Genomic DNA, 56,393 nt, shown 5'->3' on the forward strand with positions numbered 1-56,393 from the left:
GCGCCGGGGAGGGTCATCCAGGCGGGGACGCGGTCGCTGCCGCGCGGGGGGCCGGGGTGGTCAGTCATCTGCAGGATTCTCCGCGCTCTCCTCGTAGTCGTCCCCCACCGAGACGTCGCCGTCGTCGGCGCCCGTCCAGGTGACGTGCAGGTCGCCGAGCGGTTCGAGCTGGTCGAACGTGACCGCCGACTCCCGGAAGAGCTCCAGGACGGCGAGGAAGCGGGCGATGACCTCGAAGGTGCCCTCGCAGTCGGCGACCAGGGCCCTGAAGGTGGCTCTGCGCATGCGGCGCAGCCGCTGGACCAGGATAGCGGCTTGTTCGCGGACGCTGGCGAGTGGTTGGTAGATGTGGCCGACGCTGACCGTGGGCGGCAGCTTCGGGGTGAAGGCCCTGGCGGCGATGCGGGCGAGCTGTTCGGGCCCGATGCCGAGGATGAGCTCCGGCAGCAGGTTGGCGAACTGGGGCTCCAGCGGGACGGTGCGGGGGAAGCGGAGCGCCTCGTCGGCCAGCCGCCCGGCGAAGACCTTGGCCACCTCCTTGTAGGCCCGGTATTGCAGGAGGCGGGCGAACAGCAGGTCGCGGGCCTCCAGCAGGGCCAGGTCCTCCTCGTCCTCGACCTCGCCCGAGGGCAGCAGCCGGGCCGCCTTCAGGTCGAGGAGCGTGGCGGCGACGAGCAGGAAGTGGCTGGTCTGGTCGAGGTCCCACTCGGGGCCCCGGGAGCGGATGTAGGCGATGAACTCGTCGGTCACCTTGGACAGCGAGACCTCGGTGATGTCGAGCTTGTGCTTGGCGATCAGGCCGAGGAGCAGATCGAAGGGTCCTTCGAAGACGTCCAGGTGAACCTGGAATCCCTGCTGCTGCTCGGTCACCTGGCCATTGTCGCAGCCGCGGGCCAGCGCGAGAGCACCTCGCGCGCCAGCTCACGGTAGGCGTTGGCGCCCAGGGACGAGGGGTCGAAGGTGGTGATCGGCTCGCCGGCGACGGTCGCGTCGGGGAAGCGCACCGTGCGGTTGATCACGGTGTGGAACACCTTGTCGCCGAACGCCTCGACGACCCGGGCGAGCACCTCGCGGCCGTGCAGGGTACGTGCGTCGTACATGGTGGCGAGCAGGCCCTCGATCTCGAGGTCCTCGTTGAGCCGCTCCTGCACCTTGGTGATGGTGTCCATGAGCAGGGCGACGCCGCGCAGCGCGAAGAACTCGCACTCCAGCGGCACCATGACGCCCTGGGCGCAGGTGAGCGCGTTGATGGTGAGCAGGCCGAGCGACGGCTGGCAGTCGATGAGGCAGACGTCGTAGTGCGGCAGCAGCGGCTTGATGACGCGGCCGAGCACCTGCTCGCGGGCGACCTCGGTGACGAGCTGGACCTCGGCCGCGGACAGGTCGATGTTGCTGGGCAGCAGGTCGAGGCCCTCGACGCCGGTCTCCAGCAGCACGTCCTCGGCGGTGACGTTGCGCTCCATCAGCAGGTTGTAGACCGTGAGGTCGAGCTGGAGCGGGTTGATGCCGAGGCCGACGGACAGGGCGCCCTGCGGGTCGAAGTCGACGAGCAGCACCTTGAGGCCGTATTCGACGAGGGCGGCGCCGAGGTTGATGGTGGTGGTGGTCTTGCCCACCCCGCCCTTCTGGTTGACCATGGCGACCACGCGGGCCGGGCCGTGGACGTCGCGCGGCGCCGGCTCGGGGAACACCGGCCGGGGGCGCCGGGTCGGGCCCAGGTTCACGCCACTGGAGGGCGCGTTGGTCTTGGTGTCTCCCCAGGGGTTGTCGGGGGTCCCCGGGGCCGAACCGTTGGTCTTCACAGTCACCAGCTCGAACCTCCCTGACGATCCCGAACCGGACCGTCCGGACGGACACTATGGCGTCACCACTTAACGCGGCAAGGCGGCACGCCGATGTGCCGCACGACCCAAAAGACTATAGATCACTGGAGGGCCCGGGGATGCGCTGCCGCGTAGACCTCGCGAAGTTTGTCGACGGTGACCAGTGTGTAGACCTGAGTGGTGGTGACGGAGGCGTGCCCGAGCAGTTCCTGGACGACCCTGACGTCGGCGCCGCCGTCGAGCAGGTGGGTGGCGAAGGAGTGGCGCAGGACGTGCGGGGAGATCCCGGCGAGCCCGGCGCGCACGGCGGCGGCCTGCAGCACCTCCCAGGCGCCCTGGCGGGTCAGCCGGCCGCCGCGGGCGTTGAGGAACACGGCCGGGGTGCCGCGGCCGTGGGCGAGCAGCCCGGGCCTGGCGCGGACCAGGTAGGCGTCGAGGGCGGCGCGGGCGTAGCGGCCCAGGGGGACGATGCGGGTGCGGCCGCCCTTGCCGCGCAGCCGTACCTGCTCGTCCTCCAGGTCGTCGACGGCCAGGCCGACGGCTTCGGAGATGCGGGCGCCGGTGCCGTACAGGACTTCGAGCAGGGCGCGGTTGCGCAGGGTGAGCGGCGCGCCGTCGGGGCCGGAGGCGGCGATGAGGCGTTCGACCTCGTCGACGGCGATGGCCTTGGGCAGGCGGCGGAGCTGGCGCGGCGGCCGTACCTGGTGGGCGGGGTCGTGCGCGGTGACGCCTTCGCGCAGCGCGAAGCGGTGCAGGCCGCGCACGGCGGAGACGGCGCGCGCGGCCGAGCTGGCGACGAGCGCGGGGTGGTCGCCGTCGCCTTCGCGCAGCGCGGCGAGGAAGGCGCGCACGTCGGCCTCCCCCACCTCGTCGAGGCGGAGGCGGCCGCGGGCCTGCAGGTGCTCCAGGTAGCGGCGCAGGTCGCGCCGGTAGGAGGCGAGCGTGTTGGCAGCCAGGCCCCGCTCCACCGCCAGATGGGCGAGGTAGCTGGAGAGCACCGCCTCCACGGATGGTCCTTCCGGTCAGGTCTCGGGTGCGTCGGCGGGGCGCAACAGGCCGAACCCCTCGACCGAAGCCGCGTATGCGGCGAGGATACCGGCCACGGCCGGGGAATTGTGGATCATTCCCATCAGCGCCCTCTCGACGGCGTCGGCCAGCGGCACCCATTCGACCGGCATGCCGATCTCCTCGTGGCGGTGCACGAAGCCGTTCTCGGCGTCGGGGATCTTGGTCAGGTCGCGGGCCAGGAAGACGCGGATGCGCTCGTCGGACATGCCGGGCGAGGTGTAGAGGTCGACCAGGGTGTGCCAGGTGGCGGCCCGGTAGCCGGCCTCCTCGGCGAGCTCGCGGGCGGCCCCTTCGACCAGCGGTTCGCCTTCGACGTCGCGGATCCCGGCGGGCAGTTCCCAGAGCAGGTGGCGGGTGGGGTGGCGGTACTGGCGGATGAGCAGCACGCGCTCGCGCTCGTCGAGGGCGAGGACCGCGACCGCGCCCGGGTGGACGACGTAGTCGCGGTCGGCGCTCTCGTCACCGGGCATCCGCACGGTGTCGGTGACGACCTCGATGACGTGTCCCGAGAAGCGCTTGCGCGAATCGAGAACGTCCCAACGCTCGGGCGTGTCTTCTATCCTCACTTGACCACCTTCGCGGTCACGCGGCTGTCGGCGTAGGCGAGTGCGGCGTTGATGAGGCCCTTGAACATCGGGTTGGCCCGCGTCGGCCGGGAGCGGAACTCGGGGTGCGCCTGGGTGCCGATGAAGAACGGGTGCGTGTCGGCGGGCAGCTCGGTGTACTCGACCAGGCGGCCGTCGGGTGACAGCCCGGAGAAGACCAGGCCGACGCTCTCCAGCTTGTCGCGGTAGGCGTTGTTGACCTCGTAGCGGTGGCGGTGGCGCTCGTCGGCCTTGGCCTTGCCGCCGTAGAGCTGGCGGGCCAGGGTGGCCTCGCCGAGCTTGGCGGTGTAGCTGCCCAGGCGCATGGTGCCGCCCATGTCGCGCTCGCCGGCGACGACGTCCTCCTGGTCGGCCATGGTGGAGATGACGGGGTGCTTGGTGTCGGGGTCGAACTCGGCGGAGTTGGCGTCGGCGATGCCGGCCATGTTGCGGGCGGCCTCGATGACCATGCCCTGCATGCCGAGGCAGATGCCGAGCAGCGGGACCTTGTTCTCGCGGGCGTGGCGGATGGCGCCGATCTTGCCCTCGATGCCGCGCACGCCGAACCCGCCGGGGATCAGCACGCCGTCGGCGCCGTCGAGCTCGCGCGCGGCGCCCTCGGGGGTCTCGCAGTCGTCGCTCTTGACCCAGCGGATGTTGACGCGGGCGTCGCAGGCGAAACCGCCCGCGCGCAGCGCCTCGGTGACCGACAGGTAGGCGTCGGGCAGGTCGATGTACTTGCCGACGAGGGCGATCGTGACCTCCTTGGCCGGGCGGTGCACGCGGCGCAGGAGCTGCTCCCACTCCTTCCAGTCGACGTCGCGGAACGGCAGGCCGAGCCGGCGCACCACGTAGGCGTCCAGGCCCTCGGAGTGCAGCACCTTGGGGATGTCGTAGATGGAGGCGGCGTCGACGGCGCTGACGACGGCGTCCTCGTCGACGTCGCACATGAGGCTGATCTTGCGCTTGATCGCGGTCTGCACGGGCCGGTCGGAGCGCAGCACGATCGCGTCGGGCTGGATGCCGATGCTGCGCAGCGCGGCGACGCTGTGCTGGGTCGGCTTGGTCTTGAGCTCGCCGGACGGGCCGATGTAGGGCAGCAGCGACACGTGCAGGAAGAACACGTTGTCGCGCCCCACCTCGTGCCGGATCTGCCGGACGGCCTCCAGGAACGGCAGCGACTCGATGTCGCCGACGGTGCCGCCCACCTCGGTGATGACCACGTCCACGTCGGGGCCGGCCATGCCCCGGATGCGGTCCTTGATCTCGTTGGTGATGTGCGGGATGACCTGGACGGTGTCGCCCAGGTATTCGCCGCGCCGCTCCTTGGCGATGACGTTGGAGTAGACCTGGCCGGTGGTCACGTTGGCCGAGCCGTGCAGGTCGGTGTCGAGGAAGCGCTCGTAGTGGCCGACGTCCAGGTCGGTCTCGGCGCCGTCGTCGGTGACGAAGACCTCGCCGTGCTGGAACGGGTTCATCGTGCCGGGGTCGACGTTGAGGTACGGGTCGAGCTTCTGCATGGTGACCCGGAGCCCGCGCCCCTTGAGAAGGCGGCCGAGGCTGGACGCCGTGAGCCCCTTGCCGAGACTGGAGGCGACACCGCCGGTGACGAACAGATGCTTGGTTTGCGATGCGCTGCGCAAGGAGGCTCCCGTGGCTCGAGGTGTGGCGATGTGTCCACGGGCTCTCAGGATATCAAACAACGCCCCCGACATGCCCTAACAGGATGACCTAGCGGTAACTTTGATCCCTATGTCACTTGTACGGCGGGCGTTCGGCACGCTGATCCACCGGGCCTACGCCGCGATCCGCGACGCCGGGGCCATCACGCCGCAGACGCCCGCGGGTCATCGATTCCGCCGGCTGGGCGACGGGGCGAAGATCGCCTTCCCACCGGCCGCGATCTTCGGCGAACGCTGGATCGAGATCGGCGACCACACGCTGATCGGCGAGCGGGTGTCGATCTCCTGCGGCATGTGGCCGGGCGTGGAGCTGGGCTCCGGCTCGATCCTGCGGATCGGCGGGGGCTGCTCGATCGGCAGGGGCACGCACATCGTGGCCCACCAGTCGATCGACATCGGCGACGACGTCTTCACCGGCCCGTACGTGTACGTCACGGACCAGAATCACGTGTACGACGACCCGGACATCCCGATCGGCAGGCAGTGGCCGCGCAACAGCCCGGTCTCGATCGGCTCCGGCTCGTGGCTGGGCGCGGGGGCGATCATCCTGCCGGGCACCCGGCTGGGCCGCCAGTGCGTGGTGGCGGGCGGCGCGGTGGTGCGCGGCGAGTTCCCGGACCACAGCGTGGTGGCGGGCGTGCCTGCCAGGCTGGTGCGGCGTTACGACCCCGAGCACGGATGGCACGATCCAGGCGTGGCACTGGCGATCGACTGACTCTGGACCGAACATACTTCTGGCGGTTAGCGTCGGGGCATGCGGACCGGCATCTCCCAGCGTCTGGGCATCGAGTTCCCGCTGTTCGCCTTCAGTCACTGCCGTGACGTGGTGGCCGCGGTCACCAACGCGGGCGGGTTCGGCGTGCTGGGCGCGATCGCGTACACGCCCGAGCAGCTCGACGCCGAGCTCACCTGGATCGACCGGCGGGTGGGCGGCCGGCCGTACGGGGTGGACGTGCTCGTCCCCGGCCGCGTCGACGCGGCGGCGCTGGAGGGCGGCGTGGCGCGGGCGATCCCGGACCGGCACCGCGACTACGTCCTGCACCTGCTGGCCAAGTACGGCGTGCCCGGCCATCCCCCGGCGAGCGGCGGGGCGGACGAGTTCGGCAGGCGGGTGACGGCGGCGGGCGCGGCGGGACTGGCCGACGTGGCGCTCAAGCACCCGATCGGGCTGATCGCCAGCGCGCTCGGGCCGCCCCCGCCGGAACTGGTGGACCGCGCGCGGGAGGCGGGCGTGCCGGTGGCGGCGCTGGTCGGCACCGTGGAGCACGCGCGCAGGCAGGTGGCGGCGGGCGCGGACATCGTCGTCGCGCAGGGCACGGAGGCGGGCGGGCACACCGGCGAGATCTCCACGATGGTGCTGGTGCCGCAGGTGGTGGACGCGGTGGCGCCGGTCCCGGTGCTCGCGGCGGGCGGCATCGCCTCGGGACGCCAGATGGCGGCGGCCATGGCTCTGGGCGCGCAGGGCGTGTGGTGCGGCTCGGTCTGGCTGACGACCGAGGAGGCCGAGACGTCGCCCGCGGTCAAGCGCAAGCTGCTGGCCGCCTCGTCGCTCGACACGGTCCGCTCGCGCTCGCGCACCGGCAAGCCCGCCCGGCAGCTGCGCTCGGCGTGGACCGACGAGTGGGACTCCGGCCAGGAGAGCCCCGGGCCGCTCGCGATGCCGCTGCAGATGCTGGTGGCCGAGCGGGCGATGGCGCGCATCGGCGCGGCGGCCGAACGCGGCGAGCCCGGCGCCGTCGAGCTGGCCACCTACTTCGTTGGTCAGGTCGTCGGCCAGCTCGACCGGGTGCAGCCGGCCCGCGAGGTGGTCTACGGGATGGTGTACGAGTTCGCCGAGGCGGTGGAGCGGCTGTCCAGGCTCTCCCGGTGACCGGCTACGATGCCCGAATGGTCGGGAATCCTCCCGAGCTGGAACGCGGCACCGGGGTTCCCGCGCACGTGCAGATCGAGCGCTGGCTGCTCGACTCGATCTCCAGCGGCGACATGGAACCGGGCGACCGGCTGCCCGGCGAGCGTGAGCTGGCGGGGCGGCTCGGCGTGAGCCGGATGACGCTGCGCCAGGCGCTGGCCACGCTGGAGCGCGACGGGGTGCTGGTCAGGATGCCGGGCCGGGCGGGCGGGGCGTTCGTGGCCGAGCCGCGCGCCGACCGTGACCTGACGGGGCTGGCCGGGTTCACCGAGCAGATGCGGCGCGCCCACCTGCGCGCCGGCGCGCGCATCCTGACGGCGGCCACCGTGCCCGCGCCCGCCGCCGTGGCCGCCGCGCTGGAGGTCGCCCCCGGCTCCGCGGTGCACGAGGTCGCGCGGGTCCGCTCGGCCGGGCGGTCGCCGGTGGCGCTCGAACGCTCCTTCTTCCCCGCGCTGCCGGGCTTCCTCGCGCACGACCTGTCGGGGTCGCTGTACGCGCTGCTGGCCGACGGGTACGGCCTGGCGCCCCGCACCGCGGTGGAGCATCTGGACCCGGTCATCGCCGGCCCCGCCGAGGCGGCCGAGCTGGGCGTCGGGCCGGGAGCGCCGCTGATGCGCGTCGAGCGGACCGCCTACGCCGCCGACGGCACCCCGGTGGAGCACGCCCACGACCTGTTCCGGCCCGACCGGGTGCGGATCACGGTGCGCAGCGGCGTCACGTGACCACCGTGGCGGGCACCCAGGCGCCCTCCACCTCGACCTCGACATCCATGCCGCCGCCCTTGTCCAGGTAGGCGTAGGCGATCGACTGCCCGTCGGTGTGGCCGTAGCCGCCGGAGGTCACCCGGGCCACGACCCGGCCGTCGAGGCGGACCGGCTCGTTGCCGAGCGCCACCGCGAGCGGATCGGCGAGCACCAGGCGGCGCAGCCGGCGCGCCGGGTCGGGATCGAGCGCGTCGCGGCCCAGGAACTCCTTGTCGAGCTTGACGGCGAACCCCAGCCCGGCCTCGTACGGCGTGGTCTCGGGCCCGATGTCGGCCCCCCACACCCGGTAGCCCTTCTCCAGCCGCAGGCTGTCGATGGCCCGGTAGCCGCCGGCCACCAGCCCGTACGGCTCGCCGGCCCGCCACAGCGCCTGCCACAGGCCCAGGCCGTACTCGGTGGAGCAGTAGAGCTCCCAGCCGAACTCGCCGACGAACGTCACCCGCAGCGCCAGCACCGGCACGTCGCCCACGGTCAGCTCGCGCGCGGTCATGAACGGGAAGTCCAGGGCGTCGGGCGTGAGCGTGGCGAGGATGTCGCGGGCGCGCGGCCCCCACAGGGCGAAGCAGGCGTGGCGGCCGGTCACGTCGGCCAGGCGGACGTCGGCGCCGCGCAGCCGGGCCTGCTTGCGCAGCCAGCCGAGGTCGTGGGAGCCGAACGCGGTGCCGGTGACGACGAGGAACTCCCGCTCGCCGCGCCGGGTGACGGTGAAGTCGCACTCGATCCCGCCGCGCCGGTTGAGCGCCTGCGTGTAGGTGACGTCCCCCACCCGGCGGGCGACGCGGTTGGCGCACACCCATTCCAGCAGGGACGCGGCGTCCGGCCCGGTGACCTCGATCTTGGCGAACGAGCTCTCGTCGAACAGCCCGGCCGTGGTGCGGGTGGCGCGGTGCTCGGCGGCGACGGCGGGCGACCAGTTGCGCCCCGCCCAGCCGCGCGGCCTTGCGCCGTCACCGGCCGGCTCGTTGGCCGTGTAGTAGTTGACCCGCTCCCAGCCGGCCTTCTCGCCGAAGACCGCGCCGTGCGCGGCGTGCCAGCCGTAGGCGGGGGACGTGCGCAGCGGGCGGCCCGCCGAGCGCTCGTCGCCGGGGTATCGGATGTCGTAGTAGGTCTCGTAGTTCTCCACCGCGCGGGCCAGCGTGTAGGACGGGGATCGGTAGTGGGCGCCGAAGCGGCGGATGTCCATGTGCCAGACGTCCATGCCGGGCTCGCCCTCGACGATCCACTCGGCCATGATCCTGCCGATGCCGCCGGCGCCGGCGATGCCGTGGGCGCAGAAGCCGGCCGCCACGTAGAAGCCGCCGACCTCGGTCTCCCCCAGGCAGAACTCGTTGTCCGGGGTGAACGCCTCCGGGCCGTTGATGAGCTTGCGGATGCCGACGTCGGCCATCGCGGGCACGCGGATCCGGGAGTTCTCGGAGATCTCCTCGAACCTCGGCCAGTCCTCCGGCAGCAGCCGCCCGTTGAAGTCGGCCGGGATCGCGTCGTAGGACGACTCCCCCGCCGTCCACGGCGCGCAGGTCCGCTCGTAGCCGCCCATGACCAGGCCGCTGACCTCCTGCCGGTAGTAGACGAGCAGGTCGGGGTCGCGCAACGTGGGCAGCCCGGCGTGCTCGTGGAAGCCGTCGGTGACCACGTACTGGTGCGACATCGGCACGATCGGGACCCGCACGCCGGCCATCCGGCCGATCTCGGCGGCGAACATGCCGCCGCAGTTGACGACCACCTCGCAGTCGATGTCGCCCTGGTCGGTGCGCACCCGCGTCACGCGGCCGCGCTCGACGTCCAGGCCGAGGACCCGGGTGCGGGTGAGGACGCGCGCGCCGCCCTCCCTGGCCCCTGCCGTCAGCGCGTAGCACAGCCGTGACGGGTCGATCTGGCCGTCGGTGGGCAGGTAGGCGGCGCCGACGACGCCCTCGGGGTTCATCAGCGGGAACAGCTCGGCCGCCTCGGCGACGGAGATCTCCTCCAGCGGCAGGCCGAACGTGCGGGCCCAGCCGATCTGGCGGCGGATCTCGGCCATCCGCTCCGGGGTGGAGGCGAGCTTGATGCCGCCGCACTCCGTCCAGCCCGCGTCGAGGGTGCGGTAGAGCTCGACGGAGTACTGGTTCATCCGGGTCAGCGTCGGGTCGGCGCGGAGCTGGCCGACCAGGCCCGCCGAGTGGAAGGTCGAGCCGCTGGTGAGCTCGTCGCGCTCCAGCAGGACGACGTCCCGCTCGCCGAGCCTGGTCAGGTGGTAGGCGACGGAGGCGCCGCCCACGCCGCCCCCGATGATCACGATGCGCGCCGAGTCGCTCATGCCCGCGAGGCTAACCGGCGGGGGCCTAAAAGGTCTAGACCGTTTAGCGGGGCGGAGCTAGCATCGACCATGGCCGTGCTCGAGGTACTCGACCGCATCCCCCTGCTGACCGGTGTGCCGCGCTCCGTGGAGGAGCTGCCCGGCGGGCTGACCAACCGCAACTACAAGGTGACCACCCCGGGCGGGGCGTACGTGGTGCGGGTGTGGGCCAGCGACGGGGCGCTGCTGGCCATCGACCGCGACGCCGAGCACGCCTCGTCGATCGCAGCCGCGCGGGCCGGGGTGGGCGCCCCGGTGCACGCCTACCTGCCGGACGAGGGGGTGCTGGTCGTGGGGTTCATCCCGGGGCGGACGTTCACCGCGGCCGACGTGCGCGACCCGGCCAACCTGCCGCGGGTGGCCGAGGCGTGCCGGCGGCTGCACTCCGGGCCGCGGTTCGTCCGCGACTTCGACATGTTCGACGTGCAGCGGCGTTACCTGGAGATCGTGCGGGAGCGGGGGTTCCGGCTGCCGGATCGGTATCTGGAGTTCATGCCCGTCGTTGAGCAACTCCGGAAATGTCTGGAAATTAGGGCAGAAGGCACCGTTCCGTGTAACAACGACCTGCTGGCCGGGAACATCATCGACGACGGCCGGCGGCTGTGGCTCATCGACTACGAGTACGCCGGCAACAACGACGCCTGCTTCGAGCTGGGCAACGTGTGGAGCGAGTCGGACCTGTCGCTGGAGCAGCTCGAAGAGCTCGTCACCGCCTACTACGGCCGCCGCCTGCGCAACCGGATCGCCCGCGCGCGGCTGCTCGGCCTGATGGCCAGATACGGCTGGACGCTGTGGGCCTCCATCCAGGACGGCGCCAACGACACGATCGACTTCGACTTCTGGGCCTGGGGCATGGACAAGTACGAGCGGGCCGTGGCCGAGTTCACCGGCGACGGGCTGGGGCGCCTCATGGACGAGGCGGCCCGGGCAGACTAGGGGCATGCTCGCCGCACTGACCGGGCTCGGCCTGTCCACCGCCGCCGGGCTCAACGCCTACATCCCGCTGCTGGTCGTGGGTGTCCTGGCCAACCTGACCGACAGGGTGCGGCTGCCCGACGGTTACGCGTGGCTGTCCAACTGGGGCGTCCTGGCGATCATCGCGGTGCTGCTGGCCGCGGAGATGGTGCTGGACAAGGTGCCGGCCGTCGACACGGTCAACGACCTGATCCAGACCGTCGTACGGCCCGCGTCGGGCGGCGTGGTGTTCAGCGCCACCAGCGCGGCGGCCGAGCTCGACCACTCCACCTGGATGAGCGCGAACCCGTGGGCGTCCTGGCTGCTCGGCATCGTGATGGCGCTGGCCGTGCACGCGCTCAAGACGGCGGCCAGGCCGGTGGTCAACGCGGGCACGGCCGGGGCCGCGGCGCCGGTGGTGAGCGTCGCCGAGGACACGGGTTCGCTCGGCATGAGCCTGGTCGCGATCTTCCTGCCGCTCCTGGTGATCGTCATGCTGGCGGTGTTCGCGCTGGCGGCCTGGTGGACCGTCGGCAGGGTGCGCCGTTTCCGCGCCAGGCGCGCCCGCCCGCCCGGCTAGGGCCCCGCGGGGCCGAGCGCCTCGGCGGTGGCGCGCAGCCAGGCCAGCTCGGCCCGGCTGGTGGCGTGCGCGATGGTGAGCAGCCCCTGGCGGAACGGGTCGCCGAACTCCTGCGCGCCCATCGGCCTGCCGCCCTCGTCGTAGAAGAAGCTCGTCGGCTCCTCCAGAAAGGCCAGGCGCCGGCGCAGCACCGCCGCCTGCGCGCCCGGGTCGCCGAGGTGACGCAGGAAGGCCAGCAGCACGAACCACCGGTTCTCGTCGCTGATGTCGAGCTCCTCCGGCTCCCGCAGCCGCCGCTCCAGCTCGGCGCGCCCGTCGTCCGTCAGATAGAGCGTCCGGCGGGGGGCGGCCCCGGCCCCGGGCTCGTCCTTCCTGGTGAGCCAGCCGGCGGCGGCCATCCGTTTGATCGCCGGATAGAGCGTGCCGTCGGCCACCGGCCGCACGTGCCCCATCAGCGCCGCCACCCGGCCGCGCAGGTCGTAGCCGTGCAGCGGCCGGTCTCTGAGGAATCCGAGTATCGCGAGCTCCAGCACGGGTCCAACAATACCTCGGAGTCGATGTATATTGCTATCGATACATCCAAGGAGAGAGCCGTGAATGCCATGCACGACGCGATCGTTCACCCGGGAGGCGCCCGCATGCGCTGGGTCGAGACGCCCGGCGCGGAGCCGGCCCGCGTCTACCTTCACGGCCTCGGCGCCGCCTCGGCCCCCTACTACGCGGCGGCCGTGGCCCACCCGCTGCTGGCGGGCCGCCGTTCGCTGCTGGTCGACCTGCTCGGCTTCGGCATCAGCGACCGCCCGGACGACTTCCCGTACACGCTGGAGGCGCACGCCGACGCGGTGGCCCTGGCGCTGCGCCGGGCGGAGGTGTCGGGCGCGGAGGTGATCGCGCACAGCATGGGCGGCGCGGTCGCCATCGTGCTGGCCGCCCGCCATCCCGGCCTGGTCTCCGGCCTGGTGCTGGTCGACGCCAACCTCGACCCGTACCCGCCGCCGGGCGGCACCGGCATCATCGGCTTCACCGAGGAGGAGTTCGTCGCGGGCGGCTGGGAGCGGGTCCGCGACCGGGTCGGCCCGCACTGGTGGGCCACGATGCGCCTGTCGGACCTGCGCGCCCTGCACCGCTCGGCGGCCGGCCTGGCGAAGGGCAGCACGCCCGGCATGCGCGCCCTGCTCGTCGGCCTGCCGGTCCCGCGCGTCTTCCTGCACCCGCCGGGCGGGGCCCCGCCCGGGGGGGCCGAGCTGCGCGCCGCCGGGGTGCGTGTCGCCGAGGTCCCGCGTACGGGGCACAACATCATGCTCGACAACCCGCGGGCCTTCGCCGAGGCGGTCGCGGCGTTCCCGGATCACCCGCCGGGCTGACCTGTCGTCCCCCGCCGGGCGGATCCGCCGGCGCCCGCCGCTCCCGTACCGTCCGATGGCGTGCGGACCCGTCGTGGCCCCCGCCCGCGCCCGCACACCCGGTGCCCGCCGGCGCACCCGCGCCGCCGGGCACCGGTCACTCCGTGGGCGTGCGGGGCAGGAGCGCGGCCTCCCCGGCCGTCCAGCCGCCGTCCACGCTGAGCTCGGCCCCGCTGATGTACGAGGCCGCGTCCGACAGCAGGAACGCGATCGCCTCCGCCACCTCCTCCGGCTCGCCCCACCGCCCGGCGGCCGCCAGCGGGAAGTGTCCCTCGCCCGACACCGCGCCGAACGGCATCGTCATCGGCGTCACGATCATCCCGGGATGTACGGAGTTGACCCGCACCCGCGACGCCCCGAACTCCATCGCCGCGATCTTCGTGAGCCCGCGCACGCCCCACTTGGACGCGCCGTACCCGCCCGTGCCCGGCAGCGCGGTCAGCCCGGCCACGGACGACAGGGGTGACGACGCCGGCGTTGTTGACCAGCCCGTCGATCCGGCCGTGCTCGCCGAGGACGTCCGACACGACCGACCCCCACGCCTCCGGCTCGGTCACGTCGTGCCGCAGGAACCGCCCGCCGACCTCCTTGGCGGTCGCCGTGCCCTCCTCCGCCAGCACGTCGGTGACCACGACCCGGGCCCCGGCGGCGGCGCAGCGGCGGGCGGTGGCCGCGCCCATCCCCCGGGCCCCGCCCGTGATGATCACTACTTTGCCGTCCAGCATGCTCGTACCGAATCACGCTCGGGCGAGGTGATCAAGGGCGGCGGGAACCCGCGGCGTCGGCCCGCGCGTTGGTCCGTTCGTCAGGCACGGCTATTCTCAAGGCGAGAACTCAACAGGAGGTGGCCACGATCAGCGAAATCGTCCTCATCGTGCTGGTGATCCTGGCGTTCCTCCTGCTGCTGACCGGGGTCGGCGTCTACCTCCTGGTCAAGCTGGGCAGGAAGGCCGCCACCAAGGCCAAGCAGGCCACGACCCGGCTCACCACGCACGTCAACGCGATGGGCACCGGCGACGCCGCCGAGGTCGAGCGCCTCCGCCTCGACCTGCGCCGCGAGATGTCGCTCACCCGCCAGGCCGTCGAGCAGGCGCAACGCCAGGGCTGGGGCCTGGGCGACCTGCCCCGCCTGCTGGCCGACCTGACCGCGCAGGCCGACGTGCACGACGGGCAGCTCGGCATGTACGCCCAGCAGCGCCGCGTCTCGCCGTACGTCGACCACGCCACGCTCGACCGGCTGCGCCAGCATCAGGCCAAGCTGACGGCCATGTACGCCCGCATCCGCGCCGACCTGCTCAGCGACCAGGTGCACCACTCGGCCACGGGCATCGCCGACCTCGACAGCCGCACCGACCTGGAGATCGAGTCGCGCCGCCCCGCCCCCGACCCCCTCGACGAGATCGACGAGCTCTACCGCAAGACCATGCACGAACGCCGCGACCCCTCCTGACCCGGCTACGGTTCGTGGCATAATCGCGCCAGAGGGTCACCGTCCCAGGGGGCGAATCGATGAGCTCAGCCTTTCCGGAGTGGTTCTTTCCCGGCCCTCCCGGCGGCTGGACCGCCGACATGCTCGATCGTCTTCCCCCCGACGCGCCCAGGCACGTCGAGCTGATCGATGGGTCCCTCATCATGATGGTGCCCCAGACGATGTTCCACATGCTCGCGCTCAGACTGTTCGAACGGGAGCTCGTGCCTCCGGAGCACCTGGTCGTCGTCCGCGAGATGACCGTCACCCTGGGTTTGCGGCAGCGTCCCGAGCCGGACATTCTCCTGGTGAAGGAGACAGCGGCCAGGCGCATCGGCCTGACCAGTTTCAAGCCCGAGGACGTTCACCTGGTCGTCGAGGTGGTCTCGGAGGAAACTCGCGACAGGGATCGCACCACAAAACCCAGCAGGTATTCGACCGCGGGCATCAAGCACTTCTGGCGTGTTGAGCTGGAAGACGAGCGACCCGTCGTCTACACGTTCGAGCTCGAGCCCGCCATCAGGGCCTACGTGCCCACCGGGATTCATCGAGGTCGCCTGTGCACCGACATCGGGTTCCCGGTCGACCTCGGCCTCGACCTCGACAAGGTCAGACGCTGAGGTCACCGCCGTCCCATTCGCGGTAGATGTGGGCGGCGAGCTGCTCGGCGGTGGCGCCCTTGTTGAGCAGGGCGCGGGTGGCCTGGGCCTGGGCGGTCGTGGGCAGGTGACCGTCGAGCAGGAGCGGCAGTGACAGCCGCCGCCCCAGCACCTCCCGCGCGGAGACCCAGCCCGGCCTGCGCAGCACCGACACGTTGACCCGCAGCGCGTGCTCGTTGCCGGGCGGGACGCCGGGCCGGTCGATCTCGACGGCGACGTAGCGGAACCCGTTGGCCAGGTTGCATCCGGCGCACCGGGCCGGCCCGCGGCTGAGCTTGCCGCCGCACTCGCCGCAGGTCAGCCGGTCGTAGGCGGCGTCGACCACCCGCCACGGGTGCCGGTCGGGCTCGTCGATCACCATCTCGGCGACGACCCGCTCGTCCTCGGCGGTGAGGCGGCCGAACCTTCGGGCGACGAACTCCCGCCAGCCGGACTCGACGATCTCGTCCACGATCCCGGCACACCGGCCGCATCCGGGCGCCCCGGCCGGCTCGAAGTGGCCACAGGGTCCGCATCGCCGCATCCCTCCACAGTACAAACGCCCGCTGCCCGGCTTCAGCCGGTTTTCCGGGGCGCGGCGTCCTTCCCCCGGGCCGCGCCGGGCAGAAGACTGAGGGGATGATTCACGGACTGCATCTCCTGTTCCACAGCCGGGACCCGGAGGCGGACCGGGCGTTCCTGCGCGACGTGCTCGGCTGGCCGTACGTGGAGGACCCGGCGTCGGGGGCCGGGTGGCTCATCTTCCGGACGCCGCCCGCCGAGCTGGGCGTGCACCCGGCCGGCGGCGAGCCGGTGGTGTCGCTGCACCTGATGTGCGACGACATCGGCGCGACCGTCGCCCGGCTCGCCGCCGAGGGCGTCGCCACCGGCCCGGTCACGGACGAGGGCTACGGCCTGGCGACGACGCTCACCCTGCCCAGCGGCGCCCCCATCGGCCTCTACGAGCCACGCCACGCCAGCCCGCTCGCCTGACGAGGTTCATGCGGGGGCCGGGAACCGTACAACACTCCTTGACCGGGAGATACACCCTCGCGTTCCGGGCAGTCGTCCCCGCATGAACGGGGAGACCAAGCGCAACACGATCATCGGCGCCACCCTGGCGAGCGCCGCACTGCTGACCGGCACGGGCTGCGGCCCCGCCGCGCCGGACGCGACGGGAGCGGCCCAGGCGGCCGGGGCGCCGGCAGCCGAGCCGACGGACCCGGAGGCCCCGCCCACCGACCCTGAAGGCCCGCCCACCGACTCCGAGATGTCGCCCACGGAGCCTGAGGCCTCGCCCCCGGACGCGACGCCTTCCCCCACCGACGGCAGCCCGTCGCCCGGCGCCACCCAGGGCGGCATCGCCGATCTCAAGAAGGCCGGCGACGCGGCTCTCGCCGCGGTCCCGAACTCCACGCTCATCTCCATCGAGAGCGAGGAAGACGGCAAGATCTGGGAGGTGCAGGTCGTCGACGGCCAGGGCGCCGAGCAGCAGATGGACATCGACGCCACCACCGGCCAGGTGGTGAACGGCCCCACGGCGGAGGAGTCGGACGCCGAGGACAAGGCCAAGCACCTCGAACGCGTCAAGGCCGCCAAGCTCAGCTACGCCCAGGCCGCCGACAAGATCGCCGCCTCCGTCCCGGAGGGGCGCATCACCGAGCTGAACCTCGACAGCAGCAAGGACAAGACCGTCTGGGAGTCGGACGTCGTCACTCCCGACGGCACCAAGCACGAGGTCACCGTCGACGCGGCCTCCGGCGAGGTGACCAAGAGCGGCTCCACCAGCTGACCGGCTCCACCAGCTGACCTCCGGGCTCGGAGAGGGCGAGCCACGCGAAGGGCCCGTGCCTGCGGAGACTCCGCAGGCACGGGCCCTGGCGATCCGTGATCAGCCAGGAGGTGGCCTCATCCCTGGCCGCCGCCGAAGCTGATCTCGTTGCCTTCCGCGTCGCGGTAGATGACCTTCGTCACGCCGCCCTCGAACGTCTCGCGCCCGGCGGGCTCGATGCCGCGCCGGGCGATCCCGGCGACCCGGTCGTCCAGGTCGTCGACGAACGACAGCACCAGGGCGTTCCCCGCCCGTGCGGGGTCCTGCACGATGTAGACGTAGCGGTTGGCGGCCACCTCCCACACCGCCTCGATGTCGTTCGGCAGGAACGACGGCGGCCCGCCGAAGACCTTCTCGTACCACGGCAGCGCCGTGGCGTAGTCGGTGACGGGTATGCCGGCGAAAAGGTCCAGCGTCATGTCGTCCTCCGCACGTGGTCGAGGTGCCCGGGTCAGCTGATGCCTGCCTCACGCATGTCGCGCAGTTCGCGCTTGAGCTCCTTGATCTCGTCGCGCAGCCGGGCCGCCACCTCGAACTGCAGGTCGGCCGCCGCCTGGTGCATCTGCTCGGTGAGGGACTCGATCAGCGACTCCATCTGCGCCCGGGGCAGCTCGCCGGCGATGGCCTTGGCGTGCTGGCCGGCCTTGGCGGCGGCGAATCCGGGGACCGGCGCCTTGCCGCGGGACTGGTTGCGCCCGCCGCCCATGAGCTGCTGGGTGTCGGCGTCCTCCCGCTGCAGCGAGTCGAGGATGTCGGCGATCTTCTTGCGCAGCGGCTGCGGGTCGATGCCGTTGGCCTGGTTGTAGGCGACCTGCTTGGCCCGGCGCCGGTTGGTCTCGTCGATGGCCCGCTCCATCGACGGCGTCACCTTGTCGGCGTACATGTGCACCTGGCCGGAGACGTTTCGGGCGGCGCGGCCGATGGTCTGGATGAGCGACGTCTCCGAGCGCAGGAAGCCTTCCTTGTCGGCGTCGAGGATGGCCACCAGCGACACCTCGGGCAGGTCGAGGCCCTCGCGCAGCAGGTTGATGCCGACGAGCACGTCGTACTCGCCGACCCGCAGCTCGCGCAGCAGCTCGATGCGGCGCAGCGTGTCGACCTCGCTGTGCAGGTAGCGGACCCGGATGCCGAGCTCCAGCAGGTAGTCGGTGAGGTCTTCGGCCATCTTCTTGGTGAGCGTGGTGACCAGGACCCGCTCGTCGCGGTCGGCGCGCTCGCGGATCTCGTGCACCAGGTCGTCGATCTGGCCCTTGGTCGGCTTGACGACGACCTCGGGGTCGACCAGGCCGGTGGGCCGGATGACCTGCTCGACGACGTCGCCCTTGACCCGGCCGAGCTCATAGGAGCCCGGGGTGGCCGACAGGTAGACGGTCTGGCCGATCCGCTCCAGGAACTCCTCCCACTTCAGCGGCCGGTTGTCCATGGCGGACGGCAGCCGGAAGCCGTGGTCGACGAGCGTGCGCTTGCGGGAGGCGTCGCCTTCGTACATGGCGCCGATCTGCGGCACGGTCTGGTGGGACTCGTCGAGCACGAGGACGAAGTCTTCGGGGAAGTAGTCGAGCAGCGTGTTGGGGGCGCTGCCGGCGGGCCGGCCGTCCATGTGGCGGGAGTAGTTCTCGATGCCGGAGCAGGTGCCGATCTGGCGCATCATCTCGATGTCGTACGTGGTGCGCATGCGCAGCCGCTGGGCCTCCAGCAGCTTGCCCTGGCGCTCCAGCTCCGCCAGCCGCTCGGTGAGCTCGGCCTCGATCCCGGCGACGGCGGTGGCCATGCGCTCCTCACCGGCGACGTAGTGGGAGGCGGGGAAGATGTAGAGCTCTTCGTCCTCGGTGATGACCTCGCCGGTCAGCGGGTGCATGGTGGACAGCTTCTCGATCTCGTCGCCGAACATCTCGATGCGCACGGCGAGCTCTTCGTACTTGGGGATGATCTCGATCGTGTCGCCGCGCACCCGGAACGTGCCTCGGGTGAAGGCCAGGTCGTTGCGGGTGTACTGCATGTCGACGAGGCGGCGCAGCAGCTGGTCGCGGTCGACGTCCATGCCGACGCGCAGCCGGGCCATGCGGTCGACGTATTCCTGCGGGGTGCCCAGGCCGTAGATGCACGAGACGGAGGCGACGACGATGGTGTCGCGGCGGGTGAGCAGCGAGTTGGTGGCCGAGTGGCGCAGCCGCTCGACCTCGTCGTTGATCGAGGAGTCTTTCTCGATGTAGGTGTCGCTCTGCGGGACGTACGCCTCGGGCTGGTAGTAGTCGTAGTAGGAGACGAAGTATTCGACCGCGTTGTTGGGCAGCATCTCGCGCAGCTCGTTGGCGAACTGGGCGGCGAGGGTCTTGTTGGGCTGCATGACCAGCGCGGGGCGCTGCAGCCGCTCGATGAGCCACGCGATGGTGGCGGTCTTGCCGGTGCCGGTGGCGCCCAGCAGCACGTTGTCCTTGGCGCCGGCCTTGACGCGGCGCTCCAGCTCGGCGATGGCCGTCGGCTGGTCGCCCGAGGGGGTCATCTCGGTGACGACCTCGAACGGCGCCACCTTCCGCTGCAAATCTGTGACCGGTCGCATGCTGCCCACTGTAGGTGGCCCGACCGACAGAATCGGTCAGGCCGTCCGCTCACCGATGCGGGGGAAGGGCACGGTGGAGAAGACCACCTCCACCGGCACCTCGAAGTATTCGGCTATCCGCAGCGCCAGGTAGAGGCTGGGACTGTATTCGCCACGCTCCAGATAGCCGACGGTCTGGTAATGGACTCCCAGGGCGTCGGCGAGCTGCCTGCGGCTGACACCCCGCTCGGCGCGCAGCAGGGCGATGCGGTTGTAGACGGTCTCGCTCATCGTCGCCCATCTTCTCAGCCGATCCGCTGCAGTGCCCGGTCGCGCCGCGCCTGCATCAGCGAGCCCGATTCGCGGCGGGCCATCCGGCGCAGGATCGGCGGCGCGAGCACGAGCCCGGCCACGGTCCAGGCCAGCAGCACGCCGAACGTCGGCAGCGGGCGCCACGAGCCGCCCAGCTCGGCCGCGACCGCCGCGTCGGGCAGCAGCGCCGAGCGCATGCCGAGCCCGAGCCAGTAGATCGGGAACGCCTGGGCCACGCCCTGCAGCCAGCCCGCGAGCGCGGTGATCGGGTAGAAGATGCCGGAGATGGAGGTGAGCCCGCCGAAGACGAGCATCGACAGCCCGGCGGCGGTCTGCGGGTTGGTGGCCAGCGAGCCGATGACGGCGCCCCACGGCAGGGTGGCGGCCAGCCCGAGCAGCGCCACCCAGAACACGGTGAGCCAGCCGCCCGCTCCGGCGGCGCGGAGTTCGGGCACCAGGATCAGCCCGGCGGCGACCACGACCACGAGGCTGCCGAGCGCGCCGAGCGAGACGGACGTCACGCGGCCCACCAGGTAGCCGAGCATGCCGTGCGGCAGCGCCTTGGCCCGCAGCAGCGTGCCGTCCTCCCGTTCGACGGCGAGGGAGCCGACGACGCCCATGAGACTGTTGAAGGCCACGCCGAGGCCAAGGATCCCGGGCATCGTGGCCGCCGCGAGCGACAGGTCGGTGCCGGGGATCCGCGCGTCGCGCTGGAAGTAGATCACGGCGATGAACGCGAACGTGGTGACGAGCGTGAAGCCGATCTCCTGTGGGTTGGCGAGGGCGTGCCTGAACTCGATCCAGCCTCTGGACAGCCCGAGCCGGGCGGCGTGCACGGCGGGGTTCATCCTTCTTCCTTCCTGACGATGGCCATGTAGGTGTCCTCCAGCGTCGCGCGCCGTACCTCCAGGTCGCCGATCTGATCGCCGTGCTGCTGGAACAGGCCGCGCACGAAGGCGGTGGCGTCGTCGGTGGCGTGCACGAAGTGCTCGCCGGCGCGGCTCCAGCGGACCTGGGCGTCGCGGGAGACCTCGCGCGAGAGCTTGTCCGCGCTGCCGTCGGCGACGATCCTGCCGCCGGCCAGGATGAGGATGCGGTCGGCGAGCTTCTCGGCCTCGTCCAGGTCGTGCGTGGTGAGCAGGATGGTGGTGTCGTCCAGGTCGGACAGCCGGTGCACGAGGTCGTGGAAGTCGCGGCGGGCCTGCGGGTCGAAGCCGGCGGTCGGCTCGTCGAGGAAAAGCACCTCGGGGCGGCCGACGATGCCGATGGCGACGTCGAGGCGGCGGCGCTGGCCGCCGGAGAGCCGGTTGACCCGCCGCCCGGCATGCTCGGTCAGGCCGACGGCCTCGATGAGCTCGCCGGTGCTCGTCGGGCGGCGCCGGTCAGGGGTGGAGTAGGGCGCGTAGTAGCGGCCCAGGTGGTCCAGCAGGTCGTGCACGGTCCAGCGGCCGTGGTCGCGCCACGACTGCAGGACGACGCCGAGGCGGGCCCGCCACCGCTCGTCGCCCTTGACGGGCTCGGCGCCGAGCACCCGGACGTGACCGGCGGACGGGGCGCGGAAGCCTTCGAGGATCTCGACCGTGGTGGTCTTGCCCGCGCCGTTGGGGCCGAGCAGGGCGATCACCTCGCCGGGGGCCACGGTGAAGTCGACGCCGCGCAGCACCTCCTGGGGCCCGTAGCTCATGCACAGGCCCCGGGCCTCGATGACCGAGGCCGCGTTCATCACAGTGATGTCTCCATCCAGTGTCGTAGCGGTGCCCATGACCCCCTCCATGTAGTAGACATACTACATTGATAGCACACGTACTATTGATCGCAATACTTCTATGACATTCGATTGCAAGCGATCTTTAAGTCGCACCCGATACGGTCGAATCCGCCTGTAGCGGAAGAGGAAGGTGCGATGTCACGACCCAGAGAGGCCTTGATCCAGGCAGGCCAGGGCGTAGCCCAAGCGGTCGCCCAAGGCGGAAACGTACGTCAGGCCATGAGCCAGGCCGTGGGGCAGGTCGCCCAGCAGGCGGGCCAGCTCGGCGGGCAGGGGCAGGGCTTCGCGCTGAACCCGCACGACTTCGCCGCCGCCCGTGACGGCGGCGTGTCGATCGGCACGCAGATCGAGGCGCGCACCGCCTCGCTCAACGAGGCCGGCGAGATCGTCAACCGCAGCTTCGCCGAGAACGGCATGCACGTCATCTCCCCCGTGGTGATCCCCAAGGGCAACACCGCCAAGGTGATCGTGCCGCTGGGCATCCTGATCGTGCTCGGCCTGATCGGCGCGCTCGGCAACGTCATCCCCAACACCGAGCTGTTCTTCGGCCCCCACTACTGGGTCGTGCTGGTGCTGGCGGCCGTGTTCCTGTGGTGGCGGCGCAGCGTGGTCATGGTGCCCGAGGGCTGCAAGGCCCTGATCACCAAGTTCGGCAAGCTCGTGCACATCGCCGACCCGGGCCGGGTGACGCTGCTCAACCCGTGGAAGCGGGTCAGCTACATCGTCAACACGACCCGCGAATACCCCTTCAACGCACCGATCAGCGAGGCCCCGACCCAGCAGGGCGTCAAGGCCAGCGTCGACCTGTTCCTCCAGTTCAGGATCGAGAACCCGGCCGAGTTCATCTTCGTGCTCGGCTCGGTGAGCGGCTTCCAGTCCAAGCTGCAGAACGCCATCAGCGAGGTCACCCGCTCCCTGATCTACGCCCAGCGCGCCGAGGACATCTACGACCTGGTGGGCGAGAGCACGGTCGGCATGCTCGACAACCTCAACCAGCAGTTCCTGCCCGCCGTACGCCTCACCGACGTGAACATCACGCACGCCGAGCCGTCCAGCCAGGAATACCGCATGGACCTGGCCGCCCCCGAGATGGTCCGGGTGGCCAAGGAGGCCTACACCTACGAGTACGAGCTCCAGCTCCGCAAGGAGCAGAACGAGGGCGACCTGATCAAGGAGCTGGCCGGGCTGCAGGAGACGCTCAGCGCCATCCAGGCCGAGATCGCCGGCTACCAGGCCCGCATGGACACCGCGCTGGAGCGGGCCACCCACCAGGCGACCGCGCAGGCCAGGCAGCGCCTGGTCGAGGCCGAGTCCTCGGCCAAGGCCAACTCGGCGCTGCTGGAGGCGCAGGCGCTCGACATCAGGGCGCTCAGCGCGGCCGAGGCCCCGGAGATCCTCGACTACCGCTTCCAGCAGGACCTGCTGGACAAGCTGGAGTCGGTGTCGGCCCGGCTGCCGCAGGTCGTGCACGTGGGCGAGCAGAGTGACATCGACTTCCTGGAGCTGGCCCAGCAGCTCGTCGGCAGCAAGGCCGCGGTGCTGTTCACGCCCGAGGACATGGCCGCCATCCGGTCGCGCCTGTCCGAGATCGGCAGGCGCGTCTCGGGCCGCGAGGCGGAGATCGGCGCCCTGCTCAAGAAGGTCGAGAACGAGGTCACCGAGGCGCCTGACCCGGACCTGGCCGTCCTGGGCACCCCCGAGGGCCGCCACCATTCCGTCCCGCAGAGCATCGAGGGTGAGGTCCGATGAGCCGCGAGTTCTCGAAGATCAAGGAGTCCCTGGCCTCCTGGTCGGAGATCCGCCAGCTGCTGCGCGGCGGCGAGCAGGGCCAGCTCGTGCCCGTCGTGATCCCCAAGGACCGCCGCGGGTTCTCCTGGATGGCCCTGGTGTTCATCGCGATCTACTTCGCCGGGATGGCGGTGCTGACCGACTGGACCGTCATGGCCGCGCTGGCCTCGCTGTTCTTCCTGGTCGTCGCGCTGCTCACGGTGTGGCGCAGGGCGATCATCGAGATCGAGGAGGGCACCACCGGGGTGCGCAGCCACTGGGGCGCGATCATCGGCACGCTGCCCCCTGGCCGCCACTACCTGTGGCTGCCGTGGGACCGCGTCGACGCGGTCGTCGACACCTCCACCGAGATCCCGTACTCGGCGCCGATCGTGGCCTGCCCGACGGCCGAGAACGTGCCGCTGAAGTCGATCGAATTCTTCCTGAAGTTCCGCATCGTCGACCCGGTGGCGTTCGTCCGCACGATCGGCGCCGGCAACTTCGACCTGGTGCTGTCCAGCGCCGTCCAGGACGCGATCCGGCAGCGCAGCCGCAGGGTCAACACCGAGCGGGCCTACGACCTGCGCGGCTCCGACGTCGGCGACATGCAGGACGCGCTCAACCGCCAGCTCGGCCGCTACGGGGTGCGCGTCACCGGCGCCAACATCCCCGACGTGCAGCTGCCCGACCAGTACCAGCAGCACCTGTCCACCCGCGAGAAGGTCGCCAAGGAGCTGTCGGCCTACGAGCGCGAATGGGAGCTGACCCGCAAGCGCCGCATCGACACGCTGCTGATGGAGATCGAGCGTTCCAAGAAGACCCGCGACGCCCGCGTGGTCGAGGTCAAGGCCGCCCACAACAAGGCGCGCAAGGACGTGGCGCGCATGCTGGAGGAGCAGGAGACCGAGGCGCAGCGGGTGCGCTGGGAGATCGAGGCGCGCGGGCGCGCCGAGCTGACGTCCGCCGAGAACGAGGCCAAGGCGCTGCGCCGGCTGGCCGAGTCCTACCGCGACAACCGGGCCGTGCTGCAGTACGAGCTGGCTCGCAAGCGCCTCGACGTGGGCGCCAAACTGGCGGAGAACGCCCCGCAGCCGCTCGTGGTCCGCACGCAGCAGGGCGGCGGCGACTCCGCGCTGTCCACCCTGCTGCTGGCCCAGCTGCTTCCCCGCTTCTCGGCCAACGGCAAGGATCAGGCGCCGACCCCTTAAGGAGGACCCATGGTGTTCCGCAAGCTGATGGCCGCGTTCGGCGCGGGCGTCGAAGTAGACACGGTGCTGACCAACGCGACCGTGCGCCCCGGCGAGCCGCTGCGCGGGGTGGTCAACTTCCGGGGCGGCGGCTCCGACTACAAGGTGGAGGGCATCTACCTCGACCTGACCGCCGTGGTCGAGGTCGAGTCGGGCGACAACGAGTACAAGACGACCTACAGCTTCCTGCGCCAGCAGGTGGCGGGGACGTTCCAGCTCGCGGCCCGGGCCGAGCACGGCCAGCCGTTCGAGATCCCGATGCCGTGGGAGACGCCGATCAGCGCGATCTCCGGGCACGCGCTGCCCGGCATGCGGCTCGGCGTGCGCACCGAGCTCGCGCTGGCCGGGGCGCTGGACAAGGGCGACCTCGACCCGCTGTTCGTCACGCCGCTGCCGGCGCAGGAGCACGTCATCGGCGCCCTGGACCGGCTCGGCTTCCAGTTCAAGAAGGCCGACCTGGAGCGTGGCACGCTGTACGGCTCGACGCTGCCGTTCTTCCAGGAGATCGAGTACTACGCGGGCGGCCAGTGGCGGCGCCACTTCAACGAGCTGGAGCTGACGTTCATCGCCGGGGCGCGGCAGATGGAGGTCATCCTGGAGGCCGACCAGCGCGGCGGTTTCCTGACCTCCAGCCACGACTCCTACAACCGCTTCACCGTCCGCTACGACGACCCGCCGGGCAGCGTCGACCAGGCGCTCCAGCGCGGCCTGGAGCAGATGGCGCGGCGGCGCGGCTGGTTCTAGACGGCTCCGGATCGGGAGGGCGGCCCGCGCGCCGCCCTCCCGACTTTTCCGGAGAGGGTACGCATTCCGCGCTTTTCCGTGCTGGCAGGGATCTGACGCGCTCGTTACCATGACCCCGGGACTGACTGATCGTCGGATGCGGGGCGAGCGATGGCACGGTTCATGGGGGCATTGCGGCGGATCGCCCCATGGGCGGCCCAGAACGCCGACGTGGCGATCGCGCTCGGCCTGGCGATCGTGGTGGGCGTGCTGGGCATCATGCCCGACGACATCCTCGGCCAGATGTTCGGCGCCGACGGCACCGAGGTGCAGGCGCAGCTCGTCAACGCCGCGACCCTGGTGATCCTGGCGCTGGTGGCGACCGCGCTGCTGCGCGACCGGGCGCGGCAGGCGCCGGTCGAGGAGACCATCACCTCCGGCGCGCTGGCCCAGCTCCCGCTCCGGCTGGAGCGGCTGGAGCAGATCGAGACGTTGGTCCAGGGCACCCGCAAGGCTCTCGACGCCCTGCAGCTCGTCCGGGTGCTCGGCAGCGCCCAGGAGATCGCCCAGGCGCACGCCGAGGCGCGCCGCGACGCCAGCCGGTGGAGCTTCAAGGGCGGCACCGGCACCTACCTGCGCGCCGTCACGCTGCCCGTGTGCGTGGCCGCCGCCCGCCGCGACAAACGCCACCTCACCGTCCGGGTGGAGATCATCGACCCGACCGACCCCGTGGTGTGCGAGGCGTACGCCCACTACCGCCGATCGCTGTCCGACCTGCCCGACGGCACCGGCGAGACGTGGACCACCGACCGGGCCAGGAAGGAGTCCTACGCGACGATCCTGGCCGCGTTCTGGCACCGGCAGCGCTACGGGCTGCTGGACATCGGGGTGGGCCTGTCGTCCACGATGACGACGTTCCGCTGGGACCTGTCCAGCAGCCGCCTCATCATGACGGTCGAGGACCCGAACATGGCGATGACGGCGCTGGCCGACACCTTCTACTACGAGAACGGCGACACCGAGCTGCGCCTGAGCTTCGAGCAGGCCCGCCGGGTGCCGCTGGAGGCGTACAAGCGGGTGCCGCTCAGCGACGAGCCCACCATCGAGGAGGTCCAGGACCTGTTCGAGCGGATCGGGATGCCGCTCCCCAAGGCCTACAACGGCCGCGACGTGGTCGACATCGCGCGCAAGGCGCTGCGCGCCGTCGACCCGTACGGCGAGCCGGTGCGTGAGCACGGGTCATGAGCTACGTCGGCGTCTATGAGCAGCTCGTCCGCGGACGGGCCAGGGCCTGGGCGCTGGAGGCGATCTCCGGCGACGTCCGGGCCGTACGGCATCCGCTCGGTTTCGTCTGCCTGCCGCTGGAGCGAGACGGCGGCGAGGGGGTATGCATCCATCTGTGGTCAGATTCGCTCGCACCCGCGAGCAGCACCACCTCGCAGATCCACTGCCACAGCTGGGACCTGGTCAGCCATGTGCTCTACGGCCAGGTGCGCAACGTGCACGCGGTGGTCGACGACGCGGGGCCGGACGCGACGCACCGCGTGTTCGAGGTGGTCAGCGCCGCCGACGGCGACCGCATCTCGCCCACTCCGCGCACCGTGCGGCACCGTACCGGGCTGGTGGAGTCGTTCGGGCCCGGCGACACCTACACGCTGCCGGCCGGGCGCTTCCACAGCAGCGTGGTGCCGGAGGGCGGCGAGGCCGCCACGGTCGCGCTCGGGCGGGGCCGCCCGGGCAGCCGGGACCTGTCGCTCGGCCCGCTCGGCGCGGGCGACCACCACGTGTCGAGGCAGCCGCTCGACGACCGGGAGACGGCGCTCGCCGTACGCCTGATTGCCGCCCGCCTGAGCTGAGGGGTGCCGATGGACCTGGACCGCGCGCGAACGCTGGCCGTCGAGGCGGCCGAGGCCGCCGGGCGGCTGCTGCTGGACGGCGCCGGCGGCGCGGTCGGCGTCCGGGCCAAGGGCGGCTCCGGCGACGTGGTGACCGACCTCGACCTGGCGTCGGAGAAGCTGCTGCTGGAGCGGATCCTCACCGCCTATCCGTCACACGCGGTCATCGCCGAGGAGTCGGGCCTGCTCGGCGTCACGGGCAGCGAGTGGACATGGCTGATCGACCCGCTCGACGGCACCAACAACGTGGCCATCGGCCTGCCGGCCTACGTGGTCGGGGTGGCGCTGTGCCACGGCGGGCAGCCGGCGCTCGGGGTGGTGCACGACCCGGTGACGGCCCGCACGTGGTCGGCGGTGCGCGGCGGCGGCGCGCTGGACTCCTCGGGCGCGCCTCTGCGTGTCCCGCACCGGCCCGCGCCGCACGGGCCGCTCCTGGCTTGGACCCAGGGGTATGCTGTGACCAGGCAGGACGCTTCCGCACGGGCGCTGCGGACGAGGCTGGAGCTGGCCTCCAGGCGGGTGCTGCAGCTGTGGGCGCCGCTGCTGACGTGGGCGATGCTGGCCCGCGGCGACATCGACGCGATCGTCGGCTACCGGGCCGAGCTGATCGACCTTCCGGCGGGCGCGCTGATCGCGCGGGAGGCGGGGGCCGAGATCCGGGCGCTGGACGGCGGGCCGTTCGAGGAGAGCCTCGACGGCGCGGCCGATCGCAGCTTCGTGGCGGCCCACCCGAAGGCCATGCCGGGGCTGCTGTCGCTGCTTGCGTAAAAATCTTGAAACTTCAGGCGCGGAATGTCGATAACTTTCCGCGCCTTCCGGCGTCTCACTAACAGGTGCTCGTTCCGGCGGCACCGGTGGAAAGGAGAACCACCATGTCGACCATGCCGACCACGCTGACCGAACTGACCGTGACGGAGCTCGCGCAGGTGCTCTTCGCCTCCGCCGTGCAGCCCTCCGACACCGCGTCCGGCGCCGTGTCCGCGCCGGAGATCCGGGCGGCGATCGACCGGCGGCTGTGCGCCTGTGGCGGGCAGGCCGGGTGCGCCGCCTATGTGGCCCAGGAGGCGGGCGACCATCCCGAGGTTTTCGTCACCCGCATGCGCTGGGCGCTGCAAGCCGTGGCGGGCGCCTACACGAGTCCTCTGGCGGCGGCATGAGCGGCGAGCGCGAGCGCAGGGAGTGGGCGCATCCGTGGTTCGCGGCCGTCGTCGGCCCCCGGCCGTCGGAGGAGCGGCCGGCCGAGGAGGACGAGCGCCGCGTCAGGCGCCGCCCTTCCCGGGTCACGACGGTCCGCCGCCGCCCTGCTTGACGGCGCCCTACTTGACGGCGCCCTACTTGAGCAGGAACTTGCACAGGCCCTTGCCGGTGACGACCCGCTCGCCGTCGACGGTGATGCGGCAGGGCGCGGGCCTGAACTGGCCGTTGTCGTCGCGCACGGAGCCGGACACGATGGAGACCAGCCGGCCCACCTCCTGCTCGGCATCGGTCAGCTCGATCTTGGCGGTCTTCGACCAGGGCAGGGTGGCCCCGGTCTCGATGCCGCTCTCGTCGGCGTTGTAGGTGATCGGCTGGACGGCCTCGCCCTTGCCCAGCACCTCCAGCTTGACCTTCCGCACGGCCTTGCGCGCGGCCTTCCCCGAGGTCTCCGCGCTCCGCGGGGTCCCGGCCGCCGAACCGGTGGAGGAGGGCGCCGACGCCGCCGAGCCGGAGGCTCCGCAGCCGCCCAGCGCCGCCGCCGCGAGCACGGCAAGACCGAAACATCTGATCAGAGGTGATTTGGCCATGGCCACAATTGTCCCCGAGATCATCCGGTCCCCGGACCTCAGCCGAAGGCCACCAGCGCCCAGGTGGTCGCCAGCAGCCCGGTGACGGCCAGGCCGGCGCCGGTCAGCAGGAAGCGGCCCATGGGCACCCGGACGTCGTGGCGGCGGCAGGACTCGAACCAGAGCAGCGTCGCCAGCGACGCCCACGGCGTGATGACCGTGCCCACGTTGGTGCCGACGAGCAGGGCGAACAGCTGCCCGCGATCGCCCGCCGGGATGACCTCCTCCAGCGCCTTGTAGGCGGGCAGGTTGTTGATCACGTTGGACAGCCCGGCGCCGACGGCCGCCGTGCGGTACGGGTCGCGCTCGTCGCCGAGCATCCAGTGCATCAGGTCGGCCAGGCCGTAGCGGCTGAGCGTGGGCACCACCAGGAACAGCCCGGTCACGAAGATCAGGAGCTGCCACGGCACGAGCCCCCAGGTCAGCCGCTTGCGGTCGCGCACCAGGAACGCCACCACGACGATGAGCCCCGCCGCCGTGGCCGCCGCCCACACCGCCACCCCGGCCAGCAGCGCGACGATGAACAGCACGCAGGCCACCGAGGCGGCGCCGAACAGCGCCCGGTCGGCGACCGGCTCCAGCAGCGGCGGCGTGTAGCGCAGGTCGCGCCGCCGCCCCCGCCGCCAGAAGAACGCCCACAGGAACGCCATCGTGACCAGGATCGCGACCGCCTGCGGCGCCCACATGTGCGCCGCGAACTCCAGCGAGCTCAGCTCGATGCGGTGCATGGCCAGCAGGTTCGTCAGGTTGGACACCGGGAACAGCAGGCTGGCGGTGTTGGCGAACCAGATCGTGGTCATGGCCAGCGGCAGGGCCGCGATGCGGGCCTTGGGGGCCAGGGCCAGCATCACCGGCGTGAGCAAAACGGCAGTCGTATCGAGATTCAGAAATATCGTAATAAATGACGCGAAGGCCGTACAAAGAAGGAAAAGGGCAACGTAGTTGCCCCGCCCGAACACCGCCATCCTGGCCGCGATCACGTCGAAGACCTGAGCCTCTTTGGTGAGCTCGGCCAGCACGATGATGCCCACCAGGAACACCAGCAGCGGCCCGATCTCGGCCAGGCTCGCCCTGGCCTCGGCCAGGGGCAACAGCCCGGTGGCCACGAAGACCAGGCCGAGCGCGAGCAGCCCGATCCTGATCAGGTCGAGCACGCCAAAACGCCGCAACACCCGACGATGATCGCACACGTGCTGGGAAACTCCGATCCCCCGTTGGATACTGGGGAGATGGCACGTGACGGCAGGCCGACCCAGATCTTCGTCAGCTACTCCCCGGCCGACACGGCCTGGGCGACCTGGATCGCCTGGGAGCTGGAAGCGGCCGGCTACCGCACGATGATCCAGGCGTGGGACTTCGTGCCCGGCACCAACTTCATCGACTTCATGGACCGCGGCGTCAGCGAGGCGCAACTGGTCGTGGCGGTGCTCTCGCGCAACTACCTGAGCTCGCGCTACGGGCGCCTGGAGTGGCAGGCTGCCCTGCGCGCCGACCCGGACAACCCGTCCAACAAGCTCGTCACGATCCGGCTGGAGGACGTGCAGCTCGACGGGCTGCTGTCCACGATCACCTGGGTCGACCTGCTGGGCGTCACCGACCCGGGGCAGGCCAGGGCGGCGCTGCTGGGCCGGGTCGGCGAGGCGCTGGCGGGCCGGGCCAAGCCGGAGACGGCGCCCGCGTTCCCGACCGCCGGCGGGCCGCCCGTCGCGGTGCCGACGCTGCCGCCGCCCGGCGAGCGGGCCCGAGCCAGGCGCGCGCCGGTGTCCGCGCCGAAGTTCCCGCCGGCCACCGGGCCGCAGACGCGCCGCGAGTCGCTCACCGTGCTGCACATCGCCGGGCCGCGGTTCGGGCGGGCGCTGCCCGAGCCGGGCGAGCCGTTCACGCCGGAAGACCTGCAGGCGCGCATCTGGGCGGATCTGACCGCCATGTACGACCGGGGCATGCCTCGGCCGGATCTCATGGTGGTCAGCGGCGACCTGACCGAGTCGGGCAGCCTCGGCCAGTTCGGCCAGGCGACCCGGTTCGTCACCGACTTACGGCTGCTCATCGGGCTGGAGCCGCACCGGCTGGTGATCGTGCCCGGGCCGCGCGACGTCACCAAGGCCGCGGCGAGCGCGTACTTCCTGACGTGCGAGGCCGACGACGTCAGCCCGCAGCCCCCGTACTGGCCCAAGTGGCGGCATTTCGCCGGCCTGTTCGGTGAGGTCTACCAGGGGCTGGACGACCGGGTGTTCGACGGCGGGCAGCCGTGGACCCTGTTCGAGGTGCCCGATCTGAAGATGGTCGTGGCCGGGCTCAACTCCACGATGGCCATGAGCCACCTGGAGCGCGACGCGTACGCGATGATCGGCGAGGCGCAGGCGGCCTGGTTCGCCGAGCGGCTGCGGCCTTACGAGGATCGGGCGTGGCTGCGGCTGGGCGTGATCGGTCATCCGCCGGCCGCGCTGCACGACGCCCCGGCCTTCGACCGGCTCCTGGCCCACCGGCTCAACCTGCTCTTCCACGGCCCCGGGCAGGCCGGCGACGGCGCCGTCGCCGCGCCGCGCTCCGGCCGCCACCACGTCGTCGAGATCACCCCCGGCGAGACGCGCGTCTGGCTGCCCGACGGCGGCGCGCCGGAACGTTCCCGCCGCACCTGGCGGGCCGCCCGCGCCACCTTCACCGGCGAGACGCCGGACGCCCCGCCGCCGGCCCTCGCCCCGAGCTCGGGCGAGCGTGAGCCGAGCCCCGTCGACCTGCTGCTGGACCGCATCACCGAGGTGTGCGAGGCCCGGCACGAGCGGGCCCGCATCCGCCGCCTGCCCGGTCACCTGGTGGTCACCCACCCGGAGGACGGGTTCGTCCGCCAGCTCATGATCGGCGCGCACGTCGGCGAGCTGACCCCCGCCGACGCCGCCGACTTCGTCCGGCGCGCGCACGCGGCGGAGCTGGCCGCCGAGCTCGTCTACCAGGGTCCGCCGCCGGCCCGCGCGCTGCGCGACGACCTCATGCGCCGGGGCGTGCGGCTGCGCAGCTTCACCGAGTTCCAGGGGCTGCTCGACCTGTCCGGCTACGTCAGCGAGCAGACCGCCAGGCTCGCCGGCGACCGCCGCTACCCGCCCGGCCTGTACGTCCCGCAGCGCTACCGGGAGCTGGACCGGCAGGGACAGCACGTCAAGGAGGGGCTCACCGACGAGCTGATGCGGCTGCTGGCCGCCGACCACGGCCGGTTCCTGCTGCTGCTCGGCGACTTCGGCCACGGCAAGACGTTCGCGCTGCGCGAGCTGGCCCGGCGCATCCCGGCGGAGCTGCCGCACCTGACGCCGATCTTCATCGAGCTGCGCGCCCTGGACAAGGCGCACTCCGTCGACGGGCTGGTGGCCGCCCACCTGGCCAACCACGGCGAGGAGTTCATCGACCTCAAGGCGTTCCGCTACCTGCTGCGGCAGGGCCGGATCGTGCTGCTGTTCGACGGGTTCGACGAGCTCGTCACCCGGCTCACCTACGACCGCGCCGCCGACCACCTGGCGACGCTGCTGGCCGCCGCCGAGGACAAGGCCAAGATCGTGGTCGCCAGCCGCACCCAGCACTTCAAGTCGCACAGCCAGGTGCTGACCTCGCTCGGCGAGATGGTCGGCGTGCTGCCGCAGCGGCGGGTGCTCGGCGTCGAGGACTTCACCCACGACCAGATCCGCTCCTACCTGGCCAACCGCTTCGACGACGGCGACGAGGCCGGCGCCCGCATGTCGCTCATGGAGGGCATCAAGGACCTGCTGGCGCTGGCGCAGAACCCGCGGATGCTGAGCTTCATCGCCGACCTCGACAGCGACCGGCTCCGCATGGTGGCCGGCGCCCGGCACACGATCAGCCCGGCGCTGCTGTACGAGGAGATCCTGCAGTCGTGGCTGGCCTTCGAGGAGCGCCGGGCGAAGGTGCCCGGCTCGGCCGCCTCGCTCACCAGGGACGAGCTGTGGCGGGCGGTGACGGCGCTGGCGCTGCGGCTGTGGGACTCCGGCGAGTCGCTGCTGGGCCTGGACGAGCTGACGGAGATCGCCGAGACGCTGGCCGACCTGGCCAGCGGCCAGCTCACGGTCGCGCACACCGCGCACGCGGTGGGGTCGGGCAGCCTGCTGGTGCGCACCGAGGAGGGCATGTTCGGGTTCATCCACGCCTCGGTGATGGAGTGGCTGATCGCCCGGCACGTCGCGGCCACGCTGGACTCGCCGGTCGCGCTGTCGCGCGGTCCGCTGTCGGCGCTGAGCATCGAGTTCCTGTGCGATCTGGCCGACGTGCGCGCGCTGCGCGCCTGGGTGGCCGACCCGCCCGCCGACGACGTGGCCCGCGCCAACGCGGTCAAGATCGCGGCGCGGCTGCGCACCCCGGCCAAGGCCGACCTGCGCGGCGCCAACCTCAAGGGCGAGGACCTGTCGGCGCGGGACCTGCAGGAGGTCGACCTGACCGGCGCCGACCTGAGCGGCGCCACGCTGGCGGGCACCAACCTGTCCAGGGCCGTGCTGCGCGACGCCAAGCTGGTGGGCGCCAGGCTCGACAAGGCCGTGCTGGCCGGCGCCGACCTGCGCGGCGCCGACCTGTCGGGGGCGCGCCTGGCCCGCTCCGACCTGAGCGACGCCGCGGTCGAGGGCGCCCGCTGGCACCGGGCCGCGCTCATCAACGTGACCGGCACGCTGCCCCACCTGCCGGGCGCCGCCGTGGCGCCGGGCCAACCGGTGGAGATCCAGCTCGCCCCGGCCGCGATCGGCGTGCCGTACGGCTACCACTTCCAGACCAGCCGGCTGCCCGAGCCGATCGCCTACAGCCCCGACGGCTCCACGCTGGCCATCGGCAACGAGGACGGCGACGTGCTGCTGTGCGCCGGCGGGCTGCCGGTGCGCACCCTGCACGGACACGGCGGCCGCGTCTACGCGGTCTCGTTCGCCGGTGACGTGCTGGCGACCGGCGCGAGCGACGGCACCGTGCGGATCTGGGACTCCCTCACCGGCGAGCCGCTGCGCGAACTGGCCGGCGACCCCGACGGCGTCTGGCCGCTACGGCTCGACCCCGCGGGTGAGCTGGTCGCGGCGGGCGGCGGTGACGGTGTGGTGCGCATCTGGAAGACGGCCACCGGAGAGCTGGTGCACGAGCTGGCCGGGCACCGGGCGCCCGTCTACACGGCCTCGTTCGGCGGCTCGGCGCTGGTGACCGGCGACTCGGCGGGCGTCGTACGGGTGTGGAACCAGACCACCGGCGAGCTGACCCGCACCCTCGGCGGCCACCGCGGCGCGGTCTTCCGTGCCGTGCACAGCCCCGACGGCACGCTGCTGGCCACCGGCGACGAGGCGGGCACGCTGCGGGTGTGGGAGACGGGCACCTGGGCGTCGCGGGCGGTGCTCACCGGGCACCGCGGCAGCATCTACTGCGTGACGTTCGCCCCCGACGGGTCGTTGCTGGCCACCGGCGACACCTCCGGCGACGTGCGGCTGTGGGACCCGGCGGGCGAGTTCCGCGGCCTGCACACCACCCACGCCGCCGCCGTCTACCAGGTGGCGTTCTCGCCCGACGGCCACACGCTGGCCACCGGCGACTCCGGCGGCGTGGTGCGCCTGCAGCCGGTCGGCTCGCCGCACCGGGTGGAGCTGACCGGGCACCGGAGCTCGGTGTGGCCGTTCGCCTGGCGGCCCGACGGCGAGCAGCTCGCCACCAGCAGCAACGACGGCACCATGCGGCTGTGGGACCCGGTGTCCGGGCAGTGCCAGCGGGTGCTGCGCGGCCACGGCAGGCGGATCACCTCGGTGCGGTTCAGCGCCGACGGCTCGATGCTGGCCACCAGCGGCAACGACGGCGTCGTGCGGGTGTGGGAGCCGCGTGCCGGGCGGCTGCTGCGGGAGGTGCCCGGGCGCGCCGACCGGCTCATCTCGGCGCTGTTCTCACCGGCCGGGCCGGTGCTGGCCGCCTCCAGCAACGACGGCGGCGTGCACTTCTGGAACGCCGCCACCGGCGACTACGAACGCGAGCTGAACGTCGAGACCGACCACGTGTGGGCCGAGGCGTTCAGCCCCGACGGCAACATGCTGGCCACGGCCAACGACGACGACAGCGTGCGGATCTGGTGGCGTTCGACCGGCCGCCTGGTCACCAACCTCGGCGACCACCGCGGCCGGGTGCGCTCGATCGCCTTCAGCCCCGACGGCCGCTACGTCGCCACCGGCTGCGACGACCGGCTCGTACGGCTGTGGCACGTGGAGTCGGGCGGCCGGGTGGCGACCCTCGAAGGGCACACCGACCGGGTCTACTCGGTGGCGTTCTCGCCCTCGGGCCGTCACCTGGCGAGCGGTGGCAACGACGGCATGGCCAAGCTGTGGGAGCTGCGCCCCGGTCAGCCCTGGCAGCCCGCCCTGCGGCACACGCTGCGGGCGAGCGCGGGGCGGCTGTGGAGCGTCGGCTTCGACGCCTCCGGCGACCGGATCGCGACCGGTGGCGACGACCGCGCCGTGCGCGTCTGGGACTCCGCCACCGGGCAGCTGGTGCACACGCTGCGGGGGCACTCCAGGCGCGTCTGGTCGGTCGCCTACAGCCCCGTCTCCGGCCTGCTGGCCAGTGCGGGCGACGACGGGGTGGTCATCCTCTGGGAGGGCGCTGAGCGCCACGCGACGCTGCTGGGGCTGCCGGAGGGGTGGGCGGCGCTGGCGCCCGACGGCCGTTACAAGGTGCACGGGGAGACGGCGGGGCAGTTCTGGCACGTGATCGGGATGTCGCGGTTCGAGCTGGGCGAGCTGGACCCGCACCTGCCGGGCGTCCGTCAGGTGCCCCTCGACGCGTCCTTCTGATCCCCGCGCTGATCCCCGTGCTGATCCCCGTGCTGATCCCCGTGCTGATCCCCGCGCTGATCCCGTGCTGATCCCCGCGGCCGGCTGAGCCGGGATCCCCGGTGACGCTGCCCGGCCCGGTGACGGTGCCCGACATGGGCCCGCCGAGCAGCCGGGCGCTCGGCAGCTCGGCGCGCAGCCGCCCGTCCGGCCCTCGGCCGGCCTATCCAGGGCGCCGGCGTACGCACCTGCTCACCGGCTGACGCCGGTCAGGCGCGGGCGGCCCGGCGGACGAGGTCGTCCCAGACGCCGGCGACGCGCGACTCCAGCTCGGCCAGGCCGGCCTCGTTGGGGATCACGACGTCGGCCACGGCCAGGCGGTCGTCGCGGGAGGCCTGGGCGGCGATGCGGGCCCTGGCATCGTGCTCGGCCATGCCACGGTGCTCGGCGAGGCGGGCGACGCGGACGTCGTCGGCCGCGTCGACGACGATGACGACGTCGTACATGGGGGCAAGCTTGTTCTCCGCCAGCAGCGGCACGTCGTAGACGACGATCGCGTCGTCGTCGGCCGCGCTCTGCAGGGCGGCGACCCGCTCCCCCACCAGCGGGTGGACGATGGCGTTGAGCGAGGCGAGCCTGTCGGGGTCGGCGAACACGATGCCGCCGAGCTTCTCCCGGTCGAGCGAGCCGTCGGCCCGCAGCACCTCCTCGCCGAACGCCGCCACCACCCGGGCCAGGCCGGGCGTGCCCGGCTCGACCACCTCGCGGGCGATCCGGTCGGCGTCGATGACCACGGCGCCCCTGGCCGCCAGCCGCCTGGCCACCTCGCTCTTGCCCGACCCGATGCCACCGGTGAGTCCGATCTTCAGCACGCCCGAAGCCTACCCGCGCCGCAGATGGATGAGGGTCAGGTGGTCGTCCATCCGCTCGCGGTGCGTCTCGCGGTAGCCCAGGCGCCGGTAGAGGCGCAGGTTGGACTCCGACAGATGGCCCGTGAACAGGTCGAACGCCTCGGCCTGCGGCACCTGCTCGTGCAGCGCGGTCAGCAGCGCGGTGCCCACTCCCCTGCCCTGGCAGTCGGGCGCGACCACGAGCCGCCCCACCAGGCAGGTGGTGCCGGCGGGCGTGCCGCGCACCGCGCCGACGACGCGGCCGGCCTCGACGGCCTTGAGCACGACGCCCGCCTCGATGGCCTTGCGGACCTGCTCGACGGACTCCACGAGCGGCGGGATGTAGGGGTCGCCGTAGAGCTGGGCCTCGCTCACGTAGGCGGCCCGCTGGAGGGTGAGGATCTCGCCCGCGTCCGCGCCCGCCGCCCGCTGGATGTCCATTCGAGCACCCTACTTCAGCAGGCCGCCGAAGAACGTACGGAGATCGGCCGCCAGGTCGCCGGGGACTGCCATGGCGACCATGTGGCTGGGGCTGTGGCGGCCTCCCCAGTGCACCACGGTGTTGCGGCGGCCGGCGATCCGCCTGAAGACGGCGGGGCCGCCGTGCGACACGCCGGTGGGCACGGCCGCCTGGTCGACGGGCAGACCGGCGGCGCCCTCGTAGTAGGTCCACGACGAGGAGCCACCGGTGCCGGTCAGCCAGTAGAGGGAGGCGGTGGTGAGCACCAGGTCGCGCGGGATCGGCTCGGCGGGCGTCCCGCCGGGCCAGCCGTCGAACTCCTTGAACCGCTCGACCAGGTAGGCGAGCTGGGCGACGGGCGAGTCGGCGAAGCCGTGCGCGAGCGTCTGGGGGCGGGCGGCCAGGTAGGGGCCGTAGCCGCTGCCCTGCCCCATCCAGGCGGTGGCGGCCTCCAGCTCGGCCCGTTCCTCCTCGGTGGCGCCGGTGAGCTCGTCGGGATCGCCGGTGGGGATGCCGAGGCCGGCGGTGATGTGCGCGCCGATCACGTGCTCGCCGTCGAGCGCGGCGAGCTGGGGCGTGACCAGGGCGCCGGCGTCGTTGCCGTGCGCGCCGTAGCGCTCGTAGCCGAGCCTGCCCATCAGCTCGGCCCAGGCGCGCGCCACCCGGGCGACGGACCAGGGCCGCTCGTCGGCGGGCTCGGGGAACGGCGAGAAGCCGAAGCCGGGCAGCGAGGGCGCCACCACGTGGAAGGCCACCGCCGGGTCGAGGCCGTGCGCCCGCGGGTCGGCGAGCGGGCCGGCCAGGTCCAGGAACTCGGCCACGGAGCTGGGCCAGCTGTGGGTGAGGATCAGCGGCGTCGCGCCCGGCTCGGGCGAGCGCACGTGCAGGAAGTGCACCCGCTGCCCGTCGATCTCGGTCGTGTACTGCGGGAACGCGTTGAGCCTGGCCTCCTGCGCCCGCCAGTCGAACCCGTCGGCCCAGTACGCGGCCAGCTCCCGCAGGTAGTCCACCGGCACCCCGCGCCGCCACCCGCCTCCGGGGAGCTGCCGCGCCCACCGGGTGCGGCGCAGGCGGTCACGGAGGTCGTCGAGGTCGGTCTGCGGAACATCGATACGGAAGGGCGTGATGTCGTTCATGTGCACCACGATGTCCCCCCATGCGGAAAGGTTCGTTCCGCATGACGAAAGGCCCCGTACGGAGATCCGTACGGGGCCTTTCTTCAGCGATCAGCTAGCTCAGCTCTGGCCGCCCGCGAGCTTCTCGCGCAGAGCCGCGAGAGCCTCGTCGGAGGCGAGAGCGCCGGCCGCCGGAGCGGACGAGGAGCTGCTCGACTGGGGCTGCGACTCACCGGTGTAGGTCGAAGGAGCGGCCTCGCCGGCCTCGGCCTCAGCCTTGCGGGCCTCTTCGATCTGCTTGCGGTGGGCCTCGTAGCGCGTCTGGGCCTCGGCGTACTGCCGCTCCCACTCCTCACGCTGCTTGTCGAAGCCCTCGAGCCACTCCCCGGTCTCCGGGTCGAAGCCCTCGGGGTAGATGTAGTTGCCCTGGTCGTCGTAGGTCGCCGCCATGCCGTAGAGCGTCGGGTCGAACTCGACCTCGGTGCCCACGCCTTCGTTGGCCTGCTTGAGCGACAGGCTGATGCGGCGACGGTCGAGGTCGATGTCGATGATCTTCACGAAGATCTCGTCGCCGACCTGGACGACCTGCTCCGGGATCTCCACGTGGCGCTCGGCCAGCTCGGAGATGTGGACCAGGCCCTCGATGCCCTCCTCGACCCGGACGAACGCGCCGAACGGCACCAGCTTGGTGACGCGGCCCGGCACGACCTGGCCGATCTGGTGGGTGCGGGCGAACTGCTGCCACGGGTCTTCCTGGGTGGCCTTGAGCGACAGGGAGACGCGCTCGCGCTCCATGTCGACGTCGAGGACCTCGACCGTGACCTCCTGGCCGACCTCGACAACCTCGGAGGGGTGGTCGATGTGCTTCCAGGACAGCTCCGACACGTGGACCAGACCGTCGACGCCACCCAGGTCCACGAAGGCACCGAAGTTGACGATCGAGGACACGACGCCCTTGCGGACCTGGCCCTTCTGGAGGGTGTTGAGGAAGGTCTGGCGGACCTCGGACTGCGTCTGCTCAAGCCAGGCGCGGCGCGACAGGACCACGTTGTTGCGGTTCTTGTCGAGCTCGATGATCTTCGCCTCGAGCTCACGGCCGACGTACGGCTGCAGATCGCGGACACGGCGCATCTCGACCAGGGAGGCCGGGAGGAAGCCACGGAGGCCGATGTCGAGGATGAGACCACCCTTGACGACCTCGATGACGGTGCCGGTGACGATGCCGTCCTCGTCCTTGATCTTCTCGATCGTGCCCCAGGCGCGCTCGTACTGAGCACGCTTCTTGGACAGGATCAGGCGGCCCTCCTTGTCCTCCTTCTGGAGAACCAGGGCTTCGACGTGCTCGCCGACCTCCACGACGTCAGCAGGGTCGACATCGTGCTTGATCGAAAGCTCGCGCGAGGGGATGACACCCTCGGTCTTGTAGCCGATGTCGAGAAGAACCTCGTCTCGATCGACCTTGACGACGGTGCCCTCGACGATGTCGCCGTCGTTGAAGTACTTGATGGTCTCGTCGATCGCGGCGAGGAAGGCTTCCTCGGACCCGATGTCGTTGACCGCTACCTGCGGGGTGCTCGAGGTGGCCTCAGTGCTGGACGTCATGTGTGGAATTGCTCCGAACGCGGACAGATGTCGATGTGGCGATGCGCGGCAGGCCCTCTTCCGCATCAAGCCGAGGAGTTACGACATCGACGTGACCGAGCGCGAGCCCGCTCCGTCTGAGGCGCGCGCGAGCCCACAGCGCAGCGATCAGCATATGAGACCAACGCCACGGGGTCAATCCAACCGCCGTATCCACCGCGACTAGTAAGCGTTGACCTGGGGTCTGCGCTTTGCCTCGATGTTACCCCGAAGCCGGCGGGGGACGGAGACGCGCTCCGGGTCGCCGTCGGACACGTATCGCTTGCCGGGGTGCTTGTCCAGCCATTCGAGCCAGTACTGCGAGCACCACTTGCGGCACTCGCCCTTCTTTCCGTTGCTCTGGATCCGCTGGATCGCGCCCCGGTCGAAGTCTTTCGCGTACGGCGAAACCGACGGCTCGGCGCCGGCCAGGAACACCCCGTCGAAGTCGTACCGGGTGCCGTTCCAGGAGCCCTGGCGGGCCGCCTTCTTCGCACGCGGCATCGACCCGTAGGGCAGCGCCATGGTCGTGACGGGGTCTGCGCCCAGCCTGGCGAGCATCCGGTCGAGCCTGGCGATCTGCTTGCGCACGTTCTTCACGGGAAGCGAGCGCAGGTCGGGGTGGGACCAGGTGTGGTTGGCCACCTCGAACCCGTTGCCGGTCAGCCAGCGCACGGCCGCCGCCTGCTCCCGTTCGGTGCGCAGCCCGAACGGCGTGTGGTTGACCCAGAACGTGGCCACCGGCCGGAACCCCGGATGGCGCCCGGCCACGTCGAGCAGGATGCCCACGGCGGTGTCCCGCGCCGGTCCGCCCCCGGCGTCGAACGCGAAGTGGCTGGGATGGCCGTCGTCGAAGGTGAGCACGACGGGGAACTTCCCGGCGGGCACCCGGATGTCGCCGGCGGCGAACTCCTTGGCGCTGATCGGCACGTACCCCTTCCTGGCCAGCTTCTCCAGCTCCTGCCTGAACTGGGCGGGCGTGCGGTCGATCGAGGAGCGCCGCTTGGCGACCAGCCGGTGGTACATCAGCACCGGCACCAGCCCGAGCTCGTTGGCCTTGACCTGCCTGGCGAACTCCGGGGTCGCCACGACGCCCGGCGGCTGGGCCGCCTCCTCGACCGCCGGGCCGGTCGGCTGCGGTGTGGAGCGTTCCGCCGCCCGGGCGGGCGGGGCCGCCACGGGCCGGTCGGAAGCGGGCAGCAGCCACAGCCCGACGATCGCCGTGACCACCACCAGGACGTTCGCCGCGCCGATGATCCGCGTAAGGGACTGCACAAAACTCCCGTGCCACTCGGGGAAAACTTCCCTCAGCGTAATCCAAAGGATCACGAAAAAAGTGGCATGCCCCGACATACCGGGCCGAAACCCCGCTCAGTGGCCGGCGTCCTCCCACGTCCTGCCGACGCCGACGGAGACCTCCAGCGGGACCCGCAGCCGGTAGGCGGCGTTCATCTGGTCGCGCACCAGCTGCCGCAGCGTCTCCAGCTCGCCCGGCGCGACCTCGAACACGAGCTCGTCGTGGACCTGCAGGAGCATCCGCGAGCCCAGCCCCTCCTCCGCGAGCGCCTGGCGGACGTGCAGCATCGCGACCTTGATGATGTCGGCGGCCGAGCCCTGGATGGGGGCGTTGAGCGCCATCCGCTCGGCCATCTCCCGCCGCTGGCGGTTGTCGCTGGTCAGGTCAGGCAGGTAGCGGCGGCGGCCCATCATGGTCTCGGTGTAGCCGTTGGTGCGCGCCTGGCGGACGATGTCGTGCAGGAAGTCGCGCACGCCGCCGAACTCCTGGAAGTATTCCTCCTTCAGCGCCCGCGCCTCGGCCACCGGGATGTTGAGCTGGCCCGCCAGGCCGAAGTCGGACAGGCCGTAGGCCAGCCCGTAGTTCATCGCCTTGATGCGGGCCCGCAGCTCGCCGTCGATCTGCTCCGGCGGCAGGTCGAACACCCGCGCCGCGGTCGCCTGGTGGAAGTCGTGGCCCGACTCGAACGCGGCGATCAGCGACTCGTCGCCCGACAGGTGCGCCATGATGCGCAGCTCGATCTGGCTGTAGTCGGCGGTCAGCAGCGTCTCGTAGCCCTCCCCCACGACGAAGCCCTGCCGGATGCGGCGGCCCTCGGCGGTGCGGATCGGGATGTTCTGCAGGTTGGGCTTCTCCGAGGAGAGCCGGCCGGTGGCGGCGATGATCTGGTTGAAGGTGGTGTGGATACGGCGGTCGTCGCCGATCTCCTTGATCAGGCCCTCGACCGTGGTGCGCAGCTTGGTCTGGTCGCGGTGCCGCAGCATGATCGTCGGCAGCTCGTGCTCGGACTGGGTGGCCAGCCAGGCGAGCTGGTCGGCGTCGGTGCTGTAGCCGGTCTTGATCTTCTTGGTCTTGGGCAGGCCGAGCTTGACGAACAGCACCTCCTGCAGCTGCTTGGGCGAGCCGAGGTTGAACTGCTCGCCGACCGACCGGTGCGCCTCCTCGACCGCGTGCTTGACGGCGGCGCCGAACTCGGCCTCCAGACCGGCGAAGTATTCGCTGTCGACGGCGATGCCGGCGCGCTCCATCTCGGCCAGCACGGTGAGCAGCGGCAGCTCCACGTCACTCAGCAGCTGGGTGCCGCCGCGCCCGGCCAGGAAGCCCTCCAGCGCCTCGGCCAGCTCACGCACCGCGTGCGCGCGCAGCGCCAGATCCTTGGCCGGGGCGTCGTCGTCGTCGCCGAACAGGGCGGCCTGGCCGTCGGACTCCTCCTCGGCCCGCAGGTCGCGGTTGAGGTAGCGGCGGGCGAGGTCTTCGAGCGCGAACGTGCGCTGCCCCGGCATCGCCAGGTAGGCCGCCAGCGCGGTGTCGCAGGACAGCCCGCGCAGCTCCATGCCCTGCGCCCACAGCGCCAGGATGGGGCCCTTGGCGTCGTGCACGGCCTTGGGCCTGGCCGGGTCGGCCAGGTAGGCGCGCAGGGCCGCCTCGTCGGCCTCGGTCAGCTTGACCGGGTCGATGTGCGCGGCGGTGCCGTCGGGCGAGGCGATGGCGATGGCGTCGACGCGGCCGGTGCCGCTGCCGTAGACGCCCTTGAACGCGACGCCGGCGCGGCCCTCGGGCAACGCCGCCAGCCAGCCGGCCACCCGGTCGGGGCCGAGGATCACGGTCTCGACCTCGAAGCCCTGGTCGGGCTCCTGCTCGCCGGTGCCGAGGGTCTTGAAGACGCGCTCGCGCAGCTCGCCGCGGATCTGCAGGGTGTCGAAGAGCTTGTTGACCTCCTCGCGCTCCCAGGCGCCCTGCTTGAGGTCGGTCAGCTCGGCCTCCAGCGGGACGTCGCGCAGCAGCTCGGTGAGCCGGCGGTTCATCAGCACCTGGGCGACGTGCTCGCGCAGCTTGTCGCCGACCTTGCCCTTGACCTCGTCGACCCGGTCGACGAGCGCGGTCAGCGAGCCGAACTCGCGCACCCACTTGGCCGCGGTCTTCTCGCCCACGCCGGGGATGCTGAGCAGGTTGTCGCTCGGGTCGCCGCGCAGCGCCGCGAAGTCGGGATACTGCACGGGGGTGAGGCCGTACTTCTCCTGGACGGCGTCGGGGGTGAACCTCGTCATGTCGCTGATGCCGCGGCGGGTCATGAGCACGGTGACGTCCTCGTTGACGAGCTGCAGCGCGTCGCGGTCGCCGGTCACGATGAGCACGCTCATGCCCTCGGCGCCGGCGCGGGTGGCCAGCGTGGCGATCAGGTCGTCGGCCTCGAAGCCGGCCTTGGACAGGCGCGGGATGCGCAGGGTGTCGAGCAGCTCGAAGATGAGCTGCATCTGGCCGCGGAAGTCTTCGGGCGTCTCGCTGCGGTTGGCCTTGTAATCGGAGTATTCCTCGTGCCGGAACGTCGGCTCCGATCGGTCGAAGGCCACCGCCACGTGCGAGGGCTGCTCGTCGCGCAGGATGTTGGTCAGCATCGAGGTGAACCCGTAGACCGCCTCGGTGTGCTGACCGTCGGTGGTCATCAGGTTGGCGTCTTTCAGCGCGTAGAACGCACGATAAGCCAGGGAATGCCCGTCAAGCAGCAGCAGGCAGGGTCGGCTGGGGGTCACTTCACTCTTCGGCACACAGGCAGCCTAGTCTCCAACTGCGACAGAAAACCCGAGCTCGAAAGACTGGAGGCGTCCCCTTGACGCAGATCGACCCGGCCTCCTTCACCGCGGTCCACCAGGGCACGCTGGCCGATCGGATGGGCATCGAATTCCTGGAGGCGACCGCCGAGCGCGTGGTCGGCCGGATGCCGGTGGCGGGCAACACCCAGCCGTACGGCCTGCTGCACGGCGGCGCGTCGGTGGTGCTGGCCGAGACGCTCGGCTCGACGGCGGCCGCCATCCACGCCGGTCCCGGCAGGATCGCCATGGGCATCGAGATCAACGCCACCCATCACCGCTCGGCGACCTCGGGCTTCGTGACGGGCGTGGCCACCCGGCTGCACGGCGGCCGCACGCTGGCGAGCTACGACATCGAGATCACCGACGAGCAGGGGCGGCGCGTGTGCACCTCCCGTCTCACCTGCATGCTGCGCGACGCCTGATCGCACCAGCCCCTTTGCGCACAGGCCCCCGGGCTCGCTACGGTTGTCCCAGCGGGGCCCGCGGGGAGGCCGAGTAGACAACGGGTGAGGCCGGGGAAGCCTCATACGGCACCAAAGGCCTCCCCCGGGCTCGTTTTCACGTTCCGCTTCGCATCGTTAGCGTTTCGTTAGTCACCCGCGCCAGGCGTCACCGCTCATTTAGCCCCTGACCTGCCGCGTTGTTTGCTCACACAAGTGACACACACATGTCACTAATTGGTGACGAACCATACTGAACCGGGCGTACCCGGAATAGGCTCCCGCCACAGCATCCCAGTCGTGCCTGCGATGCCCGCGTGTCGAGATGGAGGGGCACAACCCCGCCTTGACCTATCTGAGGGAGCACCATTGCGCAGAGCCGTGATCGCGTTCACGGCCTTCCTGGGTGGACTCATTCTCTTGCTCGCCGCTCCGGCCCATGCGGCCGATCCGGAACAGAGCCTGAGGGGAACACTCCAACACCAAGGCCAGCCAGTGAACGGCGTGAAAATCGTCGTGACCACCGAGAGCGGACAACCCGTTCAGGAGGTCACCAGTGACGCCAAAGGCACATGGGAAGTGCCGGTCGAGAAGGCCGGAAAGTACAAGGTCACGCTGGATGTCAGCACCCTCCCGCCGAACCTGCAGGTCCGGGGCGGCAGCAACACCCGCACCCCGACCGTGTACGAGGGCAACCCGGCGAGCGTGCTGTTCGCCCTGCAGCCCAAGACCGCCGCGGGAGCGGAGCCCGAGCAGAGCGGGGGCGGCGGCAGCGCCTTCTGGGAACGGGCCGCCCAGCTCACCTTCGAGGGCCTGAACCTGGGGCTGATCATCGCGCTCGCCGCGCTCGGCCTGTCCCTCATCTACGGCACCACCGGCCTGACCAACTTCGCCCACGGTGAGCTGGTCACGCTCGGCGCACTGCTGGCCTACGCCTTCAACACCGGCATAGGGCTGCACCTCATCCCCGCCGCGCTGATCGCGGTCATCCTCGCCGGCGGGCTCGGCTACGCGCAGGACAGGTTCTTCTGGGGCCAGCTGCGCCGCCGCGGCACCGGCATCATCGCCGCGATGATCGTCTCGATCGGTGTGGCGATCTTCCTGCGTTACCTGTTCCTCATCCTGTTCGGCGGCCAGAGCGAGGCGTTCGCCCAGTACAACGCCCAGCCCGGCATCCAGGTCGGTCCCATCTCGGCCGCCCCCAAGAACTTCGTCGCCATGGGCATCGAGCTGCTGGTCCTCATCGTCGTCGGCGTCGCCCTGCTGCGCACCCGCACCGGCAAGGCCGCTCGCGCCGTGGCCGACAACCCCGCCCCCGCCGCCTCATCGGGCATCAACGTCGACCGGGTCATCCGCATCATCTGGACCGTGGGCGGCGCCATCGCCGCGCTGGCCGGCATCATGCTCGGCCTGTCGCAGAACCTGAAGTTCACGATGGGCCAGGACATCCTGCTGCTCATCTTCGCCGGCGTCACGCTCGGCGGGCTCGGCACCGCCTTCGGCGCCCTGGTCGGCTCGATCATCGTCGGCCTGTTCATCCAGGTCTCGACGCTGTGGGTGCCGCCGGAGCTCAAGAGCGTCGGCGCGCTGGCCGTGCTCATCATCGTGCTCCTCTTCCGGCCGCAGGGCATCCTGGGCCGCCGCGAGCGGATCGGCTGACGGGGGGAACCATGGACTGGATCACGATCATCTCCACCACCGTCAAGGCCGCCATCGGCGTCGAGACGGTCTGGTACGCGCTCGCCGCCATCGGCATCAACATCCACTTCGGCTACACCGGCCTGCTCAACTTCGGGCAGTCGGCGTTCCTGGCGGTCGCCGGCTACGGCCTGGCGGTCACCGTCACCGTGCTCGGCCTGCCCTTCTGGATCGGCATCGGGGTGGGCCTGCTGGCCGCCGTGCTGCTGGCCGTCGTGCTGGGCATCCCGACCCTGCGGCTGCGCGCCGACTATCTGGCCATCGTCACCATCGCGGCGGCCGAGATCGTCCGGCTGGTGTTCCGCTCGGTGGCGTTCAAGGACGTCTTCGGCGGCTCCGACGGCCGTCGCGGCTTCTCCGACGGCTTCTACGCGCTCAACCCCTTCCCCGAGGGGGAGTACGGGTTCGGCTGGCTCCTGTTCGGCGAGCGGACGCTGTGGGTCCTCGTCGTCGGCTGGATCCTGGTCGGCATCTCCTGCGCCATCGTCTTCCTGCTCATGAAGAGCCCCTGGGGCCGTGTGCTCAAGGCGATCCGCGAGGACGAGGACGCCGTGCGCAGCCTCGGCAAGAACGTCTTCTCCTACAAGATGCAGTCGCTCATCCTGGGCGGCGTCATCGGCTGCCTCGGCGGCTTCATCTACGGGCTCGCCTACGCCTCGGTCCAGCCGGACATCTTCGGCACCGAGACCACCTTCTTCGCCTACACGATCGTCATCCTCGGCGGCGCCGCGCGCGTGTTCGGCCCCGTCGTCGGCTCGGCGATCTTCTGGGTGCTGCTGGTGCTGGTCAACGGCGTGCTCAGCGGGGCGGTCGAGTCGGGGATCATCACCTTCATGGACTCCACCCAGGTCGGCCCGTTCCGCTTCCTCCTCGTGGGGCTGGGACTCATCCTCTTGCTCGTCTTCCGGCCACAGGGCATCTTCGGTGACAAGAGGGAGATAGCAATCGATGCACGCTGAATCCGCCATCGACCGCAAGGCCGCCGCCCTGGCCGCCTTCAAGGACCTGGACCGCGAACCCGGAGTGCCCAAGCCGGACCCGATCCTCGTCGTGGACAACGTGGTGCGCCGCTTCGGCGGCCTGACCGCCGTCGACGTCGGGCACGTCGAGGTGCAGCGCGGCTCCATCACCGCGCTGATCGGCCCCAACGGCGCCGGCAAGACCACCTTCTTCAACCAGCTGACCGGCTTCGACACCGCCGACTCCGGGCAGTGGACGTTCAACGGCCGCAGCATGAACGGCGTGCCCGCCCACAAGGTGGCGCGGGCCGGGATGGTGCGGACCTTCCAGCTCACCAAGGCGCTGTCGAAGCTCACGGTGCTGGAGAACATGCGCCTGGGCGCGCAGAAGCAGCTCGGCGAGAACTTCTGGCGCGCGCTGGTGCCCGCCGTCTGGCGCGGCCAGGAGGGTGAGATCACCGACCGGGCCGAGGAACTGCTGGCCCGCTTCAAGCTCGACGCCAAGCGCGACGACTTCGCCGGCTCGCTGTCCGGCGGCCAGCGCAAGCTGCTGGAGATGGCCCGCGCGCTCATGGTCCAGCCGGAACTGGTCATGCTCGACGAGCCGATGGCCGGCGTCAACCCGGCACTCACCCAGTCGCTGCTCGGCCACGTCAAGGACCTGCGCGAGCAGGGCATGACGGTGCTGTTCGTCGAGCACGACATGGACATGGTGCGCGACATCAGCGACTGGGTCATCGTCATGGCCCAGGGCGCCGTCATCGCCGAGGGCCCGCCCGGCACGATCATGTCGGACGAGCGCGTCATCGACGCCTACCTGGGCGCCCACCATGACGCCCCGCTCTCCGAGAGCGATCTCGCCGAGCAGCTCCATGAGGCCGAGGTGGCGCTCGAAGCCGAGTTCGAAGAGGAGACGAAGAAGTGAACGCCGTCCCCGAGTCCGCGTCGGCCGTCACCGACCGCGGCGCGCACCTGGCCGGCGCCGAGAACGCCGTCCTGCGCTGCGACGAGCTGATCGCCGGCTACCTGCCGGGCGTCAACATCCTCAACGGCTCCGACCTGTACGTGGGCGACGGCGAGCTGATCGGCATCATCGGCCCCAACGGCGCCGGCAAGTCGACCCTGCTCAAGGCCATGTTCGGGCTGGTCAACATCCGCAGCGGCACGGTCACGCTGAAGGGTGAGAACATCACGAACATGAAGGCGCACCAGCTGGTCTCGCGCGGCGTCGGGTACGTCCCGCAGACCAACAACGTCTTCCCCAGCCTCACCATCGAGGAGAACCTCGAGATGGGCGCCTTCCAGGTGCCCGGCAAGTTCAAGGAGCGCTTCGAGTTCGTCGCCGAGCTGTTCCCGGCGCTCAAGGAGCGGCGCAAGCAGCGCGCCGGCTCCCTGTCGGGCGGCGAGCGGCAGATGGTGGCGATGGCCAGGGCGCTCATGACCGAGCCGTCGGTGCTGCTGCTGGACGAGCCGTCGGCCGGTCTGTCGCCCAAGCTGCAGGACCTGGTGTTCATCCAGGCCCAGCAGATCAACAAGGCGGGCGTGACCGTGATCATGGTGGAGCAGAACGCCCGGCGCTGCCTGCAGATCTGCCATCGCGGCTACGTGCTCGACCAGGGCCGCAACGCCTACACCGGCACCGGCAGGGAGCTCGCGGGCGACCCGAAGGTCATCGAGCTCTATCTGGGCACGCTCGCCAAGGCCTGACGCGTCCGGACGAGGAAGGGGCTCCCCCGGGGCCCCTTCGTTGTTTTCAACGGGTGCTGTTTTGTCTTCAATGGGTGCTGTGAAACGTCTCGCGGCTTCGGCACTCCTCTTCCTCCTGATCGCCGCCTGCGGCTCCTCCCCCGCCCCCGGCACGTACAGCACCGGAGGCGACCCCGGCGACGACCCCTGCGCGCGCGTGGTCTCCGCCATCGGCTACGCGGGCCTGCTGCTCGAACCCGAGGGCCGCGAGGACGCCCAGGACTTCGAGGACGCCGTCATCGGCCGGCTGGCCGAGGTGCACGGCATCACCCGCCAGTTCGGCCCCCGCCTGCCGGACTCACTCGCTGCGGCGGTCCGTACGGTCGAGTCCACGACCGCGGATTTGTCGAAGGCGCAGGTGCCGCGCGAGCGGCAGGTGGCGTTGCTCAAGCGGTACCGCACGGCGGCCGGGCAGATCGAGGCCGGCTGCCGCTGAGCACGCCGAAGGGCCCGGTCTCAGGGGGGAAGACCGGGCCCTTCTCGTCGTGCGGGGATCAGCCCTCGATGTTGCCCGTGCGGTACTCCAGCGCCTTCACGGGGTACTTGTTGTCGTCGCCGTACTGGTAGATGCCGATGGTGGCGACGGCCGGGTCACCGGCGTCGTTGAACTCGACGGGACCGCTCACGCCGTCGTAGTCGATGTCCTTGCCCGCCTTCAGCAGCTCCGAGCAGGTCTTGAAGTTGGTGCACTTCTCGCCGCCCTTGCTGACCTCGGCCAGCTTGGCGGCGATGTCGGCGCCCACGTCGCTCTTGGCGACCTCGGCGGCCAGCGCGATCAGGTTCGCCGCGTCGTAGGACTCGGGGGCGTAGGTGAAGTCCTCGAGCTTGGGGTCGACGGCCATGAGGCTCTGCCGGAACTCGTCGGGAGCCGCGGCGCCGGGGTAGGTGCCCTTGACGCCCTTGAGCGTGCCCTTGGGCATCTTGACGTAGTTGGTGTTCGACATGTTGCCGTCGACCATGTACCACTTGACCTTGTCGGCCGGCATGCCCTGCTTGACCAGCTCGCCGATGACCTTCGAGGTCTCCTCGAAGCCGATCAGCACGACCGCCTGCGGGTTCTTGGCCTTGATCTTGGCCACGTCGGCGGAGAAGTCGGCCGCCTTCGGGTCGTAGTCGACCCGCTCGACGACCTCGCCGCCGCCGTCCTGGACGGTCTTGGCCACCTGGTCGGCCAGGCCGGTGCCGTAGGAGTCCTGCATGGCCATGATGCCGATCGAGGCGTTGCCGTCGGCGACGATCAGGTCACCCAGCACACGGCCCTGCAACTGGTCCGGCGGGGCGGTGCGGAAGTACAGGCCCTTGTCCTCGATCGTGGTGAACTTGTCGGAGGTGTTGGCCGGGGAGAAGTGGACCACTCCGGCGCCCGTGATCTTGTCGATGACCGACTCCGACACCGACGAGGACGCGGCGCCGATGATGGCGTCGGCGTTCTGGGTCAGCAGCTTGTCGACCGACTGCGAGGCGATGTTCGTGGTGGTGTCGCCGGAGTCGGTGTGAATCTTGGCCACCGGCTTGCCGAGCACGCCACCGGCCTCGTTGATCTCCTTGACCGCCAGGTCGACACCCGCGAACTCGGGCGGGCCGAGGAAGGCGAGCGATCCGGTCTGCGGCAGCAGCGAACCGAGGGTAAGCGTGCCGTCGCCCTTCGCCGCGGGGGCCGCGGAGGATGGGGCGGCCGAGGGGGACTCAGGCGTGGCGGTGTTGCTGCCGCCACCGCAAGCTGTCAGGGCGAGGCTGGTGGCAGCCGCGACAGCCAGCACCCGTCCCACGGGAGCAATGCGGATCATGAAGTAATCTCCTTCATTTCCAGGCCGGGATCCGTCAGCACCGCCGAGCGTTCCCGATCGAATGACGGAAACGTACAAAATGCCTGGACATCCAGGCCAGATGCGCAGGTGAACTGTCGGCACTTGGATGCGGAGTCGTAATCAGTCCTCAACTTACGGCGGGGACCCGGGTGTGCCTAATGTGCTGGGTGTGAAGCGCATATGGGCCATCGGCATGCTGTGCGTCCTCGCCGCCGGGTGCAGCTCCGCTCCACCTGCCGCGCCGTCTGCCGAGCCGCCGGCGGGCGTGTCGGTCACGCTGGGACAATGGCGTTCGGACGAGGCGGCGCACCGGTTGCAGGTAGCCGTCCGGAATACGAGCGATACACCGGTGTATTTCGCCGATCTTCAGCTCGTGACACCGTCACTCACTACCGTTCCCGTCCAAAAGGCTGATTCGACCATCAAACGGACGGCAAGGACAGATCTTCCCATTCCTTACGGAAAGGCCGTCTGTCCGTCGCAGGGGCTGCCCGAGGTGCGGCCCGCCACCGTCGTCGCCCACGTCCGCGCCGGATCCGAGCAGCGGCTGCGCCGCGTCGTCTTCCCGGTGCCCCATCCCGACCCGGTGCTGGCCAGGCTGGTGCGCGACGAGTGCTCGGAACACCTCATCAGGCAGGCCGCCGAGCTCGCCTTCGGCCCGACGTGGGAGCAGCACGGCGACGCCATGCGCACCACGCTCATCCTGACCCGCCGCGGCCCCGGCGCCGTCACCGTGCACTCCATCGGCGGCACCACGCACTACCTCGTCACCGGCGGGGAGACCCTGCGGGCGGAGCTGGACGCCTCGGCGCAGCGGGCCGAGGTGCCCGTCGAGATCACCCCCGCCCGCTGCGACGCGCACGCGTTCGCCGAGGCCAAGAAGGCGTTCATGTTCCCCGCCCGCGCCAGCGTCGACGGGGGCGAGGAACGCGTCGTCATCCTCACACCGCCCGAGCAGGTGCAGAAGCGCCTCATCCGCTACGCGGCCGACGTCTGCGACCTGGGCGGCTAGCCGGCGATGTTGCCGGTGCGGTACTCCAGGGCCTTGGCGGCGTACTTGTTGTCGCCGCCGTACTGGTAGACGCCGATCGTGGCGACCGCCGGGTCACCGGCGTCGTCGAACTCGATCGGGCCGCTGACACCGTCGAAGTCGATGTCCTTGCCCGCCTTCAGCAGCTCGGCGCAGGTCTTGAAGTCCTTGCACTTCTCGCCGCCCTTGCTGACCTCGGCCAGCTTGCCCGCGATGGACCTGCCGCTGTCGTCCTTGGCCGCCTCGGCGGCCAGCGCGATGAGGATGGCCGCGTCGTACGACTCCGCCGCGTAGGTGAAGTCGTCCAGCTCGGGGTCGAGCTTCATGAGCTTGTCACGGAAGGCCGTCGGCGCCTCGGCGCCCGGGATCGTGCCCTTCACGCCCTCCAGCGTGCCCTTGGGCATGTCCAGGTAGTTGGCGTTCGACATGTTGCCGTCGACCAGGTACCACTTGACCTTGTCCGCCGACAGGCCCTGCTTGACCAGCTCCTGGATGACCTTGGCGCCCTCCTCGAAGCCGATCAGCACGATCGCCTTCGGGCTCTTCGCCTTGATCTTGGCCACGTCCGCGGAGAAGTCGGCCGCCTTCGGGTCGTAGTCGACCCGCTCGACCACCTGCGCGCCCGCCGCCTCGGCCGTCGTCGTCACCTGGTCGGCCAGGCCGGAGCCGTAGGAGTCCTGCATCGCCAGGATGCCGATGGAGTCGTTGCCGTCGGCCACGATCAGGTCGGCCAGCACGCGGCCCTGCAGCTTGTCCGGCGGGGCCGTGCGGAAGTAGAGACCGTCGTCCTTGATCGTGGTGAACTTGTCGGACGTGTTCGCCGGGGAGAACTGCACCAGCCCGGCCCCGGTGATCTTGTCGACGACCGACTCCGACACCGACGAGGACGCCGCGCCGATGATCGCGTCCGCCTTCTGCGAGATCAGCTTGTCCACCGACTGGGCGGCGATGTTCGTGGTCGTGTCGCCGGAGTCGGTGTGGATCTTGGCCACCGGCTTGCCGAGCACGCCACCGGCCTCGTTGATCTCCTTGACCGCCTGGTCGACGCCGGCGAACTCGGGCGGGCCCAGGAACGCCAGCGACCCCGTCTGCGGCAGCAGCGTGCCCAGCGTCAGCGTGCCGTCGCCCTTGGCCGCGGGGGCCGCGGAGGAGGCCGCCGAGGACGGGCTCTCCTGCGCGGCCGTGTCGCCGCCACCCCCACAGGCCGTCAGCGCCAGGCTCGCGGCGGCCGCGACAGCCAGCATGCGCCCGGCCGGAGCAATGCGGATCATCAAGAAACTCCCCTTGTCCCAGCGGAGGAACTCTCCCTCCGCTGCGTTTTCCGAGTTCAGCATGCCGGTGAACGACGGAAAAAGGGGGTTGTTACGCAGCTTTTATGCTGATTCGTGATGTCCGAAACACCCGCCCCGAGCACGGGCGTTTCGGCCACCACCAGCCGGCCCCTTCGATTGCCGGCTCAGCCGGTCCTTCCCGATTGCCGGCTCAGCCGGCCCTTCCCGATTGCCGGCTCAGCCGGCGATGTTCCCCTTGCGGTATTCGGTCGCCTTGGCCGCGTTGAACTTGTTGTCCGGCCCGTACTGGTAGACGCCGATGGTCGCCACCGAAGGATCACCCGCGTCCGTGAAGTCGACCGGGCCGCTCACGCCGTCGTAGTCGATGTCCTTGCCCGCCGTGAGCAGGTCCGCGCAGCTCCGGAAGTCCTGGCACTTCTCGCCGCCCTTGCTGACCTCGGCCAGCTTCGCCGCCGCCGGCCGCCCCGCGTCGTCCCCCGCCGCCAGCGCCGCCAGCGCGATCAGCGTCGCCGCGTCGTACGACTCCGCCGCGTACGTGAACTCCGTCAGATCGGCGTCCACGGCCAGCAGCCGCTTCTGGAACTCCTCCGGAGCCGAGGCGCCCGGGATCGTGCCCTTGACCCCTTCCAGCGTCCCCCGGGGCGCTGTCAGGAAGTTCGAGTTCGACATGTTCCCGTCGACCATGTACCACTGGTGCCGATCGGCCGTCATCCCCTGCTTGACCAGCTCTTGCACCACCTTCGCCGTCTCCTGGAAGCCGATCAGCACGATCGCCTTCGGGGCGGCGGCCTTGATCTTGGCCACGTCCGCGGAGAAGTCCGCCGCCTTCGGGTCGTAGTCCACCCGTTCCACCACCTGGCCGCCCGCCTCCTCGGCGGTCCTGGTGAACTGGTCGGCCAGGCCGGAGCCGTAGGAGTCCTGCATCGCCAGGATGCCCACGGTGGCGTGCCCGTCGGACACCACCAGGTCGGCGAGCACCCGCCCCTGCAGCTTGTCCGGCGGGGCCGTGCGGAAGTACAGGCCGTCATCCTTGATCGTGGTGAACTTGTCGGAGGTGTTCGCCGGCGAGAACTGGATGACCCCGGCGCGGGTGATCTTGTCGATGATCGATTCCGACACCGACGACGACGCCGCCCCGATGATCGCGTCCACCTTCTGCGACAGGAGCTGGTCCACCGACTGCGAGGCGATGTTCGTCGTCGTGTCACCCGAGTCGGTGTGAATCCTCTCCACCGGCTTGCCCAGCACGCCGCCGGCCTCGTTGATCTCCTTGATCGCCAGGTCGACCCCGGCGAACTCCGGCGGGCCCAGATAGGCCAGGGTGCCCGTCTGCGGCAGCACCGTGCCGATCGACAGCGTCCCGTCCCCCTGGCGCCCCTGGGCCGAGGCCGAGCTCTGTCCGGCGGCGCCGGGCTCGGCGGTCGTGCCGCCGCCGCCGCAGGCCGCCAGCGCCAGGCACGCCGCGGTGACGACGACCGGCGTGCGAAAGATGCGGATCATCGCAAGCGTCTCCGTTCGTGATGAGGGAGCTTTTCGTCCGCCCATCAGAAGTGCCGGGACGCCTCACGCGATAGCCGCCGAAGCCGGTTGGATGCCCTTCCGTGACCGCATCACAACCCATGCCACGAAATTTCCTGATATATGCCCTACTGCGAGCGCTCCGCCGCGTCGTCTATAACGATCTGGGCAACCTCACGCATGCTCAACCGGCGATCCATCGACGCCTTCTGGATCCACCGGAACGCCTGCGGCTCGGCCCAGCCGTGCTGGGCCATCAGCTGGCCCTTGGCCCGCTCGACCAGCTTGCGCGTCTCCAGCCGCTCCGACAGGCTCGACACCTCGGCGGCCAGCGCCACCATCTCCTCGTGCCGGCTCACCGCCATCTCGATCGCGGGCACCAGGTCCGCCTTCGTGAACGGCTTGACCAGGTAGGCCATCGCCCCCGCGTCCCTGGCCCGCTCGACCAGGTCACGCTGCGAGAACGCGGTGAGGATCAGGCACGGCGCGATCCGCTCCGCCACGATCCGCTCGGCCGCCGAGATGCCGTCGAGCACGGGCATCTTGACATCCAGGATCACCAGGTCCGGCCGCAGATCCGTGGCCAGGTGGATCGCCTGCTCCCCGTCACCGGCCTCCCCCACGACGACGTAGCCGTCTTCCTGGAGCATCTCCTTGAGATCGAGGCGGATCAGCGCCTCGTCTTCCGCGATCACCACTCGCCGCTGCGTACTCACGAGCAGAAGAGTACCGATGTCCGGTACATTAGAGCCACGTAGGCGCCATCGTTGATCACTTCAGCGGCAGGCCCACGACCGCGAGGTCCTGACATTTACGGATTTCGGCCCCGGTACCCCAATTGGCAGTAGGGAGCGGATTCAAAACCCGTTCAGTGTGGGTTCGAGTCCCACCCGGGGCACACCCCGACCGCCCGGCCCCCAACCGGGCGGTTTCTCATTTACCGCCTGCGCCATCCCCGGACGGCGCCCCATCCCCGTCCTCCGGCCTCACCACCTCGCTGGCGACGGGCCTTCCCCGGAGGGCGGACCGACGCGTGCATGCGAACCACCGCCCGACGTGAGCGCGCCGAGAGCCCACCCACGCGAGAGCGCGAGGCGCCCGCGGAAAACGTGGAAGCAGGGCAGCGCGAAGCCCCGCGCTCGAAGCCCCCACGCGGGAAGCGCGGAAGCAAGCGGTGGGAGCGAACGCCCCGCGCGTATGAGAGCACAGGAGCGCGAACGCCCCGCATGTGAGAGCGCGCAGCGCCGACGCCGCGCCCGACGCGGAAGCGGGAACGCCCTCGCCGCCCCGGCTGGGCCCCAGCCCGCGCCGCCGCCCAAGAGCGGCCGGGAGGGGTACGCGGGCGGCCCGGGAAGAGTTGAGCCTGTGCCGGCGGCAGCGGAAAGGGCCGGGGCGGGGCGCACGGGTGAGGCCTCGGCCGGGTCTGCTGCCGGGCAGGGTGCGGCAAAGACTGCGCAGGCCCCGCCGGATATGGGACGTTTTACGGGGGACGGCGGGGAATACCAAGGTTGATCTTGGGTGATGTACAGGGTGACGGTCCGTGGAGGTGGGTCTGGTGGGATTGAGCGAGCAGGAGCGGGAGAAGTTCCTGGCCGAGTCGCACATCGCGGGGGTGGCCGTGGACGCCGGCCCCGGGCGGGCGCCGCTGAACGTGCCGGTCTGGTACGACTACGAGCCGGGCGGGGCGGTGGAGTTCCTGACCGGGGCGGATTCGGTCAAGGCGCGGCTGATCGGGAAGGCGGGCCGGTTCACGTTGCTGGTGCAGCGGACGAGCCCGACCTACAGGTACGTGTCGGTGGAGGGGCCGGTCGTGGG

The 56,393-nt window shown here is 71.1% G+C and carries 53 protein-coding genes, 1 tRNA gene and 1 pseudogene (1 of these 55 running past the window's edge); 29 read left to right on the forward strand and 26 right to left on the reverse strand.

Going from position 1 to position 56,393, the window contains the following annotated elements:
* Positions 1–60: 60 nt before the first annotated feature.
* From ADY59_RS18005 to ADY59_RS18025, 5 genes are all read right to left on the reverse strand, one after another.
* Positions 61–870, reverse strand: a complete 810-nt coding sequence (locus tag ADY59_RS18005; protein ID WP_049563581.1) for a segregation and condensation protein A — start codon at positions 868–870, stop codon at positions 61–63.
* On the reverse strand, positions 867–1,808 hold the full coding sequence (locus ADY59_RS18010; RefSeq protein ID WP_082310189.1) for a ParA family protein: 942 nt from the start codon (positions 1,806–1,808) through the stop codon (positions 867–869). The genes ADY59_RS18005 and ADY59_RS18010 overlap by 4 nt, the downstream gene beginning before the upstream one ends.
* 116 nt (positions 1,809–1,924) lie before the next feature.
* On the reverse strand, positions 1,925–2,830 hold the full coding sequence (gene xerD, locus ADY59_RS18015) for a site-specific tyrosine recombinase XerD (protein ID WP_049563586.1): 906 nt from the start codon (positions 2,828–2,830) through the stop codon (positions 1,925–1,927).
* Positions 2,831–2,845: 15 nt separating this feature from the next.
* Positions 2,846–3,457 (reverse strand): NUDIX domain-containing protein, encoded by a 612-nt coding sequence (locus ADY59_RS18020; protein ID WP_049563588.1) that lies wholly within the window; start codon positions 3,455–3,457, stop codon positions 2,846–2,848.
* Positions 3,454–5,118, reverse strand: coding sequence for a CTP synthase (locus tag ADY59_RS18025; RefSeq protein WP_049563590.1), 1,665 nt, complete (start codon positions 5,116–5,118; stop codon positions 3,454–3,456). The genes ADY59_RS18020 and ADY59_RS18025 overlap by 4 nt, the downstream gene beginning before the upstream one ends.
* A 109-nt stretch (positions 5,119–5,227) precedes the next feature.
* Here ADY59_RS18025 and ADY59_RS18030 point away from each other — a divergent pair, with 109 nt between their 5' ends.
* Genes ADY59_RS18030 through ADY59_RS18040 form a run of 3 tightly spaced genes read left to right on the forward strand, consistent with a single transcriptional unit; the run spans position 5,228 to position 7,788 of the window.
* Positions 5,228–5,872 carry an acyltransferase gene (locus ADY59_RS18030; protein ID WP_049563592.1) on the forward strand — a complete coding sequence of 215 codons (645 nt, stop codon included), beginning with the start codon at positions 5,228–5,230 and terminating at the stop codon, positions 5,870–5,872.
* 39 nt (positions 5,873–5,911) lie between these two features.
* Positions 5,912–7,027: an NAD(P)H-dependent flavin oxidoreductase gene (locus tag ADY59_RS18035; RefSeq protein WP_049563593.1), complete on the forward strand. Its 1,116-nt coding sequence runs from the start codon at positions 5,912–5,914 to the stop codon at positions 7,025–7,027.
* A 17-nt stretch (positions 7,028–7,044) separates the two neighbouring features.
* Positions 7,045–7,788, forward strand: a complete 744-nt coding sequence (locus tag ADY59_RS18040) for a GntR family transcriptional regulator (protein ID WP_049563594.1) — start codon at positions 7,045–7,047, stop codon at positions 7,786–7,788.
* On the opposite strand, the gene ADY59_RS18045 is transcribed toward ADY59_RS18040, so the two are convergent.
* Positions 7,781–10,126, reverse strand: a complete 2,346-nt coding sequence (locus tag ADY59_RS18045; RefSeq protein ID WP_049563596.1) for a GcvT family protein — start codon at positions 10,124–10,126, stop codon at positions 7,781–7,783. The two genes, ADY59_RS18040 and ADY59_RS18045, sit on opposite strands and share 8 nt — an antisense overlap.
* A gap of 69 nt (positions 10,127–10,195) precedes the next feature.
* Here ADY59_RS18045 and ADY59_RS18050 point away from each other — a divergent pair, with 69 nt between their 5' ends.
* The gene (locus ADY59_RS18050) at positions 10,196–11,101 is read left to right on the forward strand and encodes a choline/ethanolamine kinase family protein (protein ID WP_049563598.1); all 906 of its coding nucleotides are present in this window, start codon (positions 10,196–10,198) and stop codon (positions 11,099–11,101) included.
* A 4-nt stretch (positions 11,102–11,105) separates the two neighbouring features.
* The gene (locus tag ADY59_RS18055; protein ID WP_049563600.1) at positions 11,106–11,699 is read left to right on the forward strand and encodes a DUF4126 domain-containing protein; all 594 of its coding nucleotides are present in this window, start codon (positions 11,106–11,108) and stop codon (positions 11,697–11,699) included.
* Here the strand turns inward: ADY59_RS18055 and ADY59_RS18060 are convergent.
* A complete protein-coding gene (locus ADY59_RS18060) occupies positions 11,696–12,232 on the reverse strand; it encodes a PadR family transcriptional regulator (RefSeq protein ID WP_049563601.1) in 537 nt (178 codons plus the stop codon). The genes ADY59_RS18055 and ADY59_RS18060 overlap by 4 nt on opposite strands.
* A 69-nt stretch (positions 12,233–12,301) precedes the next feature.
* Here ADY59_RS18060 and ADY59_RS18065 point away from each other — a divergent pair, with 69 nt between their 5' ends.
* A complete protein-coding gene (locus ADY59_RS18065; RefSeq protein WP_049563603.1) occupies positions 12,302–13,063 on the forward strand; it encodes an alpha/beta fold hydrolase in 762 nt (253 codons plus the stop codon).
* A gap of 136 nt (positions 13,064–13,199) precedes the next feature.
* On the opposite strand, the pseudogene ADY59_RS18070 reads toward ADY59_RS18065, so the two are convergent.
* Positions 13,200–13,827: pseudogene (locus tag ADY59_RS18070) on the reverse strand (SDR family oxidoreductase).
* Positions 13,828–13,946: 119 nt separating this feature from the next.
* On the opposite strand from ADY59_RS18070, the gene ADY59_RS18075 reads away from it, so the two are divergent.
* Positions 13,947–14,552, forward strand: coding sequence for a hypothetical protein (locus tag ADY59_RS18075; protein ID WP_049563605.1), 606 nt, complete (start codon positions 13,947–13,949; stop codon positions 14,550–14,552).
* Positions 14,553–14,611: 59 nt separating this feature from the next.
* A complete protein-coding gene (locus ADY59_RS18080; protein WP_049563606.1) occupies positions 14,612–15,190 on the forward strand; it encodes a Uma2 family endonuclease in 579 nt (192 codons plus the stop codon).
* Here the strand turns inward: ADY59_RS18080 and ADY59_RS18085 are convergent.
* On the reverse strand, positions 15,180–15,680 hold the full coding sequence (locus ADY59_RS18085) for a hypothetical protein (RefSeq protein WP_049563608.1): 501 nt from the start codon (positions 15,678–15,680) through the stop codon (positions 15,180–15,182). The two genes, ADY59_RS18080 and ADY59_RS18085, sit on opposite strands and share 11 nt — an antisense overlap.
* Before the next feature lie 167 nt (positions 15,681–15,847).
* Between ADY59_RS18085 and ADY59_RS18090 the strand changes: the two genes are divergently transcribed.
* Positions 15,848–16,201 (forward strand): VOC family protein, encoded by a 354-nt coding sequence (locus ADY59_RS18090; RefSeq protein WP_049563609.1) that lies wholly within the window; start codon positions 15,848–15,850, stop codon positions 16,199–16,201.
* A gap of 82 nt (positions 16,202–16,283) precedes the next feature.
* On the forward strand, positions 16,284–17,000 hold the full coding sequence (locus ADY59_RS18095) for a PepSY domain-containing protein (protein ID WP_049563611.1): 717 nt from the start codon (positions 16,284–16,286) through the stop codon (positions 16,998–17,000).
* A gap of 116 nt (positions 17,001–17,116) precedes the next feature.
* Here the strand turns inward: ADY59_RS18095 and ADY59_RS18100 are convergent, their stop codons facing one another.
* Genes ADY59_RS18100 through ADY59_RS18120 form a run of 5 tightly spaced genes read right to left on the reverse strand, consistent with a single transcriptional unit; the run spans position 17,117 to position 21,613 of the window.
* Complete coding sequence (locus ADY59_RS18100) at positions 17,117–17,458, reverse strand: VOC family protein (RefSeq protein ID WP_049563613.1); 342 nt, start codon at positions 17,456–17,458, stop codon at positions 17,117–17,119.
* Positions 17,459–17,490: 32 nt separating this feature from the next.
* Positions 17,491–19,599, reverse strand: coding sequence for an excinuclease ABC subunit UvrB (uvrB, locus tag ADY59_RS18105; protein WP_049563615.1), 2,109 nt, complete (start codon positions 19,597–19,599; stop codon positions 17,491–17,493).
* Between the two features lie 36 nt (positions 19,600–19,635).
* The gene (locus tag ADY59_RS18110) at positions 19,636–19,869 is read right to left on the reverse strand and encodes a helix-turn-helix transcriptional regulator (protein ID WP_049563617.1); all 234 of its coding nucleotides are present in this window, start codon (positions 19,867–19,869) and stop codon (positions 19,636–19,638) included.
* Positions 19,870–19,883: 14 nt separating this feature from the next.
* Positions 19,884–20,738, reverse strand: coding sequence for an ABC transporter permease (locus ADY59_RS18115; RefSeq protein ID WP_049563619.1), 855 nt, complete (start codon positions 20,736–20,738; stop codon positions 19,884–19,886).
* Entirely contained in the window at positions 20,735–21,613 is an 879-nt protein-coding gene (locus ADY59_RS18120; RefSeq protein ID WP_049563621.1) for an ABC transporter ATP-binding protein, read from the reverse strand. Before ADY59_RS18120 ends, ADY59_RS18115 begins: the two co-directional genes overlap by 4 nt.
* 180 nt (positions 21,614–21,793) lie before the next feature.
* Between ADY59_RS18120 and ADY59_RS18125 the strand changes: the two genes are divergently transcribed.
* The 8 genes from ADY59_RS18125 (at position 21,794) to ADY59_RS50075 (ending at position 28,599) form a co-directional block, all read left to right on the forward strand.
* Complete coding sequence (locus tag ADY59_RS18125) at positions 21,794–23,407, forward strand: SPFH domain-containing protein (protein WP_082310190.1); 1,614 nt, start codon at positions 21,794–21,796, stop codon at positions 23,405–23,407.
* The gene (locus ADY59_RS18130; RefSeq protein ID WP_049563623.1) at positions 23,404–24,633 is read left to right on the forward strand and encodes an SPFH domain-containing protein; all 1,230 of its coding nucleotides are present in this window, start codon (positions 23,404–23,406) and stop codon (positions 24,631–24,633) included. Before ADY59_RS18125 ends, ADY59_RS18130 begins: the two co-directional genes overlap by 4 nt.
* A 9-nt stretch (positions 24,634–24,642) precedes the next feature.
* Complete coding sequence (locus tag ADY59_RS18135) at positions 24,643–25,416, forward strand: sporulation protein (RefSeq protein ID WP_049563624.1); 774 nt, start codon at positions 24,643–24,645, stop codon at positions 25,414–25,416.
* A gap of 150 nt (positions 25,417–25,566) precedes the next feature.
* Entirely contained in the window at positions 25,567–26,640 is a 1,074-nt protein-coding gene (locus ADY59_RS18140) for a hypothetical protein (RefSeq protein WP_231618767.1), read from the forward strand.
* Complete coding sequence (locus ADY59_RS18145) at positions 26,637–27,251, forward strand: hypothetical protein (RefSeq protein ID WP_049563625.1); 615 nt, start codon at positions 26,637–26,639, stop codon at positions 27,249–27,251. The genes ADY59_RS18140 and ADY59_RS18145 overlap by 4 nt, the downstream gene beginning before the upstream one ends.
* A 9-nt stretch (positions 27,252–27,260) precedes the next feature.
* A complete protein-coding gene (locus ADY59_RS18150; RefSeq protein WP_049563627.1) occupies positions 27,261–28,058 on the forward strand; it encodes an inositol monophosphatase family protein in 798 nt (265 codons plus the stop codon).
* 104 nt (positions 28,059–28,162) lie between these two features.
* Positions 28,163–28,447, forward strand: a complete 285-nt coding sequence (locus ADY59_RS18155) for a hypothetical protein (protein ID WP_049563629.1) — start codon at positions 28,163–28,165, stop codon at positions 28,445–28,447.
* Positions 28,444–28,599, forward strand: coding sequence for a hypothetical protein (locus ADY59_RS50075; RefSeq protein ID WP_156325572.1), 156 nt, complete (start codon positions 28,444–28,446; stop codon positions 28,597–28,599). The genes ADY59_RS18155 and ADY59_RS50075 overlap by 4 nt, the downstream gene beginning before the upstream one ends.
* 22 nt (positions 28,600–28,621) lie before the next feature.
* Here the strand turns inward: ADY59_RS50075 and ADY59_RS18160 are convergent, their stop codons facing one another.
* Entirely contained in the window at positions 28,622–29,074 is a 453-nt protein-coding gene (locus ADY59_RS18160; protein ID WP_156325573.1) for a hypothetical protein, read from the reverse strand.
* 38 nt (positions 29,075–29,112) lie between these two features.
* A complete protein-coding gene (locus ADY59_RS18165; RefSeq protein ID WP_231618768.1) occupies positions 29,113–30,285 on the reverse strand; it encodes an SLC13 family permease in 1,173 nt (390 codons plus the stop codon).
* A gap of 57 nt (positions 30,286–30,342) precedes the next feature.
* Between ADY59_RS18165 and ADY59_RS18170 the strand changes: the two genes are divergently transcribed.
* On the forward strand, positions 30,343–35,916 hold the full coding sequence (locus tag ADY59_RS18170; protein WP_049563633.1) for a TIR domain-containing protein: 5,574 nt from the start codon (positions 30,343–30,345) through the stop codon (positions 35,914–35,916).
* A gap of 101 nt (positions 35,917–36,017) precedes the next feature.
* Positions 36,018–36,158: a hypothetical protein gene (locus tag ADY59_RS50080; RefSeq protein WP_156325574.1), complete on the forward strand. Its 141-nt coding sequence runs from the start codon at positions 36,018–36,020 to the stop codon at positions 36,156–36,158.
* Between the two features lie 6 nt (positions 36,159–36,164).
* Here ADY59_RS50080 and coaE read toward each other — a convergent pair whose 3' ends face one another.
* The 6 genes from coaE to polA all read right to left on the reverse strand — a co-directional run bounded on the left by coaE (position 36,165) and on the right by polA (position 44,042).
* A complete protein-coding gene (gene coaE, locus ADY59_RS18175) occupies positions 36,165–36,767 on the reverse strand; it encodes a dephospho-CoA kinase (protein WP_049563635.1) in 603 nt (200 codons plus the stop codon).
* Between the two features lie 9 nt (positions 36,768–36,776).
* The gene (locus ADY59_RS18180) at positions 36,777–37,226 is read right to left on the reverse strand and encodes a GNAT family N-acetyltransferase (protein WP_049563637.1); all 450 of its coding nucleotides are present in this window, start codon (positions 37,224–37,226) and stop codon (positions 36,777–36,779) included.
* Positions 37,227–37,235: 9 nt separating this feature from the next.
* Positions 37,236–38,381, reverse strand: a complete 1,146-nt coding sequence (locus tag ADY59_RS18185) for an epoxide hydrolase family protein (protein WP_049563638.1) — start codon at positions 38,379–38,381, stop codon at positions 37,236–37,238.
* A 99-nt stretch (positions 38,382–38,480) separates the two neighbouring features.
* Positions 38,481–39,962: a 30S ribosomal protein S1 gene (rpsA, locus tag ADY59_RS18190; RefSeq protein WP_049563640.1), complete on the reverse strand. Its 1,482-nt coding sequence runs from the start codon at positions 39,960–39,962 to the stop codon at positions 38,481–38,483.
* Between the two features lie 201 nt (positions 39,963–40,163).
* Entirely contained in the window at positions 40,164–41,255 is a 1,092-nt protein-coding gene (locus tag ADY59_RS18195; RefSeq protein WP_049563642.1) for a polysaccharide deacetylase family protein, read from the reverse strand.
* Positions 41,256–41,351: 96 nt separating this feature from the next.
* A complete protein-coding gene (polA, locus tag ADY59_RS18200) occupies positions 41,352–44,042 on the reverse strand; it encodes a DNA polymerase I (RefSeq protein WP_049563644.1) in 2,691 nt (896 codons plus the stop codon).
* 122 nt (positions 44,043–44,164) lie between these two features.
* Between polA and ADY59_RS18205 the strand changes: the two genes are divergently transcribed.
* From ADY59_RS18205 to ADY59_RS18230, 6 genes are all read left to right on the forward strand, one after another.
* A complete protein-coding gene (locus ADY59_RS18205; protein ID WP_082310195.1) occupies positions 44,165–44,509 on the forward strand; it encodes a PaaI family thioesterase in 345 nt (114 codons plus the stop codon).
* Between the two features lie 522 nt (positions 44,510–45,031).
* A complete protein-coding gene (locus tag ADY59_RS18210; RefSeq protein WP_231618769.1) occupies positions 45,032–46,186 on the forward strand; it encodes a branched-chain amino acid ABC transporter permease in 1,155 nt (384 codons plus the stop codon).
* Between the two features lie 11 nt (positions 46,187–46,197).
* Positions 46,198–47,184: a branched-chain amino acid ABC transporter permease gene (locus ADY59_RS18215; protein WP_049563649.1), complete on the forward strand. Its 987-nt coding sequence runs from the start codon at positions 46,198–46,200 to the stop codon at positions 47,182–47,184.
* Positions 47,174–48,109: an ABC transporter ATP-binding protein gene (locus ADY59_RS18220; protein WP_049563651.1), complete on the forward strand. Its 936-nt coding sequence runs from the start codon at positions 47,174–47,176 to the stop codon at positions 48,107–48,109. Before ADY59_RS18215 ends, ADY59_RS18220 begins: the two co-directional genes overlap by 11 nt.
* The gene (locus ADY59_RS18225) at positions 48,106–48,891 is read left to right on the forward strand and encodes an ABC transporter ATP-binding protein (RefSeq protein ID WP_049563652.1); all 786 of its coding nucleotides are present in this window, start codon (positions 48,106–48,108) and stop codon (positions 48,889–48,891) included. Before ADY59_RS18220 ends, ADY59_RS18225 begins: the two co-directional genes overlap by 4 nt.
* A 79-nt stretch (positions 48,892–48,970) precedes the next feature.
* Complete coding sequence (locus ADY59_RS18230; protein ID WP_049563653.1) at positions 48,971–49,366, forward strand: hypothetical protein; 396 nt, start codon at positions 48,971–48,973, stop codon at positions 49,364–49,366.
* Between the two features lie 58 nt (positions 49,367–49,424).
* On the opposite strand, the gene ADY59_RS18235 is transcribed toward ADY59_RS18230, so the two are convergent.
* Entirely contained in the window at positions 49,425–50,717 is a 1,293-nt protein-coding gene (locus ADY59_RS18235; RefSeq protein ID WP_049563654.1) for an ABC transporter substrate-binding protein, read from the reverse strand.
* Between the two features lie 517 nt (positions 50,718–51,234).
* On the opposite strand from ADY59_RS18235, the gene ADY59_RS18240 reads away from it, so the two are divergent.
* The gene (locus tag ADY59_RS18240) at positions 51,235–51,750 is read left to right on the forward strand and encodes a hypothetical protein (RefSeq protein WP_049563655.1); all 516 of its coding nucleotides are present in this window, start codon (positions 51,235–51,237) and stop codon (positions 51,748–51,750) included.
* On the opposite strand, the gene ADY59_RS18245 is transcribed toward ADY59_RS18240, so the two are convergent.
* From ADY59_RS18245 to ADY59_RS18255, 3 genes are all read right to left on the reverse strand, one after another.
* On the reverse strand, positions 51,747–53,039 hold the full coding sequence (locus ADY59_RS18245) for an ABC transporter substrate-binding protein (RefSeq protein WP_049563656.1): 1,293 nt from the start codon (positions 53,037–53,039) through the stop codon (positions 51,747–51,749). The two genes, ADY59_RS18240 and ADY59_RS18245, sit on opposite strands and share 4 nt — an antisense overlap.
* A 237-nt stretch (positions 53,040–53,276) precedes the next feature.
* On the reverse strand, positions 53,277–54,560 hold the full coding sequence (locus tag ADY59_RS18250) for an ABC transporter substrate-binding protein (protein ID WP_049563661.1): 1,284 nt from the start codon (positions 54,558–54,560) through the stop codon (positions 53,277–53,279).
* 146 nt (positions 54,561–54,706) lie between these two features.
* Complete coding sequence (locus ADY59_RS18255; protein ID WP_269433616.1) at positions 54,707–55,294, reverse strand: ANTAR domain-containing response regulator; 588 nt, start codon at positions 55,292–55,294, stop codon at positions 54,707–54,709.
* A 107-nt stretch (positions 55,295–55,401) separates the two neighbouring features.
* Here ADY59_RS18255 and ADY59_RS18260 point away from each other — a divergent pair.
* Together ADY59_RS18260 and ADY59_RS18265 are read left to right on the forward strand one after the other, a co-directional pair.
* Positions 55,402–55,476: transfer RNA gene (locus tag ADY59_RS18260), tRNA-Leu, on the forward strand.
* A gap of 642 nt (positions 55,477–56,118) precedes the next feature.
* A protein-coding gene (locus tag ADY59_RS18265) for a pyridoxamine 5'-phosphate oxidase family protein (RefSeq protein WP_231618770.1) crosses the window boundary here: on the forward strand, positions 56,119–56,393 show its 5' portion. It continues 160 nt past the right edge of the window; only the first 275 of its 435 coding nucleotides appear in the window; its start codon is at positions 56,119–56,121; its stop codon lies off the right edge, out of view.

The sequence above is a fragment of the Nonomuraea sp. SBT364 genome, assembly GCF_001083785.1.
In the GTDB taxonomy this organism is placed as follows: domain Bacteria; phylum Actinomycetota; class Actinomycetes; order Streptosporangiales; family Streptosporangiaceae; genus Nonomuraea.

Excerpts from the sequence above, each read along its gene's own strand:
- ADY59_RS18180 (WP_049563637.1), bottom strand. The coding sequence starts at position 37,226 with ATGGACATCCAGCGGGCGGCGGGCGCGGACGCGGGCGAGATCCTCACC.
- ADY59_RS18095 (WP_049563611.1), top strand. The coding sequence starts at position 16,284 with ATGAACGGGGAGACCAAGCGCAACACGATCATCGGCGCCACCCTGGCG.
- ADY59_RS18150 (WP_049563627.1), top strand. The coding sequence starts at position 27,261 with ATGGACCTGGACCGCGCGCGAACGCTGGCCGTCGAGGCGGCCGAGGCC.
- ADY59_RS18065 (WP_049563603.1), top strand. The coding sequence starts at position 12,302 with ATGCACGACGCGATCGTTCACCCGGGAGGCGCCCGCATGCGCTGGGTC.
- ADY59_RS18040 (WP_049563594.1), top strand. The coding sequence starts at position 7,045 with ATGGTCGGGAATCCTCCCGAGCTGGAACGCGGCACCGGGGTTCCCGCG.
- ADY59_RS18120 (WP_049563621.1), bottom strand. The coding sequence starts at position 21,613 with ATGAACGCGGCCTCGGTCATCGAGGCCCGGGGCCTGTGCATGAGCTAC.
- ADY59_RS50075 (WP_156325572.1), top strand. The coding sequence starts at position 28,444 with ATGAGCGGCGAGCGCGAGCGCAGGGAGTGGGCGCATCCGTGGTTCGCG.
- ADY59_RS18185 (WP_049563638.1), bottom strand. The coding sequence starts at position 38,381 with ATGAACGACATCACGCCCTTCCGTATCGATGTTCCGCAGACCGACCTC.
- ADY59_RS18250 (WP_049563661.1), bottom strand. The coding sequence starts at position 54,560 with ATGATCCGCATCTTTCGCACGCCGGTCGTCGTCACCGCGGCGTGCCTG.
- ADY59_RS18090 (WP_049563609.1), top strand. The coding sequence starts at position 15,848 with ATGATTCACGGACTGCATCTCCTGTTCCACAGCCGGGACCCGGAGGCG.
- ADY59_RS18045 (WP_049563596.1), bottom strand. The coding sequence starts at position 10,126 with ATGAGCGACTCGGCGCGCATCGTGATCATCGGGGGCGGCGTGGGCGGC.
- ADY59_RS18050 (WP_049563598.1), top strand. The coding sequence starts at position 10,196 with ATGGCCGTGCTCGAGGTACTCGACCGCATCCCCCTGCTGACCGGTGTG.
- ADY59_RS18140 (WP_231618767.1), top strand. The coding sequence starts at position 25,567 with ATGGCACGGTTCATGGGGGCATTGCGGCGGATCGCCCCATGGGCGGCC.
- ADY59_RS18235 (WP_049563654.1), bottom strand. The coding sequence starts at position 50,717 with ATGATCCGCATTGCTCCCGTGGGACGGGTGCTGGCTGTCGCGGCTGCC.
- ADY59_RS18110 (WP_049563617.1), bottom strand. The coding sequence starts at position 19,869 with ATGAGCGAGACCGTCTACAACCGCATCGCCCTGCTGCGCGCCGAGCGG.
- ADY59_RS18220 (WP_049563651.1), top strand. The coding sequence starts at position 47,174 with ATGCACGCTGAATCCGCCATCGACCGCAAGGCCGCCGCCCTGGCCGCC.
- ADY59_RS18115 (WP_049563619.1), bottom strand. The coding sequence starts at position 20,738 with ATGAACCCCGCCGTGCACGCCGCCCGGCTCGGGCTGTCCAGAGGCTGG.
- ADY59_RS18130 (WP_049563623.1), top strand. The coding sequence starts at position 23,404 with ATGAGCCGCGAGTTCTCGAAGATCAAGGAGTCCCTGGCCTCCTGGTCG.
- ADY59_RS18205 (WP_082310195.1), top strand. The coding sequence starts at position 44,165 with ATGGGCATCGAATTCCTGGAGGCGACCGCCGAGCGCGTGGTCGGCCGG.
- ADY59_RS18245 (WP_049563656.1), bottom strand. The coding sequence starts at position 53,039 with ATGATCCGCATTGCTCCGGCCGGGCGCATGCTGGCTGTCGCGGCCGCC.
- ADY59_RS18145 (WP_049563625.1), top strand. The coding sequence starts at position 26,637 with ATGAGCTACGTCGGCGTCTATGAGCAGCTCGTCCGCGGACGGGCCAGG.
- ADY59_RS18035 (WP_049563593.1), top strand. The coding sequence starts at position 5,912 with ATGCGGACCGGCATCTCCCAGCGTCTGGGCATCGAGTTCCCGCTGTTC.
- rpsA (WP_049563640.1), bottom strand. The coding sequence starts at position 39,962 with ATGACGTCCAGCACTGAGGCCACCTCGAGCACCCCGCAGGTAGCGGTC.
- ADY59_RS18135 (WP_049563624.1), top strand. The coding sequence starts at position 24,643 with ATGGTGTTCCGCAAGCTGATGGCCGCGTTCGGCGCGGGCGTCGAAGTA.
- ADY59_RS18215 (WP_049563649.1), top strand. The coding sequence starts at position 46,198 with ATGGACTGGATCACGATCATCTCCACCACCGTCAAGGCCGCCATCGGC.
- ADY59_RS18170 (WP_049563633.1), top strand. The coding sequence starts at position 30,343 with ATGGCACGTGACGGCAGGCCGACCCAGATCTTCGTCAGCTACTCCCCG.
- ADY59_RS18055 (WP_049563600.1), top strand. The coding sequence starts at position 11,106 with ATGCTCGCCGCACTGACCGGGCTCGGCCTGTCCACCGCCGCCGGGCTC.
- uvrB (WP_049563615.1), bottom strand. The coding sequence starts at position 19,599 with ATGCGACCGGTCACAGATTTGCAGCGGAAGGTGGCGCCGTTCGAGGTC.
- ADY59_RS18155 (WP_049563629.1), top strand. The coding sequence starts at position 28,163 with ATGTCGACCATGCCGACCACGCTGACCGAACTGACCGTGACGGAGCTC.
- ADY59_RS18030 (WP_049563592.1), top strand. The coding sequence starts at position 5,228 with ATGTCACTTGTACGGCGGGCGTTCGGCACGCTGATCCACCGGGCCTAC.
- ADY59_RS18125 (WP_082310190.1), top strand. The coding sequence starts at position 21,794 with ATGTCACGACCCAGAGAGGCCTTGATCCAGGCAGGCCAGGGCGTAGCC.
- ADY59_RS18080 (WP_049563606.1), top strand. The coding sequence starts at position 14,612 with ATGAGCTCAGCCTTTCCGGAGTGGTTCTTTCCCGGCCCTCCCGGCGGC.
- ADY59_RS18100 (WP_049563613.1), bottom strand. The coding sequence starts at position 17,458 with ATGACGCTGGACCTTTTCGCCGGCATACCCGTCACCGACTACGCCACG.
- ADY59_RS18160 (WP_156325573.1), bottom strand. The coding sequence starts at position 29,074 with ATGGCCAAATCACCTCTGATCAGATGTTTCGGTCTTGCCGTGCTCGCG.